This is a genomic window from Castellaniella sp. WN (assembly GCF_054457555.1).
The window spans coordinates 336,962-393,766 of the sequence record NZ_JBTKZC010000002.1 but is presented as its reverse complement, the minus strand read 5'-3'; the positions used below and the strand labels follow the sequence as shown (position 1 = coordinate 393,766).

Below are 56,805 nucleotides of genomic sequence, written 5' to 3'. Positions count from 1 at the left end.
AGTGCGTCGGCTCGGCGTCCAGGGCCAGCCGGTCGGCCGTCAGCGTCAGCGAACCCAGAGACAGGTCCACGCCGGATTTCACGGATTCATCGTGCGCTGCGAATCGGCTCAGGCCGAGCTTCACATCGCGGGCCAGGACCCGGCCATCGGCCGCATCGACCGTGCCTTCGAGGCTCAGGCGGCCGTCCTTCAGCACGATGGGCGAAAAGTGGCGGACGGCCGCCGCGAACGGCGCCAGCGCCAGGTTGTCCAGGGCGACCTGTGCCCTCACCGACAGGGGCCGCAGCACGATCGGTGCCTGGACACGCAGCGTGCCGCCGTCCAGGCTGTTGTCCATGCTCAGCCTGGCCTGCATGGGTTGGTCCGGGGCCTGCGGCCAGGCGATGCGCTCGACCTCGGCGTTCAGGCCGTCCAGCGGATAGTTCAGGCCGCTGGGATCGTCGCGCAGATGCACGGCGCCGGCCTCGAGCTTGAAGGCGCCGAGGGCGATCTTCCAGGCCGTGTCGGCGGCAGCCGGGACGGGGGGTGTGGCCGGGGCTTCGGCGGTTTGCGGCGCGGTGTCTGGCGCGCCGGCGGATGCGTCGTTGGCCGGCGCCGGGTTGGCCGATGCGTGATGGGGGGATTCGGAGGCGGCGGGTTTGTCGGATGCGGGGCCGGTGGATTCCTGGGCGGCCGGCGGAGCATCGCCGGACTGCCGCTCGGCGGACGCGGGCTCTTCCAGTTTGGCGAAGCCCTGGGCCACACGCAGCCAGTTCAACTGCCTGGCGTCGCGATGCGCTTCCACCCGCGGCTTCGTCAGCGTCACCGTATCCATGGAAACCGTGTGCGCGCCCAGGTCGAGCGCCAGGCCCTCGGCCTTCAGGTTGTCCCAGGCCAGCAGCGGCGCCCCCGAGGTTTCAGTCACGTCCAGTTGGCGCAGGCCCAGGCCGCCCCGCACGCGGATGCGCGGCGCGGCGCCAGGCGGCTGTTCGAACAGCACCTCCAGTCTGGAGTCCAGCAGGGCGCTCTCGACCTTGACCGGCAGGGGCATGGGCCAGAAATCGGCCCATTTGTCGAGCGCCACGCCGTCCAGCTTCACGTCCAGCGTGGACGTGGGCACTTTGTCGAATGGCCGCGCCGTGCCGTTCAGGTCGAAAGGGCTGCCGTTGATGCGCAGATGCATCGCGGGCTGCACATCGATGTCGGTGGCGTAGCCGAACGAGGAGAGGAAGGGGATGCCCAGCGTGAGTTCGTCGATCGTCTGCTGGCGGCCGGTGACTTGGTCGTCCAGGTGGATGACGCCGCCTGTCAGCGACAGATTGTTCAGGGAAAAACGCGGCGGCCCGGATTCGGCCGGCTCGGGTTCGGCGGGCTGCCCGGCCGCGCGCGCGGCCAGCCGGTCAACGATGTCGGAGAAATTGAAGCGCGCGACGCCCAGGCGCACCAGCGCGGCCTGGGGCCGATCGACGTGGATCCGGTCGATCACCGGCGCGAACATCACGATGGAGCGCCAGGCTACGCGCAGATCGAGCTCGCCGACCCGCAGCAGCGGCTGCTCGGCATCGGGCTGTTCGATGACGATGTCCTGTGCGCGCAGAGCCAGCGTGAAGGGATTGAAGCGGATCGCGCCCACCTGCACCGGACGGCCCAGCAGTTCGGAGACCTCCTGGGTCAGCGCGCCGTGCACGGCTTTCGGCACCAGCCAGGCGGCCAGGGCGGCCAGCGCCAGCAGCGTCAGCACGGTGCCCGCAAGGATCTTGGCCACCCGCCGGCTGGGTTTCAACACTGGCATCCGCAACCGCATGGCATGCGCTCCCGACAGGTTTTGTTTTTATGCACCGTTCCGGCCCGTGGGCATCGATGCCGTACCGTCCATGGTTCACATTTTCACATTCATTATGAGCTTGCCCCTGAATGACGAAGTCCTTAGTTCCAGTTAAATTGGAACTCAAGGAGTAAGAAATGACAGATTTGAGAAGGCGTGCGAAGTACACGCAGGAGTTCAAGCAAGAGAGTGTGCGTCAGGTGCTGGCGGGATCGTCAATCCGTGCCGTGGCCGATTCGCTGGGGATTCCGAAGGCAAGTTTAGGCAACTGGGTACGTCAACACGAGCTCGGGGATCTAGGCCCAGGGCCCACGAAAGCGACAGCGCCAGTCTCGGTGGAACAGATGGAGATTGCCCGTCTGAAAGCTGAGAATGCCCAGCTTCGGATGGAGCGTGACATTGCAAAAAAAGCCGCGGCGTACTTTGCGCTGGACACGCTGCAAAGTACGCCTGGATTCAAAAAATGAAAGGTCGCTGGCCGATTCGTGCGATGTGCAGGGTGTTGTGTGTCAGCGAAAGCGGCTACTACGGCTGGCAGCGTTCTGGACGTGTCTCGGCAGGTACTCGCTTGCCCGATGAACGGGTACTGGCTCACATTTGCGTCATCCACCGTGAGGTAAAGGCAGAGTACGGCTGGCCGAGGATCTATCGGGAGCTTCGGCGACGTGGGCTGAAGGTAGGAAAGGAGCGGGTTCGGTTGCTGATGAAAGCCCACGGAATACGCGCTCGCGTCAAACGCAAATATGTTGTGACGACCGACAGCAGGCATGCCTTGCCAGTAGCCCCAAATCTGGTGAAGCGGCAATTCAATCCGCCGCAACCGGACCGGATCTGGTGCGGCGACATCACGTATTTGCGTACGGACCAAGGGTGGTTGTACTTGGCGGCCGTGATCGACCTGTTCAGCCGTAAGATCGTTGGCTGGAGCCTGAAGCCGCACATGCAGACCAGCTTGGTCAAGGATGCCCTGGAGATGGCCTATTTGCGCCGCCGACCGGCACCGGGACTGATCTTCCACAGCGACAGGGGCGCCCAGTATTGCAGCCATGACTTCCAGCAGGCGCTGCGCACCTGGAAGATCCATCCGTCGATGAGCAGGAAGGGAGACTGTTGGGATAATGCGCCAACAGAGAGCCTCTGGGCGCGTTTGAAGGCCGCTTGCTTTGATGGCCGAAAGTTTGCTTCCCACCGCGCAGCCAGAGTTGCCGTGATGGACTGGATTACGTTCTACAACCACCGGCGACTGCATTCGGCACTGGGCTACACCAGTCCAATGGAATACGAAAAAATCTGGCACGCGAATCACTATAAAATCGCTGCCTGAACCCCGAACTAAGGACTACGAAAAACGGGGGCAATATCATTATCCATGCCGGATTCCGGCGCGTCCATCGGGAGGCGCCGGTCTTTGCATTTTTTTGCACTGCCCTGCCTTCCGGGCATGGTTCACCCGGACAAACTTCTGATGCGGCCGGAGCGGGCCAGCGTCTTGCCGGTGCGTCTATGGACACTAATGGCACAGATCGGGCTGGTGATCCGCGATGAAATTTGTCGTCATCTTTCCAGCCCTGAAGTCGGGATGATTCAGGCATCGTGTCAGGAACTCGATGTTTGTTCTTACGCCGCCGATGCTTGTGCGGCTCAGAGCTGCGACCATCTTGCCTATCGCCTCTGTCCGATCGGCGCCGTGGGTGATCACTTTTGCGATCAGCGGGTCGTAATAGATGGAGATTTCGCTACCTTCGACATAACCGGTTTCCACGCGAACACCATGGATGTCCTGGGCGGGTAGCACGAGTTCCTGCAGCTTCCCGGGAGATGGCATGAAATGCTTTGCGGGGTTCTCGGCATAGACGCGGCATTCCAGCGCATGCCCGCGCGCCACGACCTCCTCTTGGCGGAGGGGCTGCAGTTCGCCACAGGCATATCGCAACTGCATGGCGACCAAATCCAGACCTGTAATCATCTCCGTGACCGGATGCTCGACCTGGATTCTGGTATTCATCTCAAGGAAGTAGAAGTCGCCGACATCGACATCCAGTATGAACTCCACGGTTCCGGCGCCCCTGTAGCCTACGGCGGTGGATAGTGCGACGGCGGCTTCCTGGAGGCGCCGGCGAACAGGGTTGGGAATGTCCGGGGCCGGCGCCTCCTCGATGACTTTCTGGAAGCGTCGTTGCGTCGAGCAGTCCCGCTCGTGGATGTGGATGGCATGAGATCCAAACCCGAATATCTGAACTTCCACATGCCGGGCCCTGGCGACCAGTTTTTCTAGGAAAACATCTCCGCAACCGAAAGCGGCCCTGGCTTGCGATTGTGTTGTTTCGAATGCCGCTTTCAACTGGCCCGGCTCGAATACCTGTCGCATCCCGATCCCGCCACCACCAGCCGATGCCTTGATGAGCAGGGGATAGCCGATTTTCGCCGCCTCTGCCGCGATGTTTTCCGTGTCGGCGTCGTTCAGGCGCCGGCTGCCGGGCGCGACGGGAACTCCGGCCTCGATGGCCAGTAGCCGCGCGCTTTGCTTATCGCCCATCTTGCGGATCGATTCCGGATCTGGCCCGATCCAGGTCAGGCCGGCGTTCATGACAGCTTCGGCGAAGACGTCATTTTCCGAGAGGAATCCATACCCCGGGTGAATTGAATCCGCGCCGCTGCTGCGCGCGGCCTTGAGGATCTTTTCCGTATCGAGATAGCTGTGCTGGCTCCTGGGCGGGCCGATGTGAACGCTTTCATCAGCCATCCGCGTGTGCGGGGCTCCCACGTCCGCGTCCGAATAGACCGCCACCGTGGCGATACCCAGGCCACGACAGGCGCGTATCACGCGACAAGCGATTTCCCCGCGGTTTGCGATCAGAACCTTGCGCAGCATGGCTCAGGCCCCCTTTTCGGTCACTCGGGCCACCACTTCACCTTCGGTCACGGTGTCACCTGCCTGGACAAGAATGTCCTCGATCACACCGTCTTCCGTGGAAACCACGGGTATTTCCATCTTCATGGACTCCAGAATGATGATGGGATCGTCTTCCGTTATTTCGTCACCCGCCTTGTGGAGAATCTTGGCGACGCTCCCGGTGATTTCCGATTTGATTTCTATCGTAGCCATGACTGTGGATCCTCGTTGATTGAATAGTGGTAGTGAGTGCTGCCTCTCGTTGACAGGTATGGTATTCTACAATTATAGTAGTTGCAATGACAACTACTTAATTCAGGAGGCATTCCATGAGTGACTTCAAGGACTGGGTCGGACGCCGGGTTCGCGCCACGGGAGTCGTGGAAAGCTGGCCTCTGGCCGGCCTGGCTGGCGTGATCGATGAGATCTCGGGTGTCGGGGCGGTTGCCGCCAAAGGCGACATTCATCCCTGCGCGCATTGGCTCTACTTTGTGCCGAACGTTCCGGGCTCCAGACTCGGAGCGGATGGGCATCCGGTGCGTGGCGACTTCATACCGCCGCTTCCGCAGGTGAGCCGGATGTGGGCGAAGAGCGTCATGACTTATGCGAGTCCGGTCCGTGTAGGGGAGCGCCTGGAAAAAATCTCGACGCTGGCCTCCATCGAGCGGAAGCAGGGCAAGACGGGAAGTCTCGTTTTTGTCGAGATCGACAACGAATACCGATGTGGTGATTCATTGGTTCGAAGAGAGCGCCAGACGCTCGTCTACCATGATCACCGCGCCTATGAAGACAGCGTATTCACCGAGCGGGCGGGCCAGAAATGTGATTGGTCTCATGAGGTGCAGTTCGGCGCCGTGGATCTGTTTCGGTATTCGGCGGTCACTTTCAATGGGCATAGGATCCACTACGATGCGGATTACAGCCGCATGGTCGAGGGTTACCCGGGGATCGTCGTACAGGGCCAGCTGATCGCTACGGTCATTCTGTCGCAGGCATTGTCCAGGTCGGGTGTGGGCAGTTGTAGACAATTCACGTTCAGGGCGGTGAAGCCGATTTTTTGTGATCAGCGTTTCTATGTCGAGGGGCGGGTTGGTGATCACGGGAACATCATCGCCTGGGCGCGACAGGAAGATGGGCGGCTCAACATGATGGCCGAAATCCTGCTGTGAATTCGCGGTTCGGTTGGCGGTGGGATATCAGTGCCGGCCCGCCGCCCGGTTGTCCATAAAGCGGATGAATCGACCAGACGGAATTCCGGATGCCGAGGGCGTTCCGTGGCGGCTATTCGATGGCGACTGTTTACCCGGCTCGATCTTCACTGTCCAGGTTTCTCAGATTTTCCAGGGCGGTTTCCAGGTGCAGCCGTTCGACCATGATGTTGTCTATGCTCAGAACACCTTTGTCCCGGTTTTCCGGAAGTGCATAAACGCTGACGATTCGCTTCCACCAGCTGATTTCGCTCTCGCTCGGGCGAAAAGATTGGTTCACGATCCCGATCTGGCTCGGATGGATGACACTTTTGCCCTGCATGCCGATGCTGCGGGCTCGTTCGCATTCCATTTTCAGCCTGGCCTGGTCATGAATGTCGTTCAGGACGCCGTCGATGGCGGGGATTCCAAAGGCGTGTGATACCAGCATGATGTGGCTGATCCAGGCGGACAGGTCGGAATGCAGGCTTTCGATTTCGACGCGGGCATCTTTCGCCAGGTCGTTGGTGCCGAGCACGAGACATTCAAGTCCATGCCGCAGACCGTTTTCGATCGTGTCCTCTAATTTCAGTATGCCAAGAGCCGTCTCAACCATCGACCAGATGGCGGGGGGTGTGGGCGGCGTCGTGGAAAGCGCCACGGCGGCTCGTTCTATTGCCGCGGCGTTTTCCACTTTGGGCAATAGCACGGCGTCGGGGCGCGCCTCTCGCGCCATGGCGATGTCTTCTCTCCAATAGGGCGTGCCGTCACCGTTGACCCGGATGACGACCGTGCGTCCATCGGCCTCGTCCCTGTGTTCCAGCAGGAAGTCTGCGACGGCGCGGCGCGCCATGTCCTTCTGTTCCGGGGATACGCTGTCCTCAAGATCGAAGACGATTGCGTGGGCCGGTGACGCCAGTGCCTTCGACATCATCCGAGGGTTGATCCCCGGTACATACAGTACGCTGCGGATAGTGGTTTTCATGATATCCCCCACTTGAATCTTGTGTGGATTTTCCCTTGAAGTTTGTGGCATACTAAACTATAGTAGTCCTATTGGCAACCACCAAAGGCATGGATATGACAAGAATCACGCGAGCGACATTGAGGAAGCTATGTTTGCCGTTGGTGAGGCCATACCGGCTTTCATACCGGACCTTCGATGTATTCGAACCCTTTCTTCTCGAACTGGTCGATGATAATGGCGTGACGGCCTTCTCCGATGCGCATGTCGCCCCCGGGTCCAGCTCGGAGACCCGGGACGGCGCCTGGTCCTGGTGCCTGGAATCATTGAAAACGCTGAATGCATCCGACATCGAAGCGGAGAAGCAGCGGCTGATGACCCGAAAAGAAGAAAGCAAGGTCGCCGCGACATTGATGATGACGGCGCTGGAATTCCTGGGTGGCAGCAAATGGCTGGAGATCAACAGTGATTTCACCAGCGACTTGCTGGCGCCGATTAATTCTGTTGACGAGGCCTCCATCGAGCCGGAAGTCGGGAGGTTGCTGGGGGAGGGCTTCAGGGTATTCAAGGTCAAGGTGGGCAAGGACCGGAGCGCTGATATCCGTCGGGTCAACGCGATACTGGATGTGCTCGATGGCCGTGCCATGATCAGTATCGACGCCAACCGTGCCTACTCGCGGGAGGACGCCATATGGTTCGCGCGGCGGCTAACCAGGCCCGGTATTGAATTGTTCGAGCAGCCGTGCGCGGCGGATGCCTGGGACGATAATGCGGCGGTTGCGGGCGAGTGCCCCGTTCCCTTGATGCTTGATGAGCCCATATGCGGTCTTGCCGATATAGAGCGTGCCGCCGGCATCGAAAATGTCGGCTTTTGCAAGGTCAAGCTCAAGCGATTCGGCAGCCTGGATTTACTGGCTGAAGGCATCCAGAGCATTCACGACCATGGCATGCGGGCAATTCTCGGGGATGGGTTGGGCAGCGAAATCAATAACTGGATGGAAGCCGCCGTGGCGTCCAGGTTGATTCGGACCAGGGGGGAATTCAACGGGTTTTTGAAACATCGGGACCGTCTGCTGCTCAATCCACTTCCTTTTGATCGCGGTTCGGTCAAGCTCGAGGCTGGCTATATGCCCAGGCTCGACAGAAAAAATATCGAGCGTTTGACGACGGAAATCAGGGTTTTTGAATATTAAGGGAAGGAAGAATGATGACGCATGAAGAATTGCTGACGGAACTGGATGGCCGGCGTGAGGCCGCGCATCGGATGGGAGGGGACGAGAAGCTGGAGCGGCGTAGAAAAAAAGGCAATCTGAACGCGGAAGAACGACTCGACAAACTGGTCGATCCCGGGAGTTTCCTCGAAGTCGGCCTTCTCGGGGCATCGGTGCTGGACCAGGATGAGGCTGAGACGCCTCGAGATGGAAAGATCACTGGATTTGGGAAAGTAGAAGGTCGTGATGTCGGTGTGGTGGTCTATGACTTCACGACGAAGGGCGCGTCGACCAGCAGCACGAACTCGAAAAAGATGACCTACGTGCGCAACACGTGCAATCGGCGAGGCATTCCCTTCGTGCATGTGGGCGAGTCGACCGGCGCGCGTCTGCCGGATGCCATGGGCTCCAAAGGCATGGGTAATCTGCTCGGGAACGACACGAGCCAGTTTCGCCGGATTCGTGATGTACCCTGGGTTGCTGCGGCTTTGGATACTTCCTTTGGGTCTTCGGCCTGGTTATGTTGCTGTTCGGATTTTTCCGTGATGAAGAAGGGTTCCATCATGGCGGTGTCCAGCCCCCGGCTCGTGTCAATGGCCATCGGGGAAAAGGTCGATATGGAAGCGCTTGGGGGCTGGCGTTTGCATGCGGAGCATACCGGCCTGATCGACCAGTTCGTCGATACGGACGAACAGGCCATGCAGGCGATTCGGCAGTTTCTTTCCTATATGCCGGGCAATGCCCGGCAGTTGCCGCCGAGCATTGTTCCGATCGAGGATTGCGAATCGGACCAGAATGGCATATTGGATATTCTTCCCGAGAGTCGCACCAGCGTCTACAACATGAAGAAGATCCTGGAAATCGTTTTTGATAAGGGGAGTCTTTTCGAGCTGAAGCCGCGCTTTGGCAAGGCGCTGGTGACCTGTCTGGCCAGGCTCGGTGGCCGGGTGGTCGGAGTGATCGCCAACAATCCCCTGACGGGGGGCGGCGCGCTTTCCGGTCAGGCCTGCCGCAAGGCCACGGACTTTACTGTCCTGTGCGACAGTTTCAATATCCCGATCATCCGGTTCGTGGATACCCCGGGCTTCGTTGTCGGGACGGAAGCGGAAAAACAGGGAGCGCCGGGCCTGATCATGAATTTCATGAATTCAACCTGCCTGACCACCGTGCCACAAATCACAGTCCTGTGCCGCAAGGCTTATGGCCGAGCCTATGTCGCCATGGGCGGTGGCGCGCATAACGATACGATGGTTGCCTGGCCGACCGCGGAAGTCAGTTTCATGGACCCGGTGTTCGCGACGTTCATCGTGCATGGCAAGAACCAGAATGACGAGGGCTTCCAGGAGGCCTACGAGCATATTTGCAAGGACCTGAAGGTTTGGGACATGGCGCGAATATTCTCGGCGCATGATGTCATCAAGCCGCAGGAGACGCGGGCCTACATGATCCGCATGTTGGAAATTCAGCAACGCCGCTTGAGCGATGGCTTGGGCGAGCACCTGATGCGCACCTGGCCGACAAGTTTCTGAGCCTGCTGGTGGCGGATCGTTGGGCCTGTGGCCCCGGACAGAAGGATCTACTGACGTGAGTTCTGAAAATATCAACGAGAGCGAGGGGAAGGCCCTGTTGCGAGACTACGGCGTGGAAACGCCTGTTTCACTTATCGTACAGGATGCTTCGGAGGTTCTCGCCTGCCGTGAAAGGATTACTCCTCCATTGGTCGTCAAGCTGCTCTCGAAAGAGATCGTCCACAAGTCGGATGTCGGTGGTGTGGCTCTCGGCCTGAAGAGTCTGGAAGAGGCGGCGAAAGCCATCGAGGCCATGGCTGTCCGGCCAGGGATCGCCGGCGCGGCGATCGATGGCTGGCTGATAGAGGAAATGGTTCCACAGGGTCTGGAAATCGCGGTTGGCTGCCTGAATGATCCGATGTTCGGACCAATGGTCATGCTGGGTGCCGGTGGAATCCATATCGAGCTTTTCCGAGACGTGTCTTTCCGTTTGTGTCCCATCACGCCACGGGATGCCCGGTCCATGATCGATGAAACATCGGTCGGCCGGCTGCTGGACGGGTTCCGTGGTGGGCCTAAGTATGATCGTGAGCGTCTGGTCGAGGAGTTATTGAAGATTGGCGGCAAGGATGGCCTGTTCATGCGGTTCCATCGAGAGTTCCCCGAGATCGATGTCAATCCGTTGATATTTTCACAGGAACGCCTTGTGGCCGTAGACGCCAAGTTCATTGCTGCGCGACAGCCGGCCATGCGACTGCCGCAAAGCATCTGCCGCAGAGGCCGCGAAGTGCTGGAACATTTCCGGCCTTTGCTCAGGCCCGGGACAGTCGCTGTGCTGGGGGCCTCCTCGAAGAAGACCACGATCGCGAATACATTCATCCGGCGGCTCCGGGAGTTCGGATACGGCGGGGACATTTATCCAATCCATCCGAGCGCACATGAAATTGAGGGGCTGGCCGCCTATCCCAGCTTGGCGGAGACGCCCGCGGCGGTTGACTATGCCTATGTGGCGATTCCGTTCAGCAAGGTGGCGGCGTCCATCGACCTGCCGCCTGGCCGATGTCATTTCGTGCAGATCATCAGCAGTAACGAGGCCAGCGGCGAAGAAGCCCTGGCGCAGGAGCGCGCTGTGCTGGAGGTCGCCGGCAAGGCGGCGGTTCGTCTCGTTGGGCCCAATTGCCTGGGCACCTATTCGCCTCCCGGTCGCCTGACTTTTCCGAAGGGCGCATCGGCGCAGGTCGGAACGATTGGCATTGTTTCGCAATCGGGTGGATTGTCGACGGACATCATCAAACGTGGCCAGTGGCGGGGCCTGCGCCTGAGCGGTCTGGTGAGCGTAGGCAATTGCATGGATGTCAAGCCGGTCGAACTCTTGAGATATTTCTTGGCCGATCCCGGGACGCGAGCCATAGGCCTCTATATCGAGGACATCAAGAACGGCCGCGAGTTTTTCGATGAGCTCCGCCTGCGCTCGGACGACAAGCCGGTGGTCATCCTGCGAGGCGGGGCGACACAGCAGGGACAGCTGGCGGCCACATCTCATACAGGAGCATTGGCTTCCAGCCAGGAAGCATGGTTGGCATTATCCCGGCAAACCCCCGTGGAACTGGTCTATACCGTCGATGAGTTTTTGAGTGTGTTGTCGGCGCTGCAGTTTCTGGACTTGAGGAGATCCAGCCCCACGCGTGAGGTTGCGCTATTTGGCAATGGTGGTGGATCAAGCGTGCTTGGTACCGATTGTCTGGCACGGATGGGCTTGCGGGTGACGCCATTTCCTGCGCGGACGCTCGCTCGGCTGGAGGCCCTTCACTTGCCGCCGGGCACCAGCGTGGCCAATCCTGTTGACACGCCGGTCCGTACCCTGCAGGAGCAGGATGGTTTCATTGCCAGAAGCATTTTGGAGATCATCTGTGATGATGCGCGCCCGGACGCCATCGCCATGCATTTGAATCTGGCGGCGTTCGCCGGTCGTGGTGATCGTAATCCTCTGGATAATCTTATTTCTGTGGTCACGGGGTTTCGTCGTGACCATCATGGCGCTCCGCATCTGCTGCTCGCTTTGCGTAGCGACCGGTCGGAGGAGATCGAAGCGATGCGGCGGAAGTACCTGGATCTTGCCTGCGAGGCCGGTGTGCCTGTGTTTGATGAGATAGACGATATGGCGTTCGCGTTGCGTGCGGTCAGCCGTCTGGAGCATCAGTTTTCAAGCTGAGACCGATTCTTGGCCAGCGTTCCGGGGGGGGGGGCTCGCATTGCCCGGGGCCTGCCCGGTTGACGCGCTTTGGGCCATCCTGGCATATGCAGGCGCATGCGTGCCCGCCCCTTTTACGTGGACGGTGCCTGCTCCGGGAGTTCGTGCCGTCAAGAAGCGCTGCTGTTGGCGCTTCCTGGCCGCGGTTTAAGGTTGGGCTGGTGGCCCGGTGCATGGGCCACCATCATCCCCCTGGCGCTGGTGGCTGATCCTGCTTCTTTTTCGCGCACATCGGATATGCGGCCACGCGGGCGTTCTCCCATGCCGCGGGGACGGGGACGCGATTGGCCGGGCGCGGGCATCGCTGGAACTGCGCCAGCCTCGATCCAGTCATCGAGCGGCCTGGTTGCGTCCGCGTGTCATGGCGTCCCCGATTGATGGGAGTGCCGCTCGGCCTTCGTTATCTTGCGCGATGTCTGTGTAGCGACCGGGCGCCAGGTACGCGAGATCTCGGATCAGGCCTCCCAGGTGCCCGGAAGTCGCTCGACTTAGAAGTCGGTTCTCTCCGGAGCAACCTCCTTGATCAGGTCCGGATAAACAATCCCTTTCACGAGGCTCTGAGGATCACTGGCGGAAAAAAGGCCGATCTTGTTGCCCCATTCGGCCACGTTCACCTCATCCTCGTATATGGAACGCTTGAAGTCACCCACCCATTTGTATTGTTTAATGTGCTCCACCAGCTCGTCTATGACCGGCGCCTTGATCACGGGGTTTATCACTTCCGCCGCCTTTCTCGGATTCTCAGTGATCCAGTCGGCGGCCTTGATGAGCGCCCGCGTAATTTTTACTGCCGTTTCTCTATTGTTCTTTATCATATCCTCATGCAAGACGACATTGCTGGAAAATATGACGCCTTGGTCTTTTGAGCGGCTATAGACCACCGCATCCGGAAAAATCTTCGTTGCCTTGGTCAAAAATGGTTCCCAGGAAAAAAAGGCTTGGATATCATTCCTGGCCAAGGCGGCTATCTGGTCCGGCGCATCAAGGTATTTGATGGTGATCTGGTCGCTGGAGATCCCGTTCTTCTCGATAAATCTGGTCAGGTTGTAGTCCGCCCCGCTGCCTCTCTGTACAGCGACAGTCTTACCCTTGAAGTCACTATCATTCTTGATGAGCTTCTTGTTGGCCACGGTCCCGTTGTTGGTCCCGCTCAGGTAGGCAGTCATCACCTGGACAATCTTTGCTCCCCGCGCCCTCGCCGCCAGTTGCGGAGGCTCGGTATTGTTCGTTACATCAGCCAGCCCCGCGGTGACGCCCTGCAAAGCAGCCGGAGATGAATCAAATAACTGCAGCCTGGCGTTAATGCCTTCGTTCTTCAGGAACCCCTGCTCAACCGCAACGATCATCAGGGTCATGTCTGTCGAAGCAGTGACAGCGACAGTCACGGTGGGGGCATCGTCCGCGGCTACCGCCGCAGTTACGGGGTTGGCGCCCAGGACGAAAGGGATCAGTAGCCTTGTCAATAGATTTCGCATGATGGATTGTCTCCAGAATGATTCGTTATGAAACGAACGGCACTCTCATTTTCAGACATGTCGGAATAATGAGTGCTCTCGTTGAGCCCGTAGATATATAATCCGAAGTTTCGGCGGTGGTGGAGCCGATGGTCAACCTTGGTTTTATGCGAGGCTGCATGGCGTAAGCGAATCCTCGCATGAAGAAATTGTCCGCTTCAGTATTATTCGGCCCTATGGGCATCGGCCGTCACTACCCGTTGAGGCCGCCGACACCTGTTTCTTATACCAGTCTCCAATCTGGTCGGCAGTCATGAAGATCGTATCCGCCCTGCTCTGCAGCATGTTCACGACTTTCTCCAGATGTATGAAGCGGTGCGGGTATCCCATGATATGCGGATGGAGCGCCAGCGTCAGGATGCGAGGCTGTTTTTTCGCTTCGCGGGAGAAAACGTCGACAGTGTCGCGCAGCAATTCATAATATGCTTTTGGTTCTTGCCTTGCTATGCAAAATATAGTGACATCATTCAATTCGATTGCATAGGGTATGGCAAATAACACTCCGGTCTTGGTGACCATTTTCTCCGGAAGATCATCCAGGGTCCAGTCGTATATATATTCTATCCCTGCCTCCGCCAGATAATCGGGGGTGTCGAGGCTTTCGCTCAGACCGGGTCCGAGCCAGCTCCTGGCCCTGCGGCCAGAGAACCTTTCGAGCTTGTCCAATGTTTCCTTGATCGCGGCGGGTTGATCAGGAACCGAATCAAACGCCTTCTGGACCAATCCATGCCCCATCAGAAGCCACCCTTCGCCGAGGATCCGCTCGGCAACGGATGGATACGCGTCTATGACACCGGCATTCATGGCCGCGCTGACAGGAATCCCTCTCGATCTGAAAAGCTCGAATAGCCTGGGGAGACCGCACCGCATGCCATATTCGTACCATCCGAAGTTCGGTATGTCGGGGTAAATATTGGCTCCCTCCGGTCTCTGGAACAGCTTCCGATTCATGGGTTGATCGAAGGGCCAGTACTCGACGTTCACCACCACGTGGCAAATCAGGGCTCGGCCATCAGGCGGCGCCAGATGCTCCCTGGCTGTCGACATGCGAAAGGGTACGCGCGGATTGGTATTCATGGCTCTTCCAGGGGGGAAAAAGGGAATGGGCAACGAGCCTCAAACCATCGCGCCACTTTCAAGAGATGAAGATCGTTTGAGTAATCCGCCATCAGTTGAATGCCGAGAGGTAGCCCACGCGCGCTGAGTCCGACGGGCAGGGTGATTGCGGGTACGCCGCACAGGGTCCAGAGGCTATTGAACGAAGAATCGCCTGTCGACGATAAGGTTTCCGGTGCTTCTCCCGCCGCGGGATGTGAGATGATCGCGTCAAATTCGGCTATGAGTTCGCTGAGATCCCGTCTGATCCGGTTCCGGTATGCGAGCATATCTTCGTAATCCGATCTTGAAATATTTCTGCCATGCTCGATGAGATCCCTGAACAGGGAACTCATCTTTTCTCCATCGGAAGCCTGCAATGCCTGGAAATTCTCGGCAAGTTCAAAGAGCTGTATGGTTCTCGCGGCCTCATGCGCCTGTTCGAAGGAACAGGGAAGTTCCATGATCTCGGTCGAGCAGCCATGACTCCGTACCCTGCGCAGGGTATCGCTCAGCATCTCCCGTTGTTCATCGGAGGCGACGGCCCAGGGCATCGAATCCAGGATCGCCACCAGCGGCGGTTCCTCTAATTCCCCGAACATGTGAAATTTTCGCGGATCTTCATAATGCCCCAGCGTTGCGACATCCGAAGGGTCCGGCCCCATCAATACGGAGAGCAGCATTCCGGCATCCTCGACGGATTTGGTAATGACACCTACGTGGTCGAGAGTGGGGCTTACAGATTTCACTCCTGTTCGAGAGATCAGTCCATAGCTTGGCTTGAATCCCACCACGCCGCAATAAGCGGCTGGGCGAATAGTTGATCCTCTCGTCTGCGTCGCAAGTGCCGCCGGGACAAAACCCGCCGCGACAGCCGCCGCCGAGCCGCTCGATGAGCCGCCAGGAGTGTGCGATACCGCCCAGGGGTTTCTGGTGGGACCGGGGTGTTGAGTTGCAAATTCGGTGGTCACCGTCTTGCCGGCGACATATGCTCCTGCCAGTTCAAGCCTCCTTACGCAGGCGGCGGATTCGTGCGGCAGGTATCCCGCATAAATGGGGGAGCCCATTTCTGTCGGCATGTCCTTTGTCGAAATGATATCCTTGACTCCAATAGGAACACCATATAACGCACCGGACATCTCGCTCACTGGCAACCTCTTATCCAGATTGTCGGCCGCGGACTGCATGCGCTTGCCATCAAACCACGCCCATGCGTGAACCGAGGCCTCTCTAGCGGTGATTCTGCCGAGGTAGTGATCCGCGACCTGTCTGCAGGTATACCGCATGGCGCGCGTGCCTTCAGCCAGGGCGCGGATCCCGATGGAAGAAAGCGACTCGGGAGCCGTGGAGGCTTCAGTATGTTGGGATCTGTGGCTCATTTCCTGTGTTCCGGTGGGCATTGCCAATGATGATCCGGAGAGATGCTGTGACCCTGGGTATGCCGAGATCAAGGGTTCAAAGATATCTTCTGAGAAATTTCTTTGTCAGCATATAAAATGCGGCATCCGTCAGAAAGCCGAGAAATCCAAGGATGGCGATGCCGACGAAAGCGAACTCGGTTTGCATCCAGGTTCTGGAACTGAAGATGAGATAGCCCAATCCGTCTCGTGGGGCCAGGAGCTCCGCCGCGACTATTGTGGAAAAACAATTGCCCATGGCGAGTCTCATGCCGGTCAGCATATGAGCCACGGTGGCGGGAATCTTGACCAGGTAGAAGGTTTGCCAGGAGCTCAGGCCGAAACAGCCGGCCGCTCGTAATTGATTCCGCGAGATGCTCAGGACTCCCAGCATGGTATTGAATGCAACGACAAAAATCGTCGTGTATACCAATAATACGATCTTGGAAGCCTCTCCCACGCCGAACCATAGCATCGCCGCAGGGATCCACGCGAGAGCGGGCAGTGCCCGAAGAAACTGTACATAGGGTTCGCATGCGAGGCGGAATACCCTGAAAGATCCCATCATGACGCCCAGGATGATCCCCAGCAGACTGCCCAGCGTGAAGCCTATGGCGATACGATTTATGCTGGCCGTGATATCGACTATCAATTGTCCGCTTTGAAGAAGCTTTTCCGCGGCTCTCAGGGTCGTCAGGGGAGAAGGAAACAGAAGCGGGATGATCGCGCTGCTGCTTCCGATCTGCCATAATGAAAGAATGACGAGAATGGAGATGGTGTATCCAAGAGCACCCACTCGTATTCGGTTATGCATGGTCTCGAATCCTTATAAGAAAGTACGATCATGGAATTTCATTGATGTCCTTTCGTAAATTTCCCTTGAGGATCATTCTCAGATCGAGGGGGCGTTCATTCCTTGTGTCTATTCCATGCTTCTCTGAGAGCCGCGTACTTCCTCGGATATGCTTTCATTGATTTTGTCGTATAGCTGACCAAAAGCCACGCTGCTTCTCTGTCTGGGGCGTTCCAGGTCGATTTCAATAATATGCTTGATAGTGGAGGATGGGCCGCTGCGCATTATGCCGACCCGATCGCCAAGAAGGATGGCTTCAGTGATGTCGTGGGTGATGAATAGTATCGTGCAGCGCAATCTGTCGCGTAGCTGTACTAATTCGTCCTGCAGCACGGACCTTGTCTGCGCATCCAGCGCGGCAAAGGGTTCGTCCATAAGCAGCACCGGCGAGTTCATGACGAGGGCGCGAGCGAGTTGTACCCGTTGCTTCATGCCGCCTGATAGTTGGTGTGGATATTTTTTTTCGTGTCCCTGAAGGCCAACCGTTTTCAGCGCCGCGCTGGCAAGTCGATGGCGTTCTTCCCTGCCGATAAGAGCCACTCTCAGGGGGAAGGCGACATTATCGATGACACTCATCCATCCATACAGAGAATTACTGTCCTGGAAGATTACCACCCTGTCCCTTCCCGCGGCGGTAACTTCTTTGGAACCGACTATGACCTTTCCCGCGGTGGCGTTCTCGAATCCCGCCACTAAGTTCAGAATGGTCGACTTTCCGCAGCCCGAAGGCCCCAGCAAGACAAAGAATTCTCCATTTAATATCTCAAGATCGACACCGTGCAGAATCTCATTGGACGCGTTTTCGTACACGAAAGACACATCGCGCAAAGTGATGCCGTAAGATGTGTCATCGTTCGAGGGTGTCGCCATCTTTTTAATCACCTTTCTTCTCCATCAGGAAGCGCCCGAGATAGCTCAGGGTCAATTTGTCTATGATCAGATCGGCGGTCAGCCCCAGCAGGCCCAGTAAGATGATGCTGCCAAACATGTCTCCCATCGCCATCCACCGCCCTGATTCAATGATCCTGTAGCCAAGCCCCGCATTGGCTCCGATCAATTCCGCGCCGACTACCGCGGCAAAAGAATTGCCCAATGCGATCCTTGCTCCTGCGATGCTGAAGCTCATGGTCGCCGGGAGCACTATCAGGCAGAACAACTGCCGCCGGTTGACTCCATAATTTTCCGCGGCCCTGATGTAATTGACTCGGATCGAGGCCACCCCGCTCATCGTGTTCAGCAATACCAGAAACACGGTCATATAGAATACGATCAGTACCTTCGACGTCTCGCCTATTCCGAACCATATGATGGCGGGAATCAGCCATGCTATGGGTGGAACGAAACGTAAGAACTGGACTACTGGATCGAGGATGGCGCGGACGAAATTCGACAGGCCCATGGCCAGCCCCAGCGGGATGCCTACGGCGCATCCCAGCGCGAAACCGATGATGATTCTTTGCAGGCTGACGAGAACGTCCCGCAATAGAACGCCGGACGAAAACAGGTCTTCCAGTGCTGATAGGACTTGTATCGGGGTCGGGAGAAACTGCGTCGGGTTGATGGAGCTGACCAGCGCCCAGACACCGATCCCGAAAGCGACCGATAGGACTGGCACCCATGTTTCTTCCTTGGACCGCCGATGCTTTCCTGGCTTTCTCTTCGCAAGCATTCTTGCCTCATCAATTGATTTCCGACTTTCGACGGAAATTTGTTATTCGCGGCGTGCTTAACGGCTGGCCTGCCTCCGTTTACAACCGATCCCCGCTGCTTTTATCCTGATCCCATGCATGCATTGTGGCCGGCCGAGGCGGCTCGTGTGCGCACTACTCCATCACTGGAGAGCCAAATTCCCCTTTCGATCGACCTGCCGCCTACCTTACATCTTCGTTGCAGCTTTTGCAACTACTATCCTGCTGGAGGCAGGCGTCATGCCGGCGGATTCGTGTACGATGTGCACTGTCATCCAGCCCATCAGTTGACTGCAAACCATGGACAATGAAGTCATCGATCATCTGAAGTTCCTTGGGTTTACCGAGTACGAGGCCCGGATCTACTTGGAAACCCTGAGGGCGGACGGCGCGCCCAAGACCGCGTATGAGATCTCCAAGTTATCCGGCGTCCCGCGTTCCAACACATACAACGCCCTCGAGGTTCTGACCCGCAAGGGCGCGGTGCTGCCTGTCACGGAGAGCCCCGCATCCTACATTGCGGCGGCTCCGAAGGAGATGCTGGATTCGATCGCGGTGCAGACTTCAGTCATCTGTGACCGCGTTGCGGACTGTCTCAAGAACTTCACCCCTCGCGTCCAGAATCAATATGTCTGGGTGCTGAACGGGGAGGACATCATCGACGCGAAGATCGAGCAACTCTTGACCAGTTCCAGAGAGTCGATCTGGATCAAGGCATCGGACGCCGTGTTGCGCAGACATACTGCTGCTCTCAAGCGAGCAGCCAGGAAGAAGAACATGCGCATCATGATTGTTCTTTTTGGCAAGGACAAGGCGGAATTCGAATTCAGCCGGAACTGCCAGGTTTACATTCATGAGAACGATGGAACCAGAATGGGCAAGGCGGATAACTTGTTCACTATCGTTGTCGACTTCCAGGAAATGATCACCGTGAGCGGAGATCGTCAATATATTGCCGCGCATACCCGCAGCAAAACGATCGTCACAATGGCGCTTTCACTCATTCGCCACGACTATTACATGGCTGAAATCTTCCAGAAGTTTGGCGATCAGATCACCCGGGAATTCGGGCAGTACCTGGCTCAGCTGAGGTTGAAGGTCTACACGAAGGAGCAGGCGGATTCTTTCCATGAGATCACTGGGCTTTCTGCACGCGGCTCTGCGTCCTGAACGGGGGGCGACGGCCCGTGTGCGGGTGTAGCGCGAGGCCCCCATGGCCGAGATGAAGATGTTGGCGCGGCTGCCATCGCTCGGCGCAAGGGTGGGGCCAGCGTAGTCCACGAATAGCTTCTCGTCAGCGCGGCGCGCCTGCCGCACCGAGCGCTTCGAGGTCTTGGTTTCTTGGCGGTGATGTCCGCAGAATTGGCTGTCGCAGGGATCGGCGCCGGGCATCCGCCAGGGCCGCCGATGCCTACCCGATCACAAACCGGCCTTTCATGCCGGCCTCGTAGTGGCCCGGAAGGGTACAGGCAAAATCGAGGGCACCCCCATGCGTGAACGTCCAGGCCAGTTCTCCGCTTTGGCCCGGATCCAGCGTGAGGGCGTTGGCCTCGTGATGCGGCGGCATGTCGGGGTGTGCGCGCATTTCTTTTGCATGCGTGAGGATTTCGTCCATTTTCCCCAGAACGATTTCGTGGGGCAGCCTGCCGGCATTGTGGATCTTCAGCCGCACGGACTCGCCTGGCCGTACCGCGATCCGGTCGGGCAGAAAGCGCATGGTGTCGTCCATGGTGATCTCGATGACGCGAGTGGCCTGTGCCTGTGCCTGCGCCGGCATTGCGCCCATATCGTGTGCCGTGCCGCTGTGGGCGTGCGCCGTGGCGGCGGCGAGAAGAAGCGTCGAGAGGGCGGTGATCGATCGGATGCGCATGATGAACTCCTGATGCTGAATGGCTGAAGGAGCGTAAACCTTGCCACCATGGCAAGCGCAAGCGCCGCGTTCAGCCGCGCAGGAACCGGCAGGTCTCGATACCGATCCGCCGGACGTCGTGGAAATCGCGGCCCGTCTGTGTTGCCGCGAAACGGTCAAATTCAAAATTCCAGGGGCGCTGGCAGCCAGTCCCCCGCGAGCCGTCCATCCGCGGCCATGATTGCAGGAAATCAGTTGGCCGGGGAGGCGATTTCCCTATAATTTCCCGATGAACGGGAACAGCCGATGGTATCGCCAGATACAAGCCTGGGCGCGGGCGCTGGGTTTCTCCGAGATTGGCGTCTCGGGGGTGGACCTGTCCTCGGCCGAGCCGCGTCTGTTGCAGTGGCTCGCACAGGGCTATCACGGCGACCTGCACTACATGGAGCGGCATGGCCTCAAGCGCGCGCGGCCGGCCGAACTGGTGCCCGGCACGGTGAGCGTGATCACCGCGCGCATGCCTTATCTGCCGCGCAATACCGCGCCCGGCTGGCAAGATCGCGAACGCGCGCGGCTGGCCGATCCCGGCGAGGGGGTGGTGTCGCTCTATGCCCGGGGGCGCGACTATCACAAGGTGGTGCGCGCGCGCCTGCGAAAGCTGTGCGACCACATCGAGGCGCTGGTCGGACCGTTCGGCTACCGCGTCTTTTCCGATTCGGCTCCCGTGCTGGAAAAGGAACTGGCCAGTCGCGGCGGCCTGGGCTGGCGCGGCAAGCATTCCATGGTGCTTTCGCGCGATGCGGGGTCGATGTTCTTCCTGGGCGAGATTTTCGTGGACTTCGCGCTGGAGCCCACTGATCCGGTGAGCGCGCATTGCGGCACCTGTACCGCCTGCATCGATGTCTGTCCCACGGGCGCCATCGTCGCGCCCGGCGTGGTGGACGCGCGCCGCTGCATTTCCTATCTCACCATAGAGAATCACGGTCCCATTCCCGAGGCGCTGCGCCCGCTGATGGGCAACCACATCTACGGCTGCGATGACTGCCAGACGGTCTGTCCCTGGAACAAGTACGCTCAGACCACGGAACTGCCCGATTTCGACGAGCGTGCGCCGCTGGTCGGCCGCCGGCTCGTCGAGCTGTTCGCCTGGGACGAGGCGACGTTCCTTCAACGGACCGAGGGCGGGCCGATCCGGCGCATCAACCACGAGCGCTGGTTGCGTAATATCGCCGTGGCGCTGGGCAATGCGCTGCGCGACGCCGACGCGGCGCAGGCCCGGGAGCTGCGCGCCGCCTTGCTCAGCCGCGCCGACCATGAAAGCGCCCTGGTGCGCGAACATGTGGCCTGGGCGCTGGCGCAGCGCGCTGAAAGCGAATCTTGCGCCGTTCCGCCGGCCCGGACGCCGCACGCATAGGCCCGGCGTTGGCAGTGCTGATGGAGATGCTGGCGATCAGAGGCTGACTTCGCGCCACATGCCGGGCCGCAGGTCTTCGAGCCGCCAGGGCCCGATGCGCATCCGCACCAGGCGCAAGGTCGGCAGTCCCACGGCGGCGGTCATGCGCCTCACCTGGCGGTTGCGGCCCTCGCGGATGGTGATTTCCAGCCATGCGGTCGGGATATTTCTGCGGAAACGCACCGGCGGGTCGCGCGGCCAGAGTTGCGGTTCCGGCAGCAGGCGGACCTGGGCGGGCAGGGTGGGGCCGTCCTTCAGGTCCACGCCGGTCCGCAGGCGTTGCAGTTGGGCCTCGGCCGGCTCGCCCTCGACCTGCACCCAGTAGGTTTTTTCCATCTTGTATCGGGGATCGGCGATGCGCGCCTGCAGGCGGCCGTCGTTGGTCAGCAGGAGCAGGCCTTCGCTGTCGCGATCCAGCCGCCCGGCCGGGTAGACGCCGGGCACGTCGACGAAGTCCTTCAGCGTGGCGCGGCCCAGGTCGTCGCTGAATTGGGGCAGCACGCCGAAGGGCTTGTTGAGCACGAGCAGACGGGACTGGGCGGGAGGCGCCTTGGCGGCCCCCCGGCGCGGCCCGCCGGGCCGGAGGCGTCGCGGCGGGTTTCCATCGGTCATAAGCACCCTCCTTCATCATTCATTGCAATGACATGGATCCGGGCATGCTGGCCGATATCGGGCCAAGAAGCAAAAAGCCCTCGATTCCGTTCAGAATCAAGGGCTGATGCGCTCTTGGTGGCCCGGGGCGGAATCGAACCACCGACACAAGGATTTTCAATCCTCTGCTCTACCGACTGAGCTACCGGGCCAAGACGCAGAATCATACATGAAAATTTGATCCTGTGCAGACGACGACGCATGAAAGCGACGGCCGGCGTTCCCTGACCGACTGCGGCGCCTTATAATACAGTCCATCTTCGTGTGCAACTTCTTCTTGCGGGCATGTCCGTCGACGTCCTGACCTTTGGCTTGAACCACGTTTCCGCGCCAGTTTCCGTGCGGGAACGCGTGTCGTTTCCGCTCGAACTGGTCAAGCCCGCGCTGTCGGCCCTGCGGTCCGCCTTCGGCAGCGGCGTGCGCGAAGCCGCCATCCTGTCCACCTGTAACCGTACGGAAATCTACTGTGCGGCCGATTCCGGCGTTGCGCCGGAACTGCCCGCCTGGCTGGCGGAATTCAACCGCCTGGAAACCGGCCTGCTGACGCCGCATCTCTATCAGTACCAGCGCAACGACGCCGTGCGCCATGCCTTCCGCGTGGCCAGCGGCCTGGATTCCATGGTGCTGGGCGAACCGCAGATCCTGGGCCAGATGAAGGATGCCGTGCGCACGGCCGAACAGGCCGGCACGCTCGGCACGTTGCTGCACCAGCTGTTCCAGCGCACCTTCTCCGTCGCCAAGGAGGTCCGCTCGCAGACGGCCATCGGCGCGCATTCCGTGTCCATGGCCGCCGCCGCCGTGCGCCTGACCGAGCGCGTGCTGGGGGACCTGTCCTGTAGCAACGTGCTGTTCATCGGCGCGGGCGAGATGATCGAACTCTGCGCCACTCACTTCGCGGCGGTGCGTCCGCGCCAGATCGCGGTGGCCAACCGCACCCTGGAGCGCGCCGAGACCCTGGCGGCCCAGTTCGACGCCCGCACGCTGAAGCTCTCGGCGCTGCCGGATCACTTGGCCGAATTCGACGTGGTCGTTTCCTGTACGGCCTCGTCCCTGCCCATCCTCGGCCTGGGGATGGTGGAAAGAGCCGCGCGCGCGCGACGCCATCGCCCCATGGTGATGGTCGACCTGGCCGTGCCGCGCGACATCGAACCCGAAGTCGGCCGCCTGGCCGACGTCTATCTGTATACGGTCGACGACCTGGGCCGCATGGTGCAATCGGGCACCGACGCGCGCCGCGCCGCCGTGGTCCAGGCCGAAGCCATCATCGAGGCGCGGGTGCGGCATTTCATGCACTGGCTCAGCAACCGCGAAATCGTGCCGGCAATCATCGACTACCAGCAAAGCGCCGACGCCCTGCGCCTGGCCGAACTGGATCGCGCCCGGCGGCAGCTGGCTCGCGGCGACGACCCGGAAGCCGTGCTCGAGTTCCTGGCGCACAGCCTGACGCACAAATACATGCACGGCCCGCTGGCCGCGCTGAACCGCAGCGAAGGCGCCGAACGCGACCAGTTGCTGACGCTGCTGCCCCGCCTGCTGCCCGAATCCGGCGCCCGCCGCCGGTAGCGGCGATCCCTCTCCTTCGTGCCGATCCGGTCCCGTGCGGGCCGGATCCCGGCTTCCTTGTGATTTTCCGGAACTCCCCCTCCATGAAAAGTTCGATGCGCAGCCGCCTGGAACAGCTCGGCCACCGACTGGCCGAGATCGACGCCCTGCTGGCCGAGCCGGACAGCGCCGACGACATGGACCGCTTCCGCAAATGGACGCGCGAACGCGCCGAACTGGAGCCCGTGGTGCGGGTCTTCGAGTCCTGGCGGCGGGCGAGCGATGACCGGAACGCGGCGCGGGACATGCTGTCCGACCCCGACATGAAGGCGCTGGCCGAAGAGGAACTGGCGGGCGCCGACGCGCGCATCGAGGCGCTGGAGGATGAGTTGCGGATCCTGTTGCTGCCCAAGGATCCGGACGACGATCGCAGCGTCTTCCTGGAAATCCGTGCCGGCACGGGGGGCGACGAGAGCGCCCTGTTCGCGGGCGACCTGCTGCGTATGTACGCCCGCTATGCGGAAGTCCGAGGCTGGCGGGTGGAGCTGATGTCCGGGAGTGCGTCCGAACTGGGCGGCTACAAGGAAGTCATCGCCCACGTCGAGGGCGACGGCGTCTACGGCCGGCTGAAGTTCGAGTCCGGCGCCCACCGCGTCCAGCGCGTGCCCGAGACCGAGTCCCAGGGCCGGGTGCACACGTCGGCCTGCACGGTCGCGGTGATGCCGGAGGCCGATCCCCAGGCCGACATCCGGATCGATCCCAACGACTTGCGCATCGACACCTTCCGCGCCAGCGGGGCGGGGGGGCAGCACATCAACAAGACCGATTCGGCGGTGCGCATCACCCACCTGCCGACCGGTCTGGTGGTGGAGTGCCAGGACGACCGCTCGCAGCACCGCAACAAGGACAAGGCCCTGCAGGTGCTGGCCGCGCGCCTGAAGGACCGCCAGCAGCAGGAAGCCCATGCCCGCGAGGCCGCCCAGCGCAAGAGCCTGGTGGGTTCCGGCGACCGGTCGGAGCGCATCCGCACCTACAACTTCCCGCAGGGACGCGTCACCGATCACCGCATCAACCTGACGCTGTACAAGCTGGCGCAGGTGATGGACGGCGATCTGGACGAACTGACCGGCGCACTGCTCACCGAGCACCAGGCCGAACAACTGGCCGCGCTGGCGCTGGAATGAGTCTCACCCTGCGCGAAGCTCTGGCGGCCAGCCCCCTGCCGCGCCTGGAGGCCCACCTGCTGTGGCAGCGGGTGCTGGGCGTGCCGCGTGCCTGGCTGATCGCGCACGACGCCGATCCCCTGGAGCCGGCGCGGGTCGCCGCCTATCGGGACCTGGAGTCCCGCCGGGTGGCGGGCGAGCCTATCGCCTACATCCTGGGGCATCGGGAATTCTTCGGACGCGACTTCCAGGTCACCCCGGCGGTGCTGATCCCGCGGCCGGAGACCGAACTGCTGGTCGAGTGCGGCCTGCGGGCGATCCGGGACGTGCGCGAACCCCATGTGCTGGACCTGGGCACGGGCAGTGGCATCGTGGCGGTGACGCTGGCGCTGGAACGGCCCGATGCGCGGGTGCGGGCCACCGACCGCAGCGCCGAGGCCCTGGGCGTGGCGCAAAAGAACGCACGCGCCCTGGGGGCAAAACTATTGTTTTCGCACGGGAATTGGTACGATACCGAGTTGGGTTCGGCGCGTTTCGATCTGATCGTCTCGAACCCGCCGTACATCGACGCGCGGGATGCGCATCTGGGGCTGGGCGACCTGCGTTTCGAACCCCGGGGCGCCCTGACCGACGAGGCCGACGGCCTGCATGCCCTGCGCGAGATCGTACAGGGCGCGCCGGATCATCTGGCCCCGGGCGGAGTCCTGTGCGTGGAACACGGCTGGGACCAGGCGGCGGCCGTCCGGTCCCTGTTTTTGCGCCGGGGGTTCGCCGACGTCGCCAGCGAGCGGGACCTGTCCGGCATCGAACGCGTCACCCGGGGATGTATGCCGACCTGATTTTTTTGCCGCCAGTCCGTCCTAAGGCACCTTACCCCCTTGGGGGATGAGCCAGGACACGAAATAGTCCCTGCTGACTATCTCGTACCTGACGAGTCCGAGCAGCATGCAGGCTGCGAGGTGGGAGCAAGCCGAAGGCGCGGCGCGGGGGTATTTTCAAGCGAGACCACCATGAGCGAAGCAGTCCAATCCGAAGTCCAGAATTTCATCCGTGAAACGGTCACCGGCCACCCGGTCGTCCTGTTCATGAAGGGCACGGCCCAATTCCCGCAATGCGGTTTCTCCGGCCGCGCCATCCAGATCCTGAAGGAAACCGGCGTCACCAAGCTGGTCACCGTCAACGTGCTGGAAGATCCCGAAGTCCGCCAGGGCATCAAGGACTACGCGAACTGGCCGACGATTCCCCAGCTCTACGTCAAGGGCGAATTCATCGGCGGCACCGACATCATGAACGAAATGCACCAGAACGGCGAACTGGCCCAACTGCTGAAGGATGCCGGGGCGATCGAGTGAATCCCCCCAAGGGGTCCTCTGAACAAGTCGAGCGGCTGGTCGTCGGCATCAGCGGCGCGACCGGCGCCCGGTACGCCACCCGCCTGCTGGAGCTCGCGCGGGAACACGGCGGGGTGGAAACCCATCTCGTCATGTCGCCCTCGGGGGTGCTGAACGTCCGTCACGAACTCGGCCTGGATCGCCGGGCTGTGCGGGCCTTGGCCGACCACGTCCACAGCCATCGCGACGTGGGCTCGGTGCTGGCCAGCGGCGGTTTCCGCACGGCGGGCATGGTGGTGGTTCCCTGTTCGATGCGGACGCTGGCGGCCGTGGCGCACGGCCTGTCGGATAATCTCATGACCCGGGCGGCGGACGTGACTCTCAAGGAACGCCGCCGGCTGGTGCTGATGGTGCGGGAAACCCCTTTCAATCTGGCGCACCTACGCAACATGACGGCGGTGACCGAGATGGGCGGAGTGATCTTCCCGCCGCTGCCGGCGTTCTACCTGCGCCCGGCCACGCTGGATGATCTGATCGACCATACCGTGTGCCGCGTGCTGGAATTCTTCGACATCAATGTGCCCGGGCCACGCTGGGAAGGCCTCGACGACCCGGGCGTCCACCCGCGGGGTGACGGAGCAGCCTGATGCGCCGCCCTCGCCCGTTTCCCGGAACTCGCGCATGATCAAAAAAGTCCCCGTGTCCCAATTGTGCGTCGGCATGTACGTGCATGACCTGGGCGGCTCTTTCCTGGACCATTCCTTCTGGCGCTCGCGCTTCCTGATCCAGAACGAGCGCAAGCTGCGCCGCCTGCAGGAGTCGAAGCTGGAATGGGTGCTGATCGACACCGGTCGGGGGGTGGACGTGTCCTCCGGCGAACCCGGCACCGCCACGCCCGCGCCGCGGACCGCTTCCGGCGCGGCGCAGCCGGCCTCGAAGCCGGCTGACGCCGCCGCGTCCCCGCCGGCCACGCCGGAACAGCAGGCATTCGACGACGCCAGGGACATCCTCGACGGCTCGCGGGAGCAGGTTCAGCAGTTGTTCGCCGACGTGGATCTGGAGGGCAAGATCGACCTGCGGCAGATCGAGGGTCTGGTCCAGGACATGGCCGATTCCATCGACGGCCATCCGGATGCGCTCACCAGCCTGGCCCGCATCAAGCGCGCCGACCAATACCTGTACACGCATTCCGTGGCCGTGGCGGCGCTGATGACCTCGTTGGCGCGGACCCTGGAACTGTCCGAGGAGCAGGTGCGCCTGGCCGGCATGGCCGGTTTGCTGCACGACATCGGCAAGATCCGAGATCCGGACGAGGCGCCCGGCAAGCTCGGCCGTCCGATCCAGCCTCCCCAGGAATTGCTGCGCAAGCACCCGCAAAACGGCGCCGAGGTGTTGCGCCGGGATCCGGGCGTGCACCCCGAGGTCATCGACGTCTGCCTGCACCATCACGAGCGCGTCGATGGCAAGGGGTTTCCCGACGGGCTGGTCGGCGATGGCATCAGCCTGTTGGCGCGGATGGCGGCCATCTGCAATTACTACGATGAAGTCACCTCGACGCGGCCCTTCAAGAAGGGCTGGGATCCGGCCTTCGCGCTGTACAAGATGATGAAGTCCGAAGGGCAGTTCGACATGGATGTGCTGGGCGCCTTCGTGCGCACGGTGGGGCGCTATCCGCTGGGCTCCATCATCAGCCTGACGCAGAGCGAACTGGGCCTGGTGGTGGCGCAGAATCCCGATGCGCCGGAGCTGCCCGTGGTCAAGATCTTCTACTCGATCCGCTGGAGCCATGCCATTCCGGAGCGCCGGGTGAATCTGGCCGAGCCGGATTGCCCCACCCGCATCCTGCCCGTGGCCGCGCCGGTGGACTGGGCCCAGTCGGGCCTGCCCGTGCCGCCTATCGTGTAGCGGCCCGGGGCCGCGCGCGCAGGCCGATCAGGATCGCCAGGACGATGCCCGTGGCCGCGAAGGCGGCGGTGGCGGTCCAGGTCCATTGCCAGTCGCCGCCCGCCCGGTTGACCACCCAGGCCACGAAAGGAGGCCCGGCGAACTGGCCCAGGGACGAGCATTGCTGCATCCAGCCGATGGTCGTGGACGCGGTCTGAGGAGTGGGCGCCAGGGTCAGCCCCAGCACGAACAGGGTGGCCGGCACCAGGCCGCCCACCATGGAAAAAATCAGTACGGCTATGAACTGGCCCGGGGCGGGCAGGCCGGCGCCGAAGGCGGCCCAGGCGCACAGGATCATGGTCGCCAGCCCCGTCACCAATAGCTGCCAGCCCGCCACCCCGTGATGCAGCAGGCGGCCCGCGGACAGATTGCCGATCGCGTTGGCGCCCGCGACGATGGCCGTCAGCAGGCCCGCCGTGGTGCCGCCGATGCCCTGGGCGGCATAGATCGTCGGCAGGAAACCGATCACCGCCATCCACTGGCCCGCGTACAGCCCGAAGATCAGGGCGACCAGCCAGACATTCGCCGAGCCCAGGGTCGTGCGCGCCAGATGCGCCAGTGAATCCCGTGGCCGGCGGGGGGCGGCGGCGGGGTCCGGCGGGACGAGGCGCGCGGTGAGCAGCAGGCAGCACAGGGTCAGCGCCGCCAGCAGCGCCCACAACAACTGCCAGCTCCCCAGGCTCAGAATCCAGGACCCCGCCAGCAGGATGGTCACGGTGCCCAGCGGCATGTAGCTGCCCCACAGGCCCATGATGCGGCTCAGCCGTTCCGGCGGCACGAGGCGGCGGATCAGCGCGGGGATCGGCATGGCCACCATCAGGACGCCGCAGCCTTCCGCGGCGCGAAACAGCAGCACCAGCAGGCTGGAGTCCAGCCAGGCGCCCAGCGTCGAGGTGGCCGCCAGGATGGCCAGGCCGGTCAGGACACAGCGGCGCAGGCCGATGCGTTCGGCCACCAGGGCGACCGGCAGGCCCAGGATCAGCCCGCCGAGCTGCACGGCCGACAGCAGGAAGCCCGATTCCACCAGGCTGAGCCGGAATTCGGCCTGCAACTGGGGCAGGGCCGGCGGGACTTTCCAGATGTGGAGCGCGGCGCACATGCCGACCAGCACCAGGAACAGGGCGGCGCGCACGGCGGTATGAGGCTCGGTGGCACGGGACTCCGGGGCTGTGTGCGGCATGATGGGGGTCAGGGAAACGCGGTCTTGCGGGGCAGCCAGCGCCAGAACATCCAGGCGGCGACGAAGCCCAGGGCGCCGATGGCGGTGATGCCGCCGGCGAGCGACACGGCGGCGGTGATGGCGGACATCAGCAAAGGTCCGCCGCCGCCGCCGAGATCAGTGATCAGCCGCCAGATGCCCAGGAAGCGCGTGCGGTCGGTGGGGGGCGAGGCGTCGGCGCCGATGGTCATGATGATGCCCGAGCCGATGCCGTTGCCCACGCCCAGTACCATGCTGGCCATCAGCAGGCTGGCGAAGCCCGTGGTCCAGGGGATGGCGACCAGGCTGGCACCCATGATCAGCATGCAGGGCAGGGCGACCCAGAGGCGCCCGCGCAGGTCCATGATCCGGCCGGCCGGGTAGAACAGCAGCATGTCCACGCCGCCCATGATGCCGTAGATCAGGGCGGTCGCCGTGGCGTCCAGGCCGATCTGGTCGGCCCAGAGCGGGATGACGATCTGGCGGCAGGATCGGATCGCCGAGACCAGCGCCGTGGCCACCCCCAGCGTCAGGAAGACGCTCGCGTGCGCGCGGGCCAGGTCCGCCAGGGGCAGGGGCGGTGCGTTGCGGTTCGCGGCGCGGTCGCGGGGTTCGAGATCCGGGACGGTGAAGGCCAGGATGCCGGTGCCCAGGAAGGCCAGGATGGCGGCCCAGTAGGCTCCCGGCAGGCCTATCAGGTGGATGAAGGCGGCGGCCATGAAGGGGCCGGTGAACAGCCCCACCCGCATGGTGCCCCCCAGGGTGGACATGGCGCGCGCGCGCATGGTGGGCGGTACGGCTTCGATCAGGTAGGTCTGGCGCGCCAGCAGGAAGACGGAACTGGCCAGGCCGATCATCAGGACGCCCAGGCCGAAGACCCAGGGAGCACGGGCAAGCAGGCAGAGAGCCAGGGCGGCCAGGCTGAAGACGGCCGCGCCGATCATGGCGCGGCGCTCGCCGTAGCGGTTGGCCAGCGCGGCGGCCGGCAGGTTGGCCATCATCGAGCCGATGCCGATCAGGGCCACGATCAGACCGGCCTGTGCCGAACTGGCGCCCAGGTCGCGGGCGCTCAAGGCGAGGACCGGGTAGATCGCACCTTCGCCCAAGCCGAAGAGCAGGGATGGGCCGAATGCCGGCAGGGCGATCCGGGCCAGGTTGAAGGAGTCGGAAGAGGGAGGCACGACGGGGTCGAGATGACCAAATCGGCATTGTCGCATACAGGGGATCAAAGTGCCTGGGGAAAGGGTGACGGGTGGATTTCCCTATTGCTGTCATGGAAATTGGCAGATTCAATCGGGAAAAACACTAGGCGTTATTACCGATTGCGGGAAGCTTCAAGTTTCGTGCATCATGCACGCGCTCTCGACCGTTTACAAAACGGCACATTTGACCGGTTTACCAACCAACTTAGGGGCTCTCTCTCATGCAACGTCGTTCCTTCCTCAAGAAGGCTGCCCTCGGCGCGGCCGCTGGCGGCGCCACCCTGGCCGCTCCCGCTTTCGCCCAGGAATCGCCCGCTATCTCGTGGCGCCTGGCTTCCAGCTTTCCTCGCAGCGCCGACGCCATCTACTCCGGCGGCGAAAACGTCGCCAAATACGTGTCCGAGGCGACCGGCGGCAAGTTCCAGATCCGCGCCTTCCCGGGCGGCGAGATCCTGCCCGCCCTGGGCGTGCTCGACGGCGTGCAGAACGGCACGGTCGAATGCGGCCATACCGCGTCCTATTATTATTTCGGCAAGGACCCGGCCCTGTGCTTCGACGGCGCCGTGCCCTTCGGCCTGAACACTCGCCAGTACAACGCCTGGGTGCGCCACGCCGGCGGCCTGCAGGTGCTGCGCGAACTGTTCGCCAAATTCAACATCGTCAATTTCCCCTGCGGCTACACCGGTACCCAGATGGGCGGCTGGTTCCGCAAGGAAGTCAAGACCGTCGATGACCTCAAGGGCTTGAAGTTCCGCACCGCGGCCTTCGCCGGCGCGGTGCTGATGAAGCTCGGCGTGGTGCCGCAGCAGATCGCCGGCGGCGACATCTATCCGTCCCTGGAAAAGGGCACCATCGACGCGGCCGAGTGGATCGGACCCTACGACGACGAGAAGCTCGGCTTCCACCGCGTGGCGCCGTACTACTACTTCCCCGGCTGGTGGGAAGGCACCCTGCAGGTGTCCCTGTACGTCAACAAGGACAAGTACGAGGCCCTGCCCAAGCACTATCAGGCCGTGCTGGACCAGGCCTCCGCCCTGGCGACCAACACCATGATCGCCACCTACGACGCGGAAAACCCGAACGCCCTCAAGCGCCTGATCGCCGAAGGCGCCAAGCTGCGCGCCTTCCCGAAGCCCGTCATGGATGCCTGCTACAAGGCCGCCCAGGAAACCTACGCGGAGCTGTCCGCCAAGGACCCCGGCTTCAAGAAGATCCACGACGCCTACATGGGTTTCCGCGATCATGAAATCCCGTGGTTCCGCATCGCCGAAGGCAGCTTCGACCAATACATGGCCACGGCGGCCAAGTAAATCGACGCCTCGTGCCGGCCTGATTCCGAAGGCCGCTCATGACCGGACGCGCGCTAGCCCCCCTCGAGGGGGCTTGCGCGCGTCCGGGCGCAACCCCTTTTTCATCGGCTCTCACCATGAATGCACTTCTCGCCCTGTCGCGAGCGATCGACGCCGTCAATCGCCGCGTGGGCCGGGCCGTGACCTGGCTGATCCTGCTCGCGGTACTCGTCAGCGCCACCAACGCGACGGTACGCAAGCTGTTCAACGTCAGTTCCAACGCCTGGCTCGAATTGCAGTGGTACCTGTTCGGCGCCATCTTCCTGCTGGCGTCCGGCTATACCCTGCTCAAGAACGAACACGTCCGCGTCGACGTCCTCGCCTCGCGCTTTTCCCGGCGCACCCAGCTCTGGATCGAAATCATCGGCGTGCTGTTCTTCCTGCTGCCCGCCTGCGGGCTCATCATGTGGCTGTCCTGGCCGTTCTTCATGGATGCCTTCGTCAATCACGAGCAGTCCTCGAACGCGGGCGGTCTGATCCGCTGGCCGGCCAAGCTGCTGATTCCCATCGGCTTCGCGATGCTGGTCGCCGCCGGCGTTTCGCACCTGATCAAGAGCGCCGGTTGTCTGCTCGGCCGTTGCCCCGATCCCCGCGACGTGCATACGGGCAAGTCCGCCGAGGAACTGCTCGCCGAAGAGATCGCCCGCGAGGCGCAACAGCGCGAGGCCGCCTCGCATGAGGGGCACTGACCATGGAAGCATTGTTTCTGGCTTATATGGCGCCGATCATGTTCGGCATGCTGGTGGTCCTGCTGCTGCTGGGCTTTCCGGTGGCCTTCTCCCTGGCGGCCAACGGCATCCTGTTCGGCCTGATCGGGATCGACATGGGTCTGCTGTCCCCGGCCCTGTTCCAGGCCCTGCCGCAGCGCGTGTTCGGCGTGATGGGCAACGAGTCCCTGCTGGCGGTGCCGTTCTTCACCTTCATGGGCCTGATCCTGGAACGCTCCGGCATGGCCGAGGATTTGCTGGAGACCGTCGGCCAGCTGTTCGGCCCGCTGCGCGGCGGTCTGGCGATCGCGGTCATCCTGGTGGGCGCGATGCTGGCGGCGACCACCGGCGTGGTGTCCGCCTCGGTGATCTCGATGGGCCTGATCTCGCTGCCCATCATGCTGCGCTACGGCTATGACCGCAAGCTGGCGGCCGGCGTGATCGCGGCTTCGGGCACCCTGTCGCAGATCATTCCGCCGTCGCTGGTGCTGATCGTGCTGGCCGACCAACTGGGCCGTTCCATCGGCGACATGTACAAGGGCGCCTTCCTGCCGGGCTTCGCCCTGACGGGGCTGTACATCCTGTACGTGGTCGTGATGGCCCTGTTCCGGCCCAAGCTGGCGCCGGCCATTCCGCCCGAGGCCCGCACCTTCGTCGAACCCAACGGCGGCCATGGCATCCCCTCGCTGCTGGCGCTGATGGCCCTGTCCGTCGGCATTTCCATCGCGGGCGTGGAGTTCCTGTTGGACGACGGGGCGCACGTGGACGAGTTGATCGTCACCAGCATCCTGCTCTGGGGCGTGGCGGCCTTCGTCATGGCCGGGCTCAACAAGATCCTGCGCCTGGGCCTGCTGTCGCAGATCGCCGAGCGCGTGACCTTCGTCATGATCCCTCCGCTGGCGCTGATTTTCCTGGTGCTGGGCACGATCTTCATCGGCGTGGCCACGCCCACCGAAGGCGGCGCCATGGGCGCGGTCGGCGCGCTGGCGATGGCCATGATCAAGCGCCGGCTGAACTTCAAGCTGCTGCGCCAGGCGATGGACACCACCACGACGCTGACCTGCTTCGTGGTGTTCATCCTGATCGGCTCCTCGGTGTTCAGCCTGACCTTCCGCGGCGTGAACGGCGACCTGTGGGTCGAGCACCTGCTCACGGGCCTGCCGGGCGGGGAGATGGGCTTTCTGATCGTGGTCAGCCTCCTGACTTTCTTCCTGGCATTCTTCCTGGACTTCTTCGAACTGGCCTTCATCATCGTGCCGCTGATCGGACCGGTGGCGGACAAGATGGGCATCGACCTGATCTGGCTGGGCATCCTGCTGGCCGTGAACATGCAGACGTCCTTCATGCATCCGCCGTTCGGCTTCGCGCTGTTCTACCTGCGATCGGTGGCGCCCAAGGAAGACTACCAGGACCGGGTCACCGGCAAGACCATCGCCAAGGTCACCACCGGCCAGATCTACTGGGGCTCGATCCCCTTCATCGCGATCCAGATCGTCATGGTGGTCCTGGTGTTGCTGTACCCGGGCATGGTCACTCACTACAAGGCCGACCGGCCCCAGGTCAACATCGAGGACGTCAAGCTCGACATGGGCAACTTCGGTGGTTATGGCGCCGGGGCCGACGGCCAGACGCCGGGCACGTCGGACCAGGACTACAACAACATGTTCAAGTAGGGCTCCCTTCGCCGGCCGGCCCCGCTTCGGCGGCTCCGGCGGGGCGGTCAAGGTCCGGGTCGGGCATCGCGCCGGACCCGGACCTTTCTTTTGCCTGTGTTCCTGATAGCCTTCAGGCCGGGCTGTCCGATACGGGCCGCCGCCGCGCTCGCACCACGTCCAGCCAGGCCTCGAGCGGCATGGGGCGCGCCAGCAGATAGCCCTGCAGGGCGTGGCAGTCGTGCTCGAACAGGAACCGGGATTGCGCCTTGGTCTCCACGCCCTCGGCGACCACGCGCAGATTGAGTTGATCGGCCATGGCCAGGATCAGTTGGACGATGGCAATGTTGTCGCTGTCGTTGGGAATGTCCTGTACGAGACTCTTGTCGATCTTCAGTTCATACAGCGGCAGGCGCTTCAAGTAGGCCAGGTTGGAATAACCGGTGCCGAAGTCGTCGATGGAAAAACGGATGCCCAGCAGGGACAGCGCCTGCATGCGCCGGGCGACCGCCTGCATGTCCTGGATCAGCACGCCCTCGGTGATCTCGAAGATCAGCCGGTTGCCCGGCACGCCCTTGCTTGCCAGAGTGTCGCGCACGGATGCGATGAACTGGGGCTCCATCAGCTGGCGGGGGCTGACGTTCAGGGACAGGGGATAGGTTTCGCCCGTTGCCTGCAATGCCAGCAGGGCGTCGCAGGCGAACTGCAGGGACCAGGACCCCAGCAGGCTGATCAGGCCGGTTTCCTCCGCGACGGGGATGAACAGGGCGGGCGACACCGCGCCTCGGCTGGGATGAGTCCAGCGGGCCAGCAGCTCGCCGCCGGTGACGCGTCCGTCGCGGCCGAACTGTGGCTGCACATGCAGGGTGAGATGCGGCGTGCCGATGGCCTGCAGCAGGTCGTGTTCCAGCCAGAGCCGCTGTTCGACCTCGGATTGCAGGCTCTGCTCGTAGAACGTGACCTGGTTGCCGCCGTGCTGCTTGGCGCGGTGGGTGGCCATGTCGGCCTCGCGCATCACGGTGTCGGTGGTCTGGCTGTCGGCGTGGATCAGGGTCAATCCGATGCTGGCGGTGACGTAGGCGGGTTTGCCCCGGATGGAAAACGCGCTGTTGCAGATGGCGAGCCGTGTCTTTTCGGATACGTGCATGGCGTTGCGGGCCGCGTCGCTGACGCTGGCGCCCAGGCCGTCGAGCAGCACGATGAATTCGTCGGCGCTGACCCGCGACACCAGATCGCGGTCGCGCACGCTGACCCGCAGGCGGTCCGCGATGCCGCGCAGGACCTGGTCGCCGGTCTCGTGTCCGTGCATGTCGTTGATCCGCTTGAAGCCGTCCAGGTCGATCAGCAGCAGGGCGCCGATGGAACGGCCTTGCCGGGCCGACTCGAGCATCTGCGTCAGGTGAGCCAGCGCCGTGCGTCGGTTGGGCAGACCGGTCAGTGTGTCATAGACGGCCAGGTGGTGGGCGGCTTCCTCGGCGCGCAGGCGTTCGGTGATGTCGGTGGCGACCGTGCAGATGGCTTCCAGGGCGCCGTCAGGGCCGCGCATGGGCGCCTTGATCGTGAGAAAGGTGCGGGGTTCGCCGTGGGGCGGCCGGATGGTCATCTGGGATACGCTGCGTTCCAGCGAGTCCAGGACGGCCTGGTCGCTGCGGCGGATGCTGGCCAGGGAATCGGCGTCCGTCAGGGTTTCGTCGTCGCGCAGGCCGATGAGCTTGCCTTCGCCCATGCCCAGGAATTCCTCGTGCTTGCGGTTGGCGAAGGTATAGCGGAAGTCCAGGTCTTTGATGCCGACGGCGGCGTCTATGGCGTCCAGGATGGCGCCCAGGCGGCGTTCGGTGCGCCGCAGGCGCTGCCGCTGGCGGCCGAGCTGGATGCGCAGCAGCAGCGCGAGGATCAGGGTCAGGGCCAGCAGGCCGCTCAGGCCGGCGACGATCCAGGAGCCGTGGTGGCTCAGCACGGATTGGGACCGGGGCAGGCGCCAGCCGTCCAGCGTGTGGTAATAGAACGATCCGGGAGCGGCTTGCCAGGCGCTGAGATGGCGGTCGATGGCCGCCAGGACCTCGGGGTGCCGGCCTTTCGGTGTGGCGAAATAGGCCTGGGTGGGCTGGAAGACGATGGGGGTGGCGACGAGATTGTATTGCTGCGCGAACAGTTCGCCGACGTAGAAATCGGCCGCCACGGCATCGTCCAGGCGGGATTGCACCCGCTGGAAGCCGGTTTCCAGAGTCTGGACGGCATCGGTGCGGACGTCGATCCTCAGGCCCGAGAAAGTGTTTTTCAGGTAATCCTGCTGGGTCGAACCCGCCAGGACCGCGATCGAATGACCCTTGAGGCCCTCGATCGAGCGCAGGGCATGGTCCGGCCGGGCATAGACCTGGGACCAACTGTGCAGCGCCGGTACGTGATGCAGGCCGAATGTCTGCGCCCGCTCCAGAGTGTAATAGACGTCGGGCAGCAGGTCGATCTTGCCATCGGCGAGCAGCCGCATGCATTGCTCCCAGGCGCAGGCCTGGGTCCGGATCTTCCAGCCCTCCAGGCGGGCGATTTCGTTCAGCAGTTCGCCCAGGATCCCGGCCGGGCGGCCATCGCGGGCGATGTAGACATCGGGCTTCTGGTCGTAGATGCCGACATCCAGGGTCAGGGCGCGAGAGGCCGGCGCATGCATGCCCAGGCACAGCGCCAAGGCTGGCAGGAGGATGCCGCGGTACAGGCGATCGCGAGAGGCCATAGGGTTCGGTCTGGTATCCGGATGTCCGGATGTCCGGATGGGCGGTACGCGGTCCCTGGATGGCGGAAGGGTTTCCGGCGTGCCCTGGCGCGGAGCCAAAAGAGGACATCATAGTCCCCGTCGGGATGCGGCAACGTGTTGCACAGCCCGCAGGATTGTCATCAGTTGTCGAGATTGTGAACAATTCCGAGATGTTGCCGGCCCGCGCGTGTCCGGAAGGTGCGCCCGGCGCCGGCGAGCTACGGGGTTGCGGGGCTGCGCGGGCACCGGCGTACAATGCCGGCACGCAATCCCATTCCAATGCATTCCCCCAAAAGGTGGATCATGTCCCAGCGATTTCTTGCGGATGCGCGCGCCCGGATCGGGCGGTTGCGCGAAGATGGTTTCTACAAGGCCGAACGCGTCATCGCCAGCCAGCAGTCCGCGCATGTGCGGCTGGCTGACGGTGCCGAGGTGCTGAACTTCTGTGCCAACAATTATCTGGGCCTGGCCAACGACCCGCGCCTGATCCAGGCGGCCGCCGCCGGCCTGGCCGCCGATGGTTTCGGCCTGGCGTCGGTGCGTTTCATCTGCGGCACCCAGACGGGGCACAAGGCCCTGGAATCCGAGCTGGCCCGCTGGCTGGGTATGGGGGACGCCATCCTGTATTCCAGTTGTTTCGACGCCAACGGCGGCCTGTTCGAGGCCCTGCTGGACGAGCAGGACGCCATCGTCAGCGACGCCCTGAATCACGCCAGCATCATCGATGGCATCCGCCTGTGCAAGGCGCGCCGCTACCGCTACGCCAACAACGACATGGGCGACCTGCGCGCGCAGCTTCAGGCGGCCCGCGACGGCGGCGCGCGGCACATCATGATCGCCACCGACGGCGTGTTCTCCATGGACGGCATCATCGCCGACCTGGCGGCGATCTGCGACCTCGCCGATGAGTTCGACGCCCTGGTGATGGTGGATGATTCCCATGCCGTGGGTTTCATGGGCTCGGGCGGGCGAGGCACGCCGGAACATTGCGGCGTCGCGGGCCGTGTCCACATCCTGACCGGGACGCTGGGCAAGGCGCTGGGCGGGGCCTCTGGCGGCTACGTCGCGGCCGATCCCGTGATCGTCGACCTGCTGCGCCAGCGCTCGCGCCCCTACCTGTTTTCCAACACGCTCGCGCCGGCCATCGTGGCGGCGTCCCGGCGGGTGATCGAACTGCTCCAGGACGCCGAAGGCGCGGAACTCCGCGCCCGCGTGCACCGCAACGGCGCGCATTTCCGCCGCGAGATGCAGGCGCTCGGTTTCGACCTGGTGCCCGGCGAACACCCGATCATCCCGGTGATGCTGGGCGACGCCGGCCTGGCCGGCCGCATGGCCGACGCCCTGCTGGCGCAGGGCATCTACGTGATCGGTTTCTCCTATCCGGTGGTGCCCAAGGGCAGCGCCCGCATCCGCACCCAGATGAGCGCGGCCCACGTGCCCGAGGACATCGACCGGGCCGTCCAGGCCTTCGCCCGCGTCGGGCGCGACCTGGGCGTCATCGCCTGACGGACACTTTCCGGAGATTTTCATGAGAGCCTTGGCCAAAACGCAGCCCGCCGCCGGGCTGGAAATGGTGGACGTCGAAAAGCCCGTCATCGGGCATAACGACCTGTTGATCCGCATCCGCAAGACCGCCATCTGCGGCACGGACATCCACATCTGGAAATGGGACGACTGGGCCGCGCGCACCATTCCCGTCCCCATGCACGTCGGCCACGAGTACGTGGGCGAGGTTGTGGAGATCGGCCAGGAAGTCCAGGGCTTCCGGATCGGCGACCGCGTCTCCGGCGAAGGGCACATCACCTGCGGCCATTGCCGCAACTGCCGCGCCGGACGCCGGCATCTGTGTCGCAACACCCGGGGCGTGGGCGTGAACCGCCCCGGCGCTTTCGCCGACTATCTGGCGATCCCGGCCTTCAACGCCTTCCGCATTCCGGACGATGTATCCGACGACCTGGCCGCGATCTTCGATCCTTATGGCAACGCCACTCATACGGCGCTGGCCTTCGACCTGGTGGGCGAGGACGTGCTGATCACGGGCGCCGGTCCGATCGGGGCCATGGCGGCGGCGATCGCCCGCCATGTGGGGGCGCGCAACGTTGTCATCACCGACGTCAACGACTACCGCCTGGATCTGGCCGCCCGCATGGGCGCCAGCCGCACGGTGAATGTGGCCCGCGAGGACCTGCGCGACGTGATGCGCGAACTGGGCATGACCGAGGGCTTCGACGTAGGTCTGGAAATGTCCGGCGTGCCCAGCGCCTTTGCCTCGATGCTGGACCAGATGAATCATGGCGGCAAGATCGCCATGCTGGGCATCCTGCCCGACGGCGTGGGCATCGACTGGAGCCAGGTGATCTTCAAGGGCCTGGAGATCAAGGGCATCTATGGCCGCCAGATGTTCGAGACCTGGTACAAGATGGTCGCCATGCTGCAGAGCGGCCTGGACCTGTCGCCCATCCTGACCCACCGCTATCCGGTGGCGGACTTCCGCCAGGGCTTCGAGGCGATGCTGTCGGGCCAGAGCGGCAAGGTGATTCTGGACTGGATGAGCCAGGACACGGAATAGTCCCCGCGGACTATTCCGTGCCTGGCGAATCCGAGCGCCTTGCAAGGCGCGAGGTGGAGAGCTGCGACGGCTTGAGATACACCGTGCCTGGCGAATCCGAGCGCCTTGCAAGCGGCGAGGTGGAGAGTTGCGACGGCTTGAGATCAGGGCATTTTCGCCCATCCGTATTTCCCAGTCTGGCGAGGTTTTCGGGTCGTGTCCAGAATGGGCGTTTCTGCTTTGATGGACACTCGTCATGATCAATCAGATCGACCGGAACCTGCGCGGGTTCGGATGGCTGCGGACGCTTGAAAGGGATTATTATCACCAGGTACTACTACGTGATAACAGGCTCATGATGGCAACGTCTCTCAAGATCGACGACACGCTGAAAGATCGCGTCCGGCGTCTCGCCAGTCAGCGTCGTCGTTCGCCTCACTGGATCATGCTCGAAGCGATCCAGCAGTACGTCGAACGCGAGGAAGCGCGTGATTGCTTCAAGCAGGAAGCCTTGGCGTCCTGGACAGCCTACAAGGAAACCGGTCGTCACCTGACCGGCGAGGAGACTCGTGCCTGGTTGGACACCTGGGGTACCGATGATGAAGGGGTGGCGCCCGAGTGCCACAAGTAATCGTCACCGAAGGCGCGGCGGAAGGCTTGGAACGATGCCGGCGGTTTCTGGCCGGCAAGGCGCCGAAGGCCGCCAGGCGAGCCGGCGAAGTCATCGGACATCAATTCCTGCTATTGGAGACGACCCCCGACATGGGCCGGCCGTTCCTTGAAATGCCCGATCTGCGCGAGTTGGTGATTGCCTTCGGGGATTCTGGCTATGTGGCGCCGTATCGCCACGAATCGGTCGATGATGCGGTGTATGTGCTGGCCTTCCGGCACCAGAAAGAGGTGGGCTACTGACCAGATCAGGCGCCTTTCTTTACAGCCGCCGCAGCAGGTCTTCGATCCCGGCGCGGTTCATGCCGCGCGCCAGCGCCAGCCGCAGAGCGATGCGCGCCTGCAGGGGGTTGAGCGCATGGGCCGCCAGCGGGCCGCCGCCGTCCGCGGCGTCCGTGACCGGGCCGTCGGGCACCCGGCTGGCGCGCACGCAGACCAGCCCCTGGCGGATCGCCAGGGCGCAGCCCCGCGTGGCGGCCGGACTCAGGCTGCCGTTGCCCATGGCCGCGACCACGATGCCGCGCGATCCGGCCTGGACCGCGGCGGCGTAGGGGTGCGCGGGCGCGTCCTGGTAATCCAGGATGATGTCCACCGGGGGCGGCGCGCGCAGGCCGGCCAGGGAAAATTCGGCCGTGTCAGGCAGGTCGGGACGCAGGACGTAGCGGACCCGGCCGTCGGCGACCGCGCCCAGAACACCCGTGCCATCCGTTCCGAAGGCGTCGACCCGGGTGGTGTGGCGCTTTGCCGCATGCCGCGCGGCGACGATGCGGTCGTTCATGACCACCAACACGCCCCGATCGCGGCTGGCGGGGTCGGCCGCCGCCAGCAGAGCGTTGACCAGGTTCAGCGGTCCGTCGGCGCTCAGGGCCGAGGCCGGGCGCATGGCGCCGACCAGCACGATGGGCTTGGGACTGCGCACCGTCAGATGCAGGAAGAAGGCGGTTTCCTCCAGGCTGTCGGTCCCGTGGGTCACGACCACCGCGTCCACGCCCGCGTCGCGCACGTGGCGGTCCACGGCGCGCGCCAGACGCAGGACCCGGGCGGCGCCCAGATCCCGGCTGTCCACGTTGAACGGCTGTTCGCAGTGGATGTCGGCCATGTCCGCCGCGCCGGGGATCGCCGCCAGCATGGCCTCGATCCCCTGGGTGACCCGGTAGCCGGTCAGCGCGCGGGCGTTGCCAGCCGTGGCGGCGATGGTGCCGCCCGTGCCGATGAGGACCAGGCGCGGCCGCATCAGGGGTACAGGCCGCGCACCTGGCGGGCTTCGAGTATGCGGGTGCAGGCCACGATGAAGGACGCCGTGCGCAGGGACACCCCGTGCTGGCGGGCCACCGCCGATACGGCGGCGTAGGCGGCGCGCATCATGGCTTCCAGGCGGTGATTGATTTCCTGCTCCGTCCAGAAGAAGCTGGAGAAGTCCTGCACCCATTCGAAATAGCTGACCGTGACGCCGCCCGCGTTGGCGACAACGTCCGGGACGATGACCGTGCCCTTGGCCGAGATGATGTCGTCGGCCTCGGGGGTGGTCGGGCCGTTGGCGCCTTCGACCAGGATGCGGGTGTGGATCAGGTCGGCGTTGTCGCGGGTGATCTGGCCTTCCAGGGCGGCCGGGATCAGGATCTCGGTCTCCAGCGACCAGAATTCCTTGGGACTGAGCGTCTGGGCGTCGGGGGCGCCCGCCACGCCGCCATTCTCGCGCACGTGGTCGAACAGGGCCAGGACATTCAGGCCGTTGGCGTTGTGGACGATGCCGGTGTGGTCGTAGACCGCGATGACCTTGGCGCCGGCTTCATGGAACAGGCGCGCGGCGGTGCCGCCCACGTTGCCGAAGCCCTGGATGGCGATGCGCGCGCCCTTGATGTCGATGCCGGATTCGCGCGCGGCCTCGCAGGCCGCCACGTACACGCCGCGGCCCGTGGCCTCGACACGCCCCAGGCTGCCGCCCAGCGAGATCGGCTTGCCGGTCACCACGCCGGTGGTGGTGGAGCCCGCGTTCATGGAGTAGGTGTCCATCATCCAGGCCATGACCTGGCTGTTGGTGTTGACGTCCGGCGCGGGAATGTCCTTGTTGGGACCGATGATGTCGTGGATTTCGCTGGTGTAGCGGCGCGTGATGCGTTCCAGTTCGCCCGGGGAATGCTTGCGCGGGTCGATGCGGATGCCGCCCTTGGCGCCGCCGAAGGGCAGGTTCACGGCGGCGGACTTGACCGACATCCAGGCCGACAGGGCCATGACTTCGGACAGGGTGACGTCCTGGTGATAGCGCACGCCGCCCTTGCCGGGACCGCGCGAGGTGTTGTGCTGCACCCGGTAGCCCTCGAAGTGGGCGACCGTGCCGTTGTCCAGTTCGACCGGCACGTCCACGATCAGGATGCGCTTGGGACGCTTCAGGGTTTCGACCCAGCGCGCCAGGGAGCCCAGGTAGGGCGTGACGCGGTCGACCTGTTCCAGATAGATGCCCCAGGGGCCGGGATGGGCCGGATCCAGGTAGGAAGGTAGGGCTTGGGAAATCGGTTCGGGCATGGTGTGCGACCTTTTGTATGAGGTATGAGTGCAGAACAGTCAGGGACATACTACCGGCCCCATTTTAGTGCGGCGGCGGCATTCTGTGTCCCGCATCGGTCGGGCGGGGAGGCTCCGGTTATATGAAACCAACATTTTTTTCGTTCCGGCCGGGGCGTCGGACGGGCACACTGGATGCTTCCGCCGGCGGGAAGGCCGGCTTCGTCCTGTGGGAGATGAATCGTGTCGCTGACGCTGTCCCCGCCGCTGGCGGCGCGCTGGGAGGCCCTGATGGCCTCCCTGTGGCGCATCGCGGATCTGCATCCCGACGCGCTGCTGGCGTCGTCCATGGGGGTCGAGGATACCCTGCTGATCCACGCGGTGGCGCAACTGCCCCGGCCGCCGGGGGTCTTCATGCTCGACACCGGCCGCCTGCACGCCGAGACCCTGGCCATGGTGGACGTCGTGCGCGAACGCTACGGGATCGAGACGCGCGTGATGCGTCCCGATCCGGATGCGGTGCGGTCCCACGTGGCCGCGCACGGTGAATTTGCCTTCTACGAAAGCATCGAATTGCGCAAGGCCTGCTGCGGCATCCGCAAGGTCGAACCGCTGCGCCGCGCGCTGGCGGGCCGCACGGCCTGGATCACCGGCCAGCGGCGCGAGCAGTCCCTGACCCGGGTCGAACTGCCCGAGACGCAGTGGGACGACACCTTCGGCCTGTGGAAATTCAATCCCCTGGCGTTCTGGACGGCCGACGAGGTCTGGGGCGTGGTGCGCGCGCTGGACGTGCCCTACAACCCGCTGCACGACCGGGGCTATCCCTCGATCGGCTGCGAGCCCTGTACGCGCGCCGTGCGCCCCGGCGAGGACCCGCGCGCCGGTCGCTGGTGGTGGGAACAGCGGGACAGCCGCGAATGCGGCCTGCACGCCGGCAATCTGCGGCCGGCCGGACAACCGGGGGTGCGTCCGCGCGACCCTCTCATCACGGACACTACGGAAGCATCGACATCATGAGCACCGCCCTTCTCGCCCGGACCCATCTCGACTGGCTGGAATCCGAAGCCATCCACATCCTGCGCGAAGTCGCCGCCGAATGCGCGCGGCCCGTGCTGCTGTTTTCCGGCGGCAAGGATTCCTGCGTGCTGCTGCGCCTGGCGGAAAAGGCCTTCCGCCCGGGCCGCTTTCCCTTCCCGCTGATGCACATCGACACGGGCCACAATTTCCCCGAGGTCATCGCCTTCCGCGACCGCCGGGCGGCGGAACTGGGTGAAGAGCTGATCGTGCGCGGCGTCGAGGATTCGATCGCGCGCGGCACGGTGGTGCTGCGCCATGCCAACGATTCGCGCAACGCGGCCCAGGCCACGACGCTGCTGGAATCGATCGCGGAATTCGGCTTCGACGCCTGCATCGGCGGCGCCCGCCGGGACGAGGAAAAGGCCCGCGCCAAGGAACGCATCTGCTCGTTCCGCGACGAGTTCGGCCAGTGGGATCCCAAGGCCCAGCGCCCGGAACTCTGGAACCTGTACAACACGCATGTGCATCCGGGCGAGAACATCCGCGTCTTTCCGATCTCGAACTGGACCGAGCTGGACGTCTGGCAGTACATCGAGCGCGAAGGCCTGGACCTGCCCTCGATCTACTACACGCACGAGCGCGAGGTCGTGCGCCGCGACGGCCTGCTGGTCCCCGTCACGCCGCTGACCCCGCCGCGCGAGGGCGAGCACCCCGAGCGCCTGAGCGTGCGCTTCCGCACGGTGGGGGATGTGTCCTGCACCTGCCCGGTGGCGTCCACGGCGTCCACGCCGGCCGACATCATCGCCGAGACGGCCGTCACCACCATCACCGAGCGCGGCGCCACGCGCATGGACGACCAGACCAGTGAGGCGTCGATGGAACGGCGCAAGAAACAGGGCTATTTCTGAGCGCCTGGCCTGACAAGACCATGCATCCGAACTTGAGCATCCAAATCGGATCAAGGAATCACAATGAACGCAATCAATGAACAATGGCAGGTCGCGCCCGAAACCAGCGTGCTGCGTCTGATCACCGCCGGGTCCGTGGACGACGGCAAATCCACACTGATCGGCCGCCTGCTGGTCGACAGCAAGGGCGTGTTCGCCGACCAGATCAAGGCCATCGCGGGCTCGAAATACACCCGCGCCCCCAATAGCGAACTGGACCTGGCGCTGCTGACCGACGGTCTGGAGGCCGAGCGCGAGCAGGGCATCACCATCGACGTGGCCTACCGATACTTCGCCACGCCGGCGCGCAAGTTCATCGTCGCCGATGCGCCAGGGCACGAGCAGTACACACGCAACATGGTCACGGGGGCCTCGACGGCCGACGCCGCCGTGATCCTGATCGACGCCAGCCGTGCGAGCGATGGCCAATTGCTGCCGCAGACCAAGCGCCACAGCACCCTGGCCCGCCTGCTGGGGCTGCGCCACATCGTGGTGGCGGTCAACAAGATGGACCTGGTCGACTGGGACCAGGTGGTGTTCGACCGCATTCACGCGGCGTACCGTGACCTGGCCGAGCGCCTGGACATTCCGGCTTTCCACATCGTGCCGTTGTCGGCCCTGTCGGGCGACAACGTGGTGCGGCACAGCGAACGCACGCCCTGGTATCAGGGGCCGCCGCTGCTGACCCTGCTGGAGAAACTGCCGGTCGATCCGGTGCGCGAGGAGGACCAGGCGCGCTTCTTCGTCCAATGGGTGATCCGCCACAACGGCAGCGGGCCCGACGCGTTCCGGGGCTATGCCGGGCAGTTGCGGGGCGGCGCCTGGCGGGTCGGCGATGCCGTCCGGGTCCTGCCGAGCCGCGAGTCCGCCCGCATCACGGGCCTGTTGCGCGGTGCGCAGGCGGTCGCCCAGGCCTTGCCGGGCGACAGCATCACGGTGGTGCTGGACCGCGACATCGACCTGTCCCGGGGCGACGTGCTGGTCGACGCCCGGGCGCGGCCGGTATTGGACAAGGACTTCGAGGCGGACCTGTGCTGGCTGGACCAGCAGGCGCTGAATCCCGCGCGGCTGTACTGGTTGAAGCAGGGCACCCGCCTGACCCAGGTCCGCGTCCAGGCCGTGCGCACCCGGCGCGACATCCACGAACTGCGGTCGGTGGACTGGAGCGGCACGTTGGCCATGAACGACATCGGCCGCGTGCAGCTGCGGGCCCGCGATCCCCTGGTCCTGGACGACTACGACGCGCAGCGGGCGACGGGCGCCTTCATCCTGATCGACACCGCCACCAACCAGACGGCGGCGGCGGGGCTGGTCCGGCGCTGACCATGGGCCGAAGCTGGGGCCAATCCCGATGGGCGGCACCGGGGTTTCGTGCCAGAATGACATGGGGTGGCCGGCGTCCGGCCCATCGCCGTGAAGCCGTATGCTCCGATTCGCTCACCAGAACCTCCGACTGCCCTCCCTGGCCACCATCCAGGCGTTCGAGTCGGCCGCCCGGCTGGGTTCGTTCGGCCGCGCGGCCGAGGAACTCTGCGTCACGGCCAGCGCCATCGGCAAGCGCATCAGCCAGCTGGAAGCCGCGCTCGGCCAGCCCCTGTTCGATCGCGGCAGCCGGGGTGTCGCGCTGACCGCGGCGGGGCACGAGTACCTGGACCAGATCGAAACGGCGCTGCACCTGCTGTCCGACATTTCCCTGCATCGCCGGTCCCGGCCCCGGGAGCGCATCCGGCTGGTCACGACGCCGACCTTCGGGCATTACATCCTGGGGCCGCACCTGCACGAATTCACCTCGGCCCACCCCAACATCGACATGAGCGTGGTGCTGTCGATCCCCTACCTGGACATCGGCCCCTCCCAGGCCGACTTCTGGGTGCGCTTCGGACTGGGCCGGTATCCGGGCGCGGTGTCGGAGCGCCTGACGGACGATACCGTGTTTCCGGCGTGCTCCCCCGGTTACCTCGCGCGCCATGGCGCCTTGCGCCGTCCCGCCGATCTGGCCGGCGCGAACCTGTTGCGCTGCCCCCTGGACCCCTGGAAGCCCTGGTTCGACGCCGCCGGGCTGGACTGGCCGGAACCCGAAGGGGGCGTGAGCTTTTTCGACGTGGGGCTGGCGATGGCTGCCGCGCGGGCCGGCCAGGGCGTCATCATCGCGCGGCGCAGCCTGGCCGGCCCCTGCCTCGACGAAGGCAGCCTGGTCGCGCCTTTTGGCGTCCAGGCGGCACCCGATTCCCATTACTACCTGTGCCGCGAGGCCTCCGCGCCGCCGACCGGTACGCACCTAGCGTTTTCCCTATGGCTGAAGACGCTTTGCGCCAGAATATCCAGGTCTCCCTAGGCCTCGCGCGGGGGTGCGGAATTTCTTTCCACCCTGGCCCGATGCAATTTCCGACAGCGCCGCGGGGCGGCCGATAGACTTTCCGCCGAGCATGTAAAACAGGCCGGCGCGTCCGTCGGCCGCATCGAGAACGGGAGACGACATGACATTCCACAAGACCTGCCTGGCCCTGGCCACCACCCTGTCGCTGGCGGCGACCGCCCAGGCGGCCGATACCATCAAGGTCGGCGTATCCGGGCCCTTCACCGGAGGATCTTCCTCCATGGGCGTCAGCATGCGCGACGGCGTGCGCCTGGCCGCCCAGGACATCAACGCCAAGGGCGGGGTGCTGGGCCGCCAGATCGAGCTGGTCGAGCGCGACGACGAGGCCAAGAACGAGCGCGGCGTGCAGATCGCCCAGGAACTCATCAACCGCGAGCGGGTCGTCGCGACCGTGGGATTCATCAATACCGGCGTGGCCCTGGCCTCGACCCGCTTCTACCAGAACGCCGCCATCCCGGCCATCGCCAATGTGGCGACGGGCTCGGTGGTCACGCAGCAGTTCCTGCCGCCGAAGTACGAGCACAATTACGTGTTCCGCATGTCGGCCGCCGACAACATCCAGGCGCCCATGATCGCCGCCGAGGCCATCACCAAGCGCGGCTTCAAGAAGGTCGCCATCATGGCCGATTCCACCAACTACGGCCAGTTGGGCCGCGAGGACATGGAAAAGGCGCTGGACAAGCTGGGCGTCAAGCCGGTGGTGGTGGAAAAGTTCAACATCGGCGACGTCGACATGACCGCGCAGCTGCTGCGCGCCAAGGAAGCCGGCGCCGAGGCCCTGCTGACCTACGGCATCGGCCCCGAGCTCGCCCAGCTGGCCAACGGCATGGCCAAGCTCGGCTGGAAGGTGCCCCTGATCGGCAGCTGGACCTTGGCCATGGCGAACTTCATCGATACGGCGCGCGCCAACGGCGACGGCGCCCTGATGCCCCAGACCTTCATCCAGAATCCCAACACGCCCAAGCGCAAGGCCTTCATCGACGCCTACGTGCAGACTTTCAAGCCCAAGCACGACCGGATCGAGTCGGCCGTGTCCGCCGCCCAGGGCTATGACTCGGTGTTGCTGCTGGCCGCCGCCATCGAGCAGGCCGGCAATACCAAGGGGGCCGACATCCGCGCCGCGCTCGAAAGCCTGAAGACGCCCGTCGAAGGTGTGATCATGACCTACAAGGCGCCCTATTCGACGACCGACCACGAGACCATCGACGGTCCCGGGCTGGTCTACATGGGCGAGGTGTCCAAGGGCCGCGTGGTCTTCGCCCACCCCGAGGACGAGCAGCGCAGCGTCGCCAACGCCGGCCAGTCCGCGCAGTAAGCCGCACGCCGCCGCACCGGCGCATCCCGCCCCGCGGCGGGGTGCGCGTTCCGATGCGCGGTTCCGGGGCGCCGCCGCCCCGGACGGCGCGTTCCCGCTGGAAAGAACATGACGATTTTTCTGCAACTGGCCTATAGCGGCGTGGCCCTGGGCATGATCTACGCGGTCATCGCCTTCGGCTATCAACTGACCTACGCCACCTCCGAGACCCTGAACTTCGGCCAGGGCGATGCCCTGATGCTGGGGGGGCTGGTCGGCCTGACCCTGGTCGGCCTGGGCGTGAGCTACTGGCTGATGATCCCCCTGGTCTGCCTCTTCGGCATGGCGCAGGGCGCCGTGGTCGAACGCGTGGCCGTGCGTCCCGCGATCGAGGCGCGTTCCGAGTTCGGCTGGATCATGGCGACCATCGCCCTGGGCATCATCTTCCGCAACACGGCCGAGAACATCTGGGGCCGCGACGCGCTGCATTTTCCCTCCCCCGTGTCCGAGACCCCCTTCAGCGTGCTGGGTGCCAACATCCTGCCGATGGAACTGCTGGTGGTCGCGGGCGCGCTGCTGATCATGGGCGCCATCGAACTGTTCAACCGCACGTCGATCTACGGCAAGGCGGTGGTGGCGACCTCGGGCGACCGCGACGCGGCCGGCCTGATGGGCATCAACACCAAGCTGGTCATCACGTTTTCCTATGCGCTGTCCTCCCTGACGGCCGCCTTCGCGGGCGTGCTGGTCGCCCCGCTGACGCTCACCGGCGCTTCCATGGGTGCGGTGCTGGGCCTGAAGGCCTTCGCCGTGGCCATCGTGGGCGGCCTGAACAGCGGACTGGGCGCCATCGTGGGCGGCCTGCTGCTGGGCGTCATCGAAACCACCACCGGTTTCTATCTTTCCACCGGCTACAAGGACGTCCCCGGCCTGATCCTGCTGCTGCTCGTCCTGACGGTGCGACCCGCCGGGCTGTTCGGCAAGACCGCCATCAAGAAGGTCTGATTCCACCATGAACAAGAAGCATCTGCTGTCCTTCGCCGCGCTGGCCGCCGTGCTGGCGATGGTGCCGCTCGCCGTCGACAATCCCTATTACCTGCACCTGATCGAAACCATCCTGATCTACGCGGTCCTGCTGCTCGGGCTGGACATCGTGGTGGGTTACACCGGCCAGGTGTCCCTCGGTCACGCGGGGCTGTTCGGGATCGGCGCCTATGTCGTGGGGACCCTGGTCCTGCACCTGGACATGCCGTTCTGGATCACCCTGCCCGCCGCCGTCGTCGTGACGGCGGGCTTCGGCGCGATCCTGGCCCTGCCGGCGCTGCGGGTGACGGGGCCCTATCTGGCGATGGTGACCCTGGCCTTCGGCACCATCATCCAGATCCTGATCAACGAGATGGACTTCCTCACGGCGGGGCCCCTGGGCATCAGCCTGGAAAAGCCCGTCATCGCCGGCCACATGCTGAGCGGCCCCGAGTTCTTCTGGCTGGTGCTGGCCCTGCTGGCGCTGTCGGTGCTGTTCACCGAACGCGTCGCGCGCTCGCATTACGGGCGCGCCTTCGAGGCCCTGCGCGACAGCCCCATCGCCTGCGACTGCATGGGCGTGTCGGTCTATCGCTACAAGGTCGTGGCCTTCGTCATCAGCGCCGGACTGGCCGGGCTGTCGGGCGCGCTGCACGCCTATTCGGAACAGTACATCTCGCCCAACACCTACACCTTCGAGCTGATGGTGCTGTTCCTGCTGGCCCTCATCATGGGCGGGCGCAAGACCCGTTCGGGCGCGCTGCTGGGGGCGGCCATCATCGTGCTGCTGCCCAAGATGCTCGACGACGTGTCCACTTTCCGGCCGCTGGCCGTGGGCCTGGCGGTGCTGGTCACGGCGGGCGCCGCGATGGCGGTGCGGCGAGGCCGCGCCACGCCCGCGCGCATGGCGGCGCCCGTGATCGGCGCCCTGGTCCTGGCTGGCGGGTCGCTGGCGCTGGACCAGATGACCGACTGGCGGCTGTCGATCTTCGGCCTGATGATCCTGTTCGTCGTCTATTACCTGCCGGACGGCATCGTCGGCTTCGTGGCGCACGCCCTGGGCCGCTCCCAGGCCGCCCAGGCTCCGGCCGAGCGCGCGGAAGCCGCCCCGGCGGCCGAGGACGGCGGACTGCCGGATGCTTCGCACGGCGTGCTGCTCTCCGTCGGCCAGGCCGTGATGCAGTTCGGCGGGCTCAAGGCGCTCAACGGGGTCGATCTGGAGGTCCGGCGCGGTACGATCCACGGCCTGATCGGACCCAACGGCTCGGGCAAGAGCACCATGATGAACGTGCTGACGGGCATCTACGTGCCCACGTCCGGCTCCGTGGTCTTCGCCGGCCGCGACCTGGCCGGCCTGACCTCCGCGCAGATCGCCGCGCGGGGCGTGGCGCGCACCTTCCAGAACGTGCAGCTCTTCGGCGAGATGAGCGCACTGGAGAACGTGCTGGTCGGGCTGCACCATTCCTTCGGCAGCGGGCTGGCGGGCATCGCACTGCGCACGCCCGGCTGGCGGCGCGAGGAACGCCAGGCCCGCGCCCGGGCGCTCGGGCTGCTGGAATTCGTCGGACTGGCCGCGCTGGCCCACGAAGAGGCGCGCAACCTGCCCTACGGCAAGCAGCGCCTGCTGGAGATCGCCCGCGCCCTGGCGCTCGATCCCCAACTGCTGCTGCTCGACGAGCCGGCGGCCGGCCTGACCGCGCCGGACATCGAGGAACTGCTGGACATCATGCGCAAACTGAAGGCCAGGGGCCTCACCGTCATCCTGATCGAACACCACATGGACGTGGTGATGGGAGTCTGCGACGCGGTGTCGGTGCTGGATTTCGGACAGAAGATCGCCGAGGGGCTGCCCGCCGACGTGCAGGCCGACCCCCGGGTCGTGGAGGCCTATCTGGGCGGAGAACAGGCGGGAGCGCAGACATGCTGAAGATCGAGAACCTGGAAGCCGGCTACGGCAAGGTCAAGGTGCTGCATGGCATCAGCCTGGACGTGCCCGCCGGCAAGGTCGTGACCCTGATCGGATCGAACGGGGCGGGCAAGACCACCACCATGCGGGCCGTGTCCGGCATGCTGCGTCCCTCGGCGGGCACCATCACCCTGGGCGATCGGCGGATCCAGGGGCTGGAGTCCCACCGGATCGCCCGCCTGGGCCTGGCGCATTCCCCGGAGGGCCGGCGTGTCTTTCCCACGCTGAGCGTCACCGACAACCTGCTGCTGGGGGCCTTTCCGCGCCTGACCGGCAGCCGCGCGCGCGGCGACGTGGCCCGCGACCTGGATCGCGCCATGGACCTGTTCCCGCGCCTGAAGGAACGGCGCGCGCAACTGGCGGGCACCCTGTCGGGCGGCGAGCAGCAGATGCTGGCCATGGCCCGCGCGGTCATGCTCAATCCCGAGGTCGTGCTGCTGGACGAACCTTCCATGGGGCTGGCGCCCATCCTGGTAGACGAAGTGTTCCGCATCATCTCGCGCCTGAAGTCCGAGGGCGTGACCATGTTGCTGGTGGAACAGTTCGCCGCGGCGGCGCTGGCGGTCGCGGACTACGGCTATGTCCTGGAAAACGGCCGCATCGCCATCGAAGGTCCGGCGCAGCGGCTGCGCAACGATCCCGCCGTCGCGGCGGCCTACCTGGGGGGACACTAGGCGATTTTTCGAAACGCCAGCACTGAATTGTTGCCGCCCATGCCGAAAGAGTTGCTGATCGCCACCGAGAGTTCCGGCACCCGGCGGGCCTGGTTCGGAACGTAATCGAGATCGCAATCCGGGTCGCCCGCTTCATGGAACAGCGTGGGCGGAATGACGCCTTGCTGCACGCTCAGGGCGGTTACCGCGGCTTCGACGGCGCCAGCCGCTCCGATCATGTGACCGACGGCGCCTTTGATGCTGCTCACGGGCAGGGAGCCGGCGTGCGCGCCGAACACAGCCGCAAAGGCTGGTCTTCCTGGATGAGACGGCCACCAGCACGAACATGACGCGCCGCTACGGTCGAGCGCAGCGCGGCCAGCGCTGCGTGGCGGCGGCTCCGCATGGGCATTGGAAGACCACCACGTTCATTGCTGGCTTGCGCAGCGACGGTGTGACAGCGCCCTTGGTGATCGATGGTCCCATGGACGGCCAAGTGTTCCTGGCCTGGGTACGTCAATTCCTGTGCCCCACGCTCAGCCCTGGCGACATCGTCATTGCCGACAACCTGGCCAGTCACAAAGTCACTGGCGTTGCGCAAGCCATCGCCGCCCGAGGTGCCAGCATCCTGTACTTGCCGCCGTACTCGCCCGATCTCAATCCGATCGAGAAGATGTTTGCCAAGCTCAAGGCGTTGCTGCGCAAGGCAGCCAAGCGCAGCGTCGATGCACTTTGGGATCACATCGGCGAGTTGATCGATCAGTTCTCCCCGCAGGAGTGCTCGAACTACTTCGCCTCCGCTGGTTGTGTCAGCACATAAATCGAAAATGCTCTAGTGTCCTGTCTGGGTCGCGTGCGGGTTGGTTCATCCGTCGCGCCAGGCCCCCAGGCGCTCGGACAGCCGGTCGGCCAGCTTGCGGATGGCGTACCCGGCGCGCTCTTCGAGCGCCGGGTTGGCCTCCAGTGAGCGGATGCTGACCGCCACTCCGGCCACGGCCTCGGGGTGGCGCGAATCGAAGACCGGTGCCCCGAAGCAGTACATGCCGTCGCGCACCCCTTCGCGGTCGGTCGAATACCGCCGTTGGCGGATCCGCCGCAGTTCTTCGATGGCCGATGCGGCGTCGCGCAGGCCGTGATCGGTCAGGGGGGCGGGCCAGCCCCCGGGCAGGGCGTCCAGCAGCCTGCGCACGCTGGCATCCGGCAGGGTGCTGAGCATGGCCAGACCGGTGGCGGTATAGACCGCCGGCAGCCGCATCCCGGCGTGGAACCGGAGCCCCAGGGGGTGCTTGCCGTTGCGGCAGGCGATGTACACGACCTCGGCGCCGTCGCGCACCGACAGCGTGATGGTTTCTTCCGGCAGGACGCGCATGTCGTCCCAGGAGGCGAAGAATTCCTGCGTGATGTCCAGCCGCGCCATGAAGGCGTTGGCCCACATCATCACGTGCGATCCCAGCGTCATCTGGCCGCCGTCCAGCCGCGTGATCAGGTTCAGGTGTTCCAGCGTGGCGCACAAGCCGTGCAGGCTGCTCTTGGGCAGTTGCAGGGTCTTGGCCAGATCGGCCAGGGAGACGGGGTGGCCGGCGCGGGCCAGCAGGTCCAGCACGGCGGAGGCGCGGGCGGCGGCCGGCGCAAGGATTTTATCGGTGCTCATGGGGCGGGATATCGAAGTGGGGTGGCAGCCGGAGGATGCCTGCCTGGACGCGCCGGATGCGGGCCATGTTTGCGGATTGACGCTTGACGGCGCAGACCAGTATCATCGGATCCGTTCATTCAAGCAAACATCGTTCATTATATTGAACGCTCAATCGGAGCACAAGCATGCTGGCATTGAAAAAACCGGACCTGCTTCGCCAGCAGGCCTATGTCAACGGTCAATGGTGCGATGCGGATTCCGCCGGAACCTTCGACGTCCGTAATCCGGCGACGGGTGAAATCCTGGGCACCGTGCCCCGCATGGGCGCGGCCGAGACGCGCCGGGCCATCGAGGGTGCCCAGGCCGCCTGGGGCGCCTGGCGCGCGATGACCGCCAAGGAACGCGCGGCCATCCTGCGGCGCTGGTTCGAGCTGATGACCGGGCACGCCCAGGACCTGGCCGTGATCATGACGGCCGAACAAGGCAAGCCCCTGAGCGAGGCCCGGGGCGAGATCGCCTACGGCGCCGCGTTTCTGGAATGGTTCGCCGAAGAAGGCAAACGCGCCTACGGCGATGTGATCCCCACATTCGCCAGGGATCGCCGGATCGTCGTCACCAAGGAGCCCATCGGGGTGTGCGCCGCCATCACGCCCTGGAATTTCCCCTCCTCCATGATCACCCGCAAGGCGGGCGCCGCGCTGGCGGCGGGCTGCCCGCTGGTCGTCAAGCCCGCCGAACAGACGCCCTTCTCGGCGCTGGCCCTGGCGGTGCTGGCGGAAGAGGCCGGGGTGCCGGCGGGCGTGTTTTCCGTCCTGACCGGGGATGCCTCCGCCATCGGCGGCGAGATGACCTCCAGCCCGCTCGTGCGCAAGGTGTCCTTCACCGGCTCGACAGAGGTCGGGCGCCTGCTGATGAGCCAGTGCGCTCCTTCGATCAAGAAGCTGTCCCTGGAACTGGGCGGCAATGCGCCCTTCATCGTGTTCGACGATGCCGACCTGGATGCCGCCGTGGAAGGCGCCATCGCCAGCAAATACCGCAATGCCGGGCAGACCTGCGTGTGCACCAACCGTTTCTACGTGCAGGACTCGGTCTATGACGCCTTCAGCCGCAAGCTGGTGGAGGCCGTCGGCAGGCTGCGGGTCGGCGACGGCCTGGAGGACGGCGTCACCCAGGGCCCCCTGATCGACGAGGCCGCCGTGGTCAAGGTCCAGGAGCACATCGCGGATGCCGTCGCCCAGGGCGGGCGCATCCTGGCCGGGGGGCGGCCTCATGCCCTGGGGCATACGTTCTTCGAGCCCACGGTGCTGGCCGATGCCTTGCCCACGATGAGGCTCGCCCGCGAGGAAACTTTCGGCCCGCTGGCGCCGCTGTTCCGTTTCAGCGACGACGCCGACGTCGTCCGCATGGCCAACGATACGGAATACGGCCTGGCCGCCTATTTCTACAGCCGCGACATCGGCCGGGTGTGGCGCGTGGCCGAAGCGCTGGAATACGGCATGGTGGGCATCAATACCGGGCTGATCTCCAATGAGGCCGTGCCCTTCGGCGGGGTCAAGCAGTCCGGCCTGGGCCGCGAGGGTTCGCACTACGGGCTGGACGACTACCTGGTCGTCAAATACCTGTGCATGGGCGGCCTCTGATCGCCTGATGGGCCGGCGGGCCGCGCGGGCGGGATGCGCCCGCGCGGCCCTTTTGTTGCATCTGTATCCGCTGCGCCGCGCCACAAGTTACAAAATTGGCCGATAATCTCGTTTTGCCCAACGGGATCGACTTGAACGCCTCCAATCTGTCCGCCACGCTGAGCTGGCCCATCATCGGGATCGTGGCCTTCATGGTCGGCGGCCTGATCGTCGTGTCGGAACGCTGGCATGGCCGCCTGACGGGCGACACGGACATGCACAAGCCCCAGGCCATGCATTCCCGCGCGGCGCCCCGGGTGGGCGGGCTGGCCGTGGTGGCCGGCAGCCTGGCGGGCCTGCTGGTGCTGGGCCCCAGCAACATGACCCTGACCTGGCTGTGGCCGGCGCTGTTCGTGTCCGCGTTGCCGGTGTTCGTCGCCGGACTGCTCGAAGACATCACCAAGGACATCGGTTCCGGCAAGCGCCTGCTGGCGGCCTTCGTGTCGGCCGCCATCGCCTGGTGGCTGCTGGGCGGCGTCTCGCGCGTGGGCCTGTCGTGGGCCGACACGCTGCTTTCATCCTGGCCGGTCATCTCGCTGCTGTTCACCATGGTCGCGGTCGGCGGTTGTACGCACGCCCTGAACATCATCGATGGCATGAATGGCCTGGCGGGCATGATCGCCACTCTGATGGCGGTGTCGCTCGCCCTGGTCGCCTGGCAGGTCCAGGACATCCCCATCTTCCTCATCGCCACGTCCCTGGCTTCGGCGACGCTGGGCTTCCTGGTCTGGAACTTCCCCTTCGGCCGGGTCTTCCTGGGCGATGGCGGGGCGTATTTCGTCGGTTTCATGCTGGCCGAGCTGGCCGTGCAACTGGTGGTACGCAACCCCGGGGTGTCGCCCTTCTATGCGTTGGCCGTGTTGTTCTACCCGGTCTTCGAGACCCTGTTTTCCATCTGGCGCCGCAAGTTCAAGCGCGGCGTCCCGGTCGACCAGCCCGACGCGCTGCACCTGCACCAGCTGGTGTTCCGCCGCCTGGTGCGCATCACCTTCAGCCGCGACCGCCGCCACGCGCTGCCGGCGCTGTGCAACGCCATGACCTCGCCCTATCTGTGGGTGCTGGCCCTGATCGGGCTGGTGCCCGCCACGCTCTGGTGGGACAACGCCTGGATGCTGTGTCTCAGCATGGCGGTCTTCGCCATGGCCTATATCTGGCTGTACATCCGCCTCGTCACCTGGCGGCGGCCACGCTGGCTGCTGCTGCCCTCCTTGGGGCGCGGCGTGCGGCGCGATTAAACTTCCACACTGTCAAATCGGCACGCATGCCGGGGAGAACCAAATGAACATTCAGGACGTCCGTCTGGCCGTCGTCGGTCTGGGATACGTGGGCCTGCCGCTGGCGG

General features: G+C 64.2%; 50 protein-coding genes, 1 tRNA gene and 2 pseudogenes (2 of these 53 only partly in view). 32 read left to right on the top strand and 21 right to left on the bottom strand.

The features are described 5' to 3' along the window. A protein-coding gene (locus ACTPOE_RS15780; RefSeq protein WP_458873180.1) for a DUF748 domain-containing protein crosses the window boundary here: on the bottom strand, positions 1-1,771 show its 5' portion. Its footprint begins 1,757 nt before the window's first position; 1,771 of the gene's 3,528 nt are visible here — the first part of the coding sequence; its start codon is at positions 1,769-1,771; its stop codon lies off the left edge, out of view. A 170-nt stretch (positions 1,772-1,941) separates the two neighbouring features. Here ACTPOE_RS15780 and ACTPOE_RS15775 point away from each other — a divergent pair. Beyond that, positions 1,942-3,128 (top strand): IS3 family transposase gene (locus ACTPOE_RS15775; protein ID WP_458869997.1). Its coding sequence is split into 2 segments (ribosomal slippage): positions 1,942-2,206 and positions 2,206-3,128, totalling 1,188 coding nucleotides; the frame shifts between segments, so codons are not numbered across the junction. Positions 3,129-3,314: 186 nt separating this feature from the next. On the opposite strand, the gene ACTPOE_RS15770 is transcribed toward ACTPOE_RS15775, so the two are convergent. Next, a complete protein-coding gene (locus ACTPOE_RS15770; protein WP_458873179.1) occupies positions 3,315-4,676 on the bottom strand; it encodes an acetyl-CoA carboxylase biotin carboxylase subunit in 1,362 nt (453 codons plus the stop codon). A 3-nt stretch (positions 4,677-4,679) separates the two neighbouring features. Beyond that, complete coding sequence (locus ACTPOE_RS15765) at positions 4,680-4,910, bottom strand: acyl-CoA carboxylase biotin carboxyl carrier protein subunit (RefSeq protein WP_458873178.1); 231 nt, start codon at positions 4,908-4,910, stop codon at positions 4,680-4,682. 116 nt (positions 4,911-5,026) lie between these two features. Between ACTPOE_RS15765 and ACTPOE_RS15760 the strand changes: the two genes are divergently transcribed. Continuing rightward, entirely contained in the window at positions 5,027-5,866 is an 840-nt protein-coding gene (locus ACTPOE_RS15760; protein ID WP_458873177.1) for an HTD2 family dehydratase, read from the top strand. A gap of 130 nt (positions 5,867-5,996) precedes the next feature. Here the strand turns inward: ACTPOE_RS15760 and ACTPOE_RS15755 are convergent, their stop codons facing one another. After that, entirely contained in the window at positions 5,997-6,869 is an 873-nt protein-coding gene (locus ACTPOE_RS15755; protein ID WP_458873176.1) for an HpcH/HpaI aldolase/citrate lyase family protein, read from the bottom strand. 221 nt (positions 6,870-7,090) lie between these two features. Here ACTPOE_RS15755 and ACTPOE_RS15750 point away from each other — a divergent pair, with 221 nt between their 5' ends. From ACTPOE_RS15750 to ACTPOE_RS15740, 3 genes are read left to right on the top strand one after another with little or no spacing between them, the layout of a single operon-like run. Then, on the top strand, positions 7,091-8,041 hold the full coding sequence (locus ACTPOE_RS15750; protein ID WP_458873175.1) for an enolase C-terminal domain-like protein: 951 nt from the start codon (positions 7,091-7,093) through the stop codon (positions 8,039-8,041). Positions 8,042-8,052: 11 nt separating this feature from the next. Continuing rightward, positions 8,053-9,588, top strand: coding sequence for an acyl-CoA carboxylase subunit beta (locus tag ACTPOE_RS15745; protein WP_458873174.1), 1,536 nt, complete (start codon positions 8,053-8,055; stop codon positions 9,586-9,588). Between the two features lie 55 nt (positions 9,589-9,643). Then, positions 9,644-11,779 (top strand): acetate--CoA ligase family protein, encoded by a 2,136-nt coding sequence (locus ACTPOE_RS15740; protein WP_458873173.1) that lies wholly within the window; start codon positions 9,644-9,646, stop codon positions 11,777-11,779. Between the two features lie 527 nt (positions 11,780-12,306). On the opposite strand, the gene ACTPOE_RS15735 is transcribed toward ACTPOE_RS15740, so the two are convergent. From ACTPOE_RS15735 to ACTPOE_RS15710, 6 genes are all read right to left on the bottom strand, one after another. After that, positions 12,307-13,293 carry an ABC transporter substrate-binding protein gene (locus ACTPOE_RS15735; protein ID WP_458873172.1) on the bottom strand — a complete coding sequence of 329 codons (987 nt, stop codon included), beginning with the start codon at positions 13,291-13,293 and terminating at the stop codon, positions 12,307-12,309. A 213-nt stretch (positions 13,294-13,506) separates the two neighbouring features. Beyond that, entirely contained in the window at positions 13,507-14,409 is a 903-nt protein-coding gene (locus tag ACTPOE_RS15730; protein WP_458873171.1) for a polysaccharide deacetylase family protein, read from the bottom strand. Next, complete coding sequence (locus ACTPOE_RS15725) at positions 14,406-15,806, bottom strand: amidase (RefSeq protein WP_458873170.1); 1,401 nt, start codon at positions 15,804-15,806, stop codon at positions 14,406-14,408. Before ACTPOE_RS15725 ends, ACTPOE_RS15730 begins: the two co-directional genes overlap by 4 nt. Positions 15,807-15,882: 76 nt before the next feature. Then, positions 15,883-16,638 carry an ABC transporter permease gene (locus ACTPOE_RS15720; RefSeq protein ID WP_458873169.1) on the bottom strand — a complete coding sequence of 252 codons (756 nt, stop codon included), beginning with the start codon at positions 16,636-16,638 and terminating at the stop codon, positions 15,883-15,885. 108 nt (positions 16,639-16,746) lie between these two features. Further along, entirely contained in the window at positions 16,747-17,559 is an 813-nt protein-coding gene (locus tag ACTPOE_RS15715; protein WP_458873168.1) for an ABC transporter ATP-binding protein, read from the bottom strand. Then, positions 17,552-18,346 (bottom strand): ABC transporter permease, encoded by a 795-nt coding sequence (locus tag ACTPOE_RS15710; protein WP_458873167.1) that lies wholly within the window; start codon positions 18,344-18,346, stop codon positions 17,552-17,554. Before ACTPOE_RS15710 ends, ACTPOE_RS15715 begins: the two co-directional genes overlap by 8 nt. A gap of 319 nt (positions 18,347-18,665) precedes the next feature. Here ACTPOE_RS15710 and ACTPOE_RS15705 point away from each other — a divergent pair, with 319 nt between their 5' ends. After that, entirely contained in the window at positions 18,666-19,535 is an 870-nt protein-coding gene (locus ACTPOE_RS15705) for a TrmB family transcriptional regulator (protein WP_458873166.1), read from the top strand. Positions 19,536-19,559: 24 nt separating this feature from the next. Here the strand turns inward: ACTPOE_RS15705 and ACTPOE_RS15700 are convergent. After that, a pseudogene (locus tag ACTPOE_RS15700) lies at positions 19,560-19,733 on the bottom strand (IS21 family transposase); the annotation flags it as partial. Positions 19,734-19,776: 43 nt separating this feature from the next. Then, positions 19,777-20,235: a cupredoxin domain-containing protein gene (locus tag ACTPOE_RS15695; RefSeq protein WP_458873165.1), complete on the bottom strand. Its 459-nt coding sequence runs from the start codon at positions 20,233-20,235 to the stop codon at positions 19,777-19,779. A gap of 268 nt (positions 20,236-20,503) precedes the next feature. On the opposite strand from ACTPOE_RS15695, the gene queG reads away from it, so the two are divergent. Further along, complete coding sequence (gene queG / locus ACTPOE_RS15690) at positions 20,504-21,628, top strand: tRNA epoxyqueuosine(34) reductase QueG (RefSeq protein WP_458873164.1); 1,125 nt, start codon at positions 20,504-20,506, stop codon at positions 21,626-21,628. 36 nt (positions 21,629-21,664) lie between these two features. Here queG and ACTPOE_RS15685 read toward each other — a convergent pair whose 3' ends face one another. Together ACTPOE_RS15685 and ACTPOE_RS15680 are read right to left on the bottom strand one after the other, a co-directional pair. After that, positions 21,665-22,279, bottom strand: a complete 615-nt coding sequence (locus ACTPOE_RS15685; RefSeq protein ID WP_458873163.1) for a pseudouridine synthase — start codon at positions 22,277-22,279, stop codon at positions 21,665-21,667. A 115-nt stretch (positions 22,280-22,394) separates the two neighbouring features. Beyond that, a tRNA-Phe gene (locus ACTPOE_RS15680) sits at positions 22,395-22,470 on the bottom strand. Positions 22,471-22,603: 133 nt separating this feature from the next. Between ACTPOE_RS15680 and hemA the strand changes: the two genes are divergently transcribed. The 6 genes from hemA to ACTPOE_RS15650 all read left to right on the top strand — a co-directional run bounded on the left by hemA (position 22,604) and on the right by ACTPOE_RS15650 (position 28,259). Continuing rightward, positions 22,604-23,881, top strand: a complete 1,278-nt coding sequence (gene hemA / locus ACTPOE_RS15675) for a glutamyl-tRNA reductase (RefSeq protein ID WP_458873162.1) — start codon at positions 22,604-22,606, stop codon at positions 23,879-23,881. An 83-nt stretch (positions 23,882-23,964) separates the two neighbouring features. Next, positions 23,965-25,044, top strand: a complete 1,080-nt coding sequence (gene prfA, locus ACTPOE_RS15670) for a peptide chain release factor 1 (protein ID WP_458873161.1) — start codon at positions 23,965-23,967, stop codon at positions 25,042-25,044. Continuing rightward, on the top strand, positions 25,041-25,862 hold the full coding sequence (gene prmC, locus ACTPOE_RS15665) for a peptide chain release factor N(5)-glutamine methyltransferase (RefSeq protein ID WP_458873160.1): 822 nt from the start codon (positions 25,041-25,043) through the stop codon (positions 25,860-25,862). Before prfA ends, prmC begins: the two co-directional genes overlap by 4 nt. Positions 25,863-26,033: 171 nt before the next feature. After that, positions 26,034-26,375, top strand: a complete 342-nt coding sequence (gene grxD / locus ACTPOE_RS15660) for a Grx4 family monothiol glutaredoxin (RefSeq protein WP_043679974.1) — start codon at positions 26,034-26,036, stop codon at positions 26,373-26,375. Next, positions 26,372-27,001 (top strand): UbiX family flavin prenyltransferase, encoded by a 630-nt coding sequence (locus tag ACTPOE_RS15655; protein WP_458873159.1) that lies wholly within the window; start codon positions 26,372-26,374, stop codon positions 26,999-27,001. The genes grxD and ACTPOE_RS15655 overlap by 4 nt, the downstream gene beginning before the upstream one ends. Before the next feature lie 34 nt (positions 27,002-27,035). Then, a complete protein-coding gene (locus ACTPOE_RS15650) occupies positions 27,036-28,259 on the top strand; it encodes an HD-GYP domain-containing protein (protein WP_458873158.1) in 1,224 nt (407 codons plus the stop codon). Here ACTPOE_RS15650 and ACTPOE_RS15645 read toward each other — a convergent pair. Further along, entirely contained in the window at positions 28,249-29,478 is a 1,230-nt protein-coding gene (locus ACTPOE_RS15645; protein WP_458873157.1) for an MFS transporter, read from the bottom strand. The two genes, ACTPOE_RS15650 and ACTPOE_RS15645, sit on opposite strands and share 11 nt — an antisense overlap. An 8-nt stretch (positions 29,479-29,486) precedes the next feature. Then, the gene (locus tag ACTPOE_RS15640) at positions 29,487-30,713 is read right to left on the bottom strand and encodes an MFS transporter (RefSeq protein ID WP_458873156.1); all 1,227 of its coding nucleotides are present in this window, start codon (positions 30,711-30,713) and stop codon (positions 29,487-29,489) included. A gap of 206 nt (positions 30,714-30,919) precedes the next feature. On the opposite strand from ACTPOE_RS15640, the gene ACTPOE_RS15635 reads away from it, so the two are divergent. The 3 genes from ACTPOE_RS15635 to ACTPOE_RS15625 all read left to right on the top strand — a co-directional run bounded on the left by ACTPOE_RS15635 (position 30,920) and on the right by ACTPOE_RS15625 (position 34,427). Then, entirely contained in the window at positions 30,920-32,008 is a 1,089-nt protein-coding gene (locus ACTPOE_RS15635) for a TRAP transporter substrate-binding protein (protein WP_458873155.1), read from the top strand. Between the two features lie 116 nt (positions 32,009-32,124). Next, positions 32,125-32,736: a TRAP transporter small permease subunit gene (locus ACTPOE_RS15630; protein WP_458873154.1), complete on the top strand. Its 612-nt coding sequence runs from the start codon at positions 32,125-32,127 to the stop codon at positions 32,734-32,736. A 2-nt stretch (positions 32,737-32,738) separates the two neighbouring features. Next, complete coding sequence (locus ACTPOE_RS15625) at positions 32,739-34,427, top strand: TRAP transporter large permease (protein ID WP_458873153.1); 1,689 nt, start codon at positions 32,739-32,741, stop codon at positions 34,425-34,427. Between the two features lie 112 nt (positions 34,428-34,539). On the opposite strand, the gene ACTPOE_RS15620 is transcribed toward ACTPOE_RS15625, so the two are convergent. After that, the gene (locus ACTPOE_RS15620) at positions 34,540-37,134 is read right to left on the bottom strand and encodes an EAL domain-containing protein (protein ID WP_458873152.1); all 2,595 of its coding nucleotides are present in this window, start codon (positions 37,132-37,134) and stop codon (positions 34,540-34,542) included. A 300-nt stretch (positions 37,135-37,434) separates the two neighbouring features. Here ACTPOE_RS15620 and ACTPOE_RS15615 point away from each other — a divergent pair, with 300 nt between their 5' ends. From ACTPOE_RS15615 to ACTPOE_RS15600, 4 genes are all read left to right on the top strand, one after another. Further along, positions 37,435-38,661 carry a glycine C-acetyltransferase gene (locus ACTPOE_RS15615; RefSeq protein WP_458873151.1) on the top strand — a complete coding sequence of 409 codons (1,227 nt, stop codon included), beginning with the start codon at positions 37,435-37,437 and terminating at the stop codon, positions 38,659-38,661. Positions 38,662-38,683: 22 nt separating this feature from the next. Continuing rightward, positions 38,684-39,724, top strand: coding sequence for an L-threonine 3-dehydrogenase (gene tdh / locus ACTPOE_RS15610; protein ID WP_458873150.1), 1,041 nt, complete (start codon positions 38,684-38,686; stop codon positions 39,722-39,724). Between the two features lie 235 nt (positions 39,725-39,959). Next, entirely contained in the window at positions 39,960-40,334 is a 375-nt protein-coding gene (locus ACTPOE_RS15605; protein ID WP_458873149.1) for a CopG family ribbon-helix-helix protein, read from the top strand. Further along, entirely contained in the window at positions 40,322-40,615 is a 294-nt protein-coding gene (locus tag ACTPOE_RS15600; protein WP_458873148.1) for a type II toxin-antitoxin system RelE/ParE family toxin, read from the top strand. The genes ACTPOE_RS15605 and ACTPOE_RS15600 overlap by 13 nt, the downstream gene beginning before the upstream one ends. Before the next feature lie 19 nt (positions 40,616-40,634). Here the strand turns inward: ACTPOE_RS15600 and ACTPOE_RS15595 are convergent, their stop codons facing one another. Continuing rightward, the gene (locus ACTPOE_RS15595) at positions 40,635-41,606 is read right to left on the bottom strand and encodes an asparaginase (RefSeq protein WP_458873147.1); all 972 of its coding nucleotides are present in this window, start codon (positions 41,604-41,606) and stop codon (positions 40,635-40,637) included. Continuing rightward, positions 41,606-42,895, bottom strand: coding sequence for a Glu/Leu/Phe/Val family dehydrogenase (locus ACTPOE_RS15590; RefSeq protein ID WP_458873146.1), 1,290 nt, complete (start codon positions 42,893-42,895; stop codon positions 41,606-41,608). The genes ACTPOE_RS15595 and ACTPOE_RS15590 overlap by 1 nt, the downstream gene beginning before the upstream one ends. Before the next feature lie 270 nt (positions 42,896-43,165). Here ACTPOE_RS15590 and ACTPOE_RS15585 point away from each other — a divergent pair, with 270 nt between their 5' ends. The 8 genes from ACTPOE_RS15585 to ACTPOE_RS15550 all read left to right on the top strand — a co-directional run bounded on the left by ACTPOE_RS15585 (position 43,166) and on the right by ACTPOE_RS15550 (position 52,172). After that, positions 43,166-43,891, top strand: a complete 726-nt coding sequence (locus ACTPOE_RS15585; RefSeq protein WP_458873513.1) for a phosphoadenylyl-sulfate reductase — start codon at positions 43,166-43,168, stop codon at positions 43,889-43,891. Next, entirely contained in the window at positions 43,888-44,799 is a 912-nt protein-coding gene (gene cysD / locus ACTPOE_RS15580; protein WP_458873145.1) for a sulfate adenylyltransferase subunit CysD, read from the top strand. Before ACTPOE_RS15585 ends, cysD begins: the two co-directional genes overlap by 4 nt. Positions 44,800-44,862: 63 nt before the next feature. Beyond that, the gene (locus ACTPOE_RS15575) at positions 44,863-46,161 is read left to right on the top strand and encodes a sulfate adenylyltransferase subunit 1 (RefSeq protein ID WP_458873144.1); all 1,299 of its coding nucleotides are present in this window, start codon (positions 44,863-44,865) and stop codon (positions 46,159-46,161) included. Positions 46,162-46,261: 100 nt separating this feature from the next. Next, positions 46,262-47,173: a LysR substrate-binding domain-containing protein gene (locus tag ACTPOE_RS15570; RefSeq protein WP_458873143.1), complete on the top strand. Its 912-nt coding sequence runs from the start codon at positions 46,262-46,264 to the stop codon at positions 47,171-47,173. A gap of 142 nt (positions 47,174-47,315) precedes the next feature. After that, entirely contained in the window at positions 47,316-48,530 is a 1,215-nt protein-coding gene (locus ACTPOE_RS15565) for an ABC transporter substrate-binding protein (RefSeq protein WP_458873142.1), read from the top strand. A 108-nt stretch (positions 48,531-48,638) separates the two neighbouring features. Then, complete coding sequence (locus tag ACTPOE_RS15560) at positions 48,639-49,514, top strand: branched-chain amino acid ABC transporter permease (RefSeq protein ID WP_458873141.1); 876 nt, start codon at positions 48,639-48,641, stop codon at positions 49,512-49,514. Between the two features lie 7 nt (positions 49,515-49,521). Further along, on the top strand, positions 49,522-51,459 hold the full coding sequence (locus ACTPOE_RS15555; protein ID WP_458873140.1) for a branched-chain amino acid ABC transporter ATP-binding protein/permease: 1,938 nt from the start codon (positions 49,522-49,524) through the stop codon (positions 51,457-51,459). Then, the gene (locus tag ACTPOE_RS15550; RefSeq protein ID WP_458873139.1) at positions 51,453-52,172 is read left to right on the top strand and encodes an ABC transporter ATP-binding protein; all 720 of its coding nucleotides are present in this window, start codon (positions 51,453-51,455) and stop codon (positions 52,170-52,172) included. The genes ACTPOE_RS15555 and ACTPOE_RS15550 overlap by 7 nt, the downstream gene beginning before the upstream one ends. On the opposite strand, the gene ACTPOE_RS15545 is transcribed toward ACTPOE_RS15550, so the two are convergent. Then, positions 52,169-52,420: a hypothetical protein gene (locus tag ACTPOE_RS15545; protein WP_458873138.1), complete on the bottom strand. Its 252-nt coding sequence runs from the start codon at positions 52,418-52,420 to the stop codon at positions 52,169-52,171. The genes ACTPOE_RS15550 and ACTPOE_RS15545 overlap by 4 nt on opposite strands. Before the next feature lie 32 nt (positions 52,421-52,452). Between ACTPOE_RS15545 and ACTPOE_RS15540 the strand changes: the two are divergent. Beyond that, a pseudogene (locus ACTPOE_RS15540) lies at positions 52,453-52,971 on the top strand (IS630 family transposase); the annotation flags it as partial. Between the two features lie 45 nt (positions 52,972-53,016). On the opposite strand, the gene ACTPOE_RS15535 reads toward ACTPOE_RS15540, so the two are convergent. Beyond that, on the bottom strand, positions 53,017-53,802 hold the full coding sequence (locus ACTPOE_RS15535; protein ID WP_458873137.1) for an IclR family transcriptional regulator: 786 nt from the start codon (positions 53,800-53,802) through the stop codon (positions 53,017-53,019). 167 nt (positions 53,803-53,969) lie between these two features. Here ACTPOE_RS15535 and gabD point away from each other — a divergent pair, with 167 nt between their 5' ends. The 3 genes from gabD to tviB all read left to right on the top strand — a co-directional run. Further along, a complete protein-coding gene (gene gabD / locus ACTPOE_RS15530; RefSeq protein WP_458873136.1) occupies positions 53,970-55,424 on the top strand; it encodes an NADP-dependent succinate-semialdehyde dehydrogenase in 1,455 nt (484 codons plus the stop codon). A gap of 191 nt (positions 55,425-55,615) precedes the next feature. Then, complete coding sequence (locus ACTPOE_RS15525) at positions 55,616-56,698, top strand: MraY family glycosyltransferase (protein ID WP_458873512.1); 1,083 nt, start codon at positions 55,616-55,618, stop codon at positions 56,696-56,698. A 43-nt stretch (positions 56,699-56,741) separates the two neighbouring features. Then, positions 56,742-56,805, top strand: partial view of a Vi polysaccharide biosynthesis UDP-N-acetylglucosamine C-6 dehydrogenase TviB gene (gene tviB / locus ACTPOE_RS15520; RefSeq protein ID WP_458873135.1) — the 5' end (the start) only. Its footprint extends 1,211 nt past the window's final position; only the first 64 of its 1,275 coding nucleotides appear in the window; it begins with the start codon at positions 56,742-56,744; its stop codon lies beyond the right edge, outside the window.

Bases quoted from the DNA above. Each gene is read 5' to 3' on its own strand.
- ACTPOE_RS15770 (WP_458873179.1), bottom strand. From the start codon at position 4,676: ATGCTGCGCAAGGTTCTGATCGCAAACCGCGGGGAAATCGCTTGTCGC.
- ACTPOE_RS15765 (WP_458873178.1), bottom strand. From the start codon at position 4,910: ATGGCTACGATAGAAATCAAATCGGAAATCACCGGGAGCGTCGCCAAG.
- ACTPOE_RS15760 (WP_458873177.1), top strand. From the start codon at position 5,027: ATGAGTGACTTCAAGGACTGGGTCGGACGCCGGGTTCGCGCCACGGGA.
- ACTPOE_RS15755 (WP_458873176.1), bottom strand. From the start codon at position 6,869: ATGAAAACCACTATCCGCAGCGTACTGTATGTACCGGGGATCAACCCT.
- ACTPOE_RS15745 (WP_458873174.1), top strand. From the start codon at position 8,053: ATGATGACGCATGAAGAATTGCTGACGGAACTGGATGGCCGGCGTGAG.
- ACTPOE_RS15735 (WP_458873172.1), bottom strand. From the start codon at position 13,293: ATGCGAAATCTATTGACAAGGCTACTGATCCCTTTCGTCCTGGGCGCC.
- ACTPOE_RS15730 (WP_458873171.1), bottom strand. From the start codon at position 14,409: ATGAATACCAATCCGCGCGTACCCTTTCGCATGTCGACAGCCAGGGAG.
- ACTPOE_RS15725 (WP_458873170.1), bottom strand. From the start codon at position 15,806: ATGAGCCACAGATCCCAACATACTGAAGCCTCCACGGCTCCCGAGTCG.
- ACTPOE_RS15720 (WP_458873169.1), bottom strand. From the start codon at position 16,638: ATGCATAACCGAATACGAGTGGGTGCTCTTGGATACACCATCTCCATT.
- ACTPOE_RS15710 (WP_458873167.1), bottom strand. From the start codon at position 18,346: ATGCTTGCGAAGAGAAAGCCAGGAAAGCATCGGCGGTCCAAGGAAGAA.
- ACTPOE_RS15705 (WP_458873166.1), top strand. From the start codon at position 18,666: ATGGACAATGAAGTCATCGATCATCTGAAGTTCCTTGGGTTTACCGAG.
- ACTPOE_RS15695 (WP_458873165.1), bottom strand. From the start codon at position 20,235: ATGCGCATCCGATCGATCACCGCCCTCTCGACGCTTCTTCTCGCCGCC.
- queG (WP_458873164.1), top strand. From the start codon at position 20,504: ATGAACGGGAACAGCCGATGGTATCGCCAGATACAAGCCTGGGCGCGG.
- ACTPOE_RS15685 (WP_458873163.1), bottom strand. From the start codon at position 22,279: ATGACCGATGGAAACCCGCCGCGACGCCTCCGGCCCGGCGGGCCGCGC.
- hemA (WP_458873162.1), top strand. From the start codon at position 22,604: ATGTCCGTCGACGTCCTGACCTTTGGCTTGAACCACGTTTCCGCGCCA.
- prfA (WP_458873161.1), top strand. From the start codon at position 23,965: ATGAAAAGTTCGATGCGCAGCCGCCTGGAACAGCTCGGCCACCGACTG.
- prmC (WP_458873160.1), top strand. From the start codon at position 25,041: ATGAGTCTCACCCTGCGCGAAGCTCTGGCGGCCAGCCCCCTGCCGCGC.
- grxD (WP_043679974.1), top strand. From the start codon at position 26,034: ATGAGCGAAGCAGTCCAATCCGAAGTCCAGAATTTCATCCGTGAAACG.
- ACTPOE_RS15650 (WP_458873158.1), top strand. From the start codon at position 27,036: ATGATCAAAAAAGTCCCCGTGTCCCAATTGTGCGTCGGCATGTACGTG.
- ACTPOE_RS15645 (WP_458873157.1), bottom strand. From the start codon at position 29,478: ATGCCGCACACAGCCCCGGAGTCCCGTGCCACCGAGCCTCATACCGCC.
- ACTPOE_RS15640 (WP_458873156.1), bottom strand. From the start codon at position 30,713: ATGCGACAATGCCGATTTGGTCATCTCGACCCCGTCGTGCCTCCCTCT.
- ACTPOE_RS15635 (WP_458873155.1), top strand. From the start codon at position 30,920: ATGCAACGTCGTTCCTTCCTCAAGAAGGCTGCCCTCGGCGCGGCCGCT.
- ACTPOE_RS15630 (WP_458873154.1), top strand. From the start codon at position 32,125: ATGAATGCACTTCTCGCCCTGTCGCGAGCGATCGACGCCGTCAATCGC.
- ACTPOE_RS15625 (WP_458873153.1), top strand. From the start codon at position 32,739: ATGGAAGCATTGTTTCTGGCTTATATGGCGCCGATCATGTTCGGCATG.
- ACTPOE_RS15620 (WP_458873152.1), bottom strand. From the start codon at position 37,134: ATGGCCTCTCGCGATCGCCTGTACCGCGGCATCCTCCTGCCAGCCTTG.
- ACTPOE_RS15615 (WP_458873151.1), top strand. From the start codon at position 37,435: ATGCATTCCCCCAAAAGGTGGATCATGTCCCAGCGATTTCTTGCGGAT.
- tdh (WP_458873150.1), top strand. From the start codon at position 38,684: ATGAGAGCCTTGGCCAAAACGCAGCCCGCCGCCGGGCTGGAAATGGTG.
- ACTPOE_RS15605 (WP_458873149.1), top strand. From the start codon at position 39,960: ATGATCAATCAGATCGACCGGAACCTGCGCGGGTTCGGATGGCTGCGG.
- ACTPOE_RS15595 (WP_458873147.1), bottom strand. From the start codon at position 41,606: ATGCGGCCGCGCCTGGTCCTCATCGGCACGGGCGGCACCATCGCCGCC.
- ACTPOE_RS15590 (WP_458873146.1), bottom strand. From the start codon at position 42,895: ATGCCCGAACCGATTTCCCAAGCCCTACCTTCCTACCTGGATCCGGCC.
- ACTPOE_RS15585 (WP_458873513.1), top strand. From the start codon at position 43,166: ATGGCCTCCCTGTGGCGCATCGCGGATCTGCATCCCGACGCGCTGCTG.
- cysD (WP_458873145.1), top strand. From the start codon at position 43,888: ATGAGCACCGCCCTTCTCGCCCGGACCCATCTCGACTGGCTGGAATCC.
- ACTPOE_RS15575 (WP_458873144.1), top strand. From the start codon at position 44,863: ATGAACGCAATCAATGAACAATGGCAGGTCGCGCCCGAAACCAGCGTG.
- ACTPOE_RS15570 (WP_458873143.1), top strand. From the start codon at position 46,262: ATGCTCCGATTCGCTCACCAGAACCTCCGACTGCCCTCCCTGGCCACC.
- ACTPOE_RS15565 (WP_458873142.1), top strand. From the start codon at position 47,316: ATGACATTCCACAAGACCTGCCTGGCCCTGGCCACCACCCTGTCGCTG.
- ACTPOE_RS15560 (WP_458873141.1), top strand. From the start codon at position 48,639: ATGACGATTTTTCTGCAACTGGCCTATAGCGGCGTGGCCCTGGGCATG.
- ACTPOE_RS15555 (WP_458873140.1), top strand. From the start codon at position 49,522: ATGAACAAGAAGCATCTGCTGTCCTTCGCCGCGCTGGCCGCCGTGCTG.
- ACTPOE_RS15550 (WP_458873139.1), top strand. From the start codon at position 51,453: ATGCTGAAGATCGAGAACCTGGAAGCCGGCTACGGCAAGGTCAAGGTG.
- ACTPOE_RS15535 (WP_458873137.1), bottom strand. From the start codon at position 53,802: ATGAGCACCGATAAAATCCTTGCGCCGGCCGCCGCCCGCGCCTCCGCC.
- gabD (WP_458873136.1), top strand. From the start codon at position 53,970: ATGCTGGCATTGAAAAAACCGGACCTGCTTCGCCAGCAGGCCTATGTC.
- ACTPOE_RS15525 (WP_458873512.1), top strand. From the start codon at position 55,616: ATGGTCGGCGGCCTGATCGTCGTGTCGGAACGCTGGCATGGCCGCCTG.